At 74.1% G+C, this 53,034-nt stretch carries 62 protein-coding genes and 1 riboswitch (1 of these 63 cut by a window edge); of the genes, 28 read left to right on the forward strand and 34 right to left on the reverse strand.

The features are described 5' to 3' along the window. The 6 genes from MWU57_RS06750 to MWU57_RS06775 form a co-directional block, all read right to left on the reverse strand. Positions 1-590: the 5' portion of a TatD family hydrolase gene (locus MWU57_RS06750; RefSeq protein ID WP_246908216.1), read on the reverse strand. The gene continues 301 nt to the left of window position 1, outside the view; only the first 590 of its 891 coding nucleotides appear in the window; its start codon is at positions 588-590; its stop codon lies off the left edge, out of view. A 56-nt stretch (positions 591-646) separates the two neighbouring features. Further along, positions 647-1,222 carry an EboA domain-containing protein gene (locus tag MWU57_RS06755; RefSeq protein ID WP_246908218.1) on the reverse strand — a complete coding sequence of 192 codons (576 nt, stop codon included), beginning with the start codon at positions 1,220-1,222 and terminating at the stop codon, positions 647-649. Further along, complete coding sequence (locus MWU57_RS06760) at positions 1,219-2,106, reverse strand: sugar phosphate isomerase/epimerase (protein WP_246908220.1); 888 nt, start codon at positions 2,104-2,106, stop codon at positions 1,219-1,221. Before MWU57_RS06760 ends, MWU57_RS06755 begins: the two co-directional genes overlap by 4 nt. Further along, the gene (locus MWU57_RS06765) at positions 2,103-2,978 is read right to left on the reverse strand and encodes an SCO3242 family prenyltransferase (protein ID WP_246908222.1); all 876 of its coding nucleotides are present in this window, start codon (positions 2,976-2,978) and stop codon (positions 2,103-2,105) included. Before MWU57_RS06765 ends, MWU57_RS06760 begins: the two co-directional genes overlap by 4 nt. Beyond that, a complete protein-coding gene (locus MWU57_RS06770; protein ID WP_246908224.1) occupies positions 2,975-4,192 on the reverse strand; it encodes an inositol-3-phosphate synthase in 1,218 nt (405 codons plus the stop codon). Before MWU57_RS06770 ends, MWU57_RS06765 begins: the two co-directional genes overlap by 4 nt. Before the next feature lie 92 nt (positions 4,193-4,284). Next, entirely contained in the window at positions 4,285-4,869 is a 585-nt protein-coding gene (locus MWU57_RS06775; RefSeq protein ID WP_246908226.1) for a TetR/AcrR family transcriptional regulator, read from the reverse strand. A 73-nt stretch (positions 4,870-4,942) separates the two neighbouring features. Between MWU57_RS06775 and MWU57_RS06780 the strand changes: the two genes are divergently transcribed. Beyond that, a complete protein-coding gene (locus MWU57_RS06780) occupies positions 4,943-5,347 on the forward strand; it encodes a VOC family protein (protein WP_246908228.1) in 405 nt (134 codons plus the stop codon). A gap of 4 nt (positions 5,348-5,351) precedes the next feature. On the opposite strand, the gene MWU57_RS06785 is transcribed toward MWU57_RS06780, so the two are convergent. Both MWU57_RS06785 and MWU57_RS06790 read right to left on the reverse strand, forming a co-directional pair. Beyond that, a complete protein-coding gene (locus tag MWU57_RS06785; RefSeq protein ID WP_246908230.1) occupies positions 5,352-6,608 on the reverse strand; it encodes an arginine deiminase in 1,257 nt (418 codons plus the stop codon). A 13-nt stretch (positions 6,609-6,621) separates the two neighbouring features. Next, entirely contained in the window at positions 6,622-8,067 is a 1,446-nt protein-coding gene (locus tag MWU57_RS06790; protein WP_246908232.1) for a basic amino acid/polyamine antiporter, read from the reverse strand. 210 nt (positions 8,068-8,277) lie between these two features. Next, positions 8,278-8,429: riboswitch (cyclic di-AMP (ydaO/yuaA leader) on the forward strand. 88 nt (positions 8,430-8,517) lie between these two features. Here MWU57_RS06790 and MWU57_RS06795 point away from each other — a divergent pair. Further along, positions 8,518-9,414, forward strand: coding sequence for a M15 family metallopeptidase (locus MWU57_RS06795; protein WP_246908234.1), 897 nt, complete (start codon positions 8,518-8,520; stop codon positions 9,412-9,414). Positions 9,415-9,423: 9 nt separating this feature from the next. Here MWU57_RS06795 and glmS read toward each other — a convergent pair whose 3' ends face one another. The 4 genes from glmS to MWU57_RS06815 form a co-directional block, all read right to left on the reverse strand. Continuing rightward, a complete protein-coding gene (glmS, locus tag MWU57_RS06800) occupies positions 9,424-11,262 on the reverse strand; it encodes a glutamine--fructose-6-phosphate transaminase (isomerizing) (RefSeq protein WP_246908235.1) in 1,839 nt (612 codons plus the stop codon). A gap of 53 nt (positions 11,263-11,315) precedes the next feature. After that, positions 11,316-11,576, reverse strand: a complete 261-nt coding sequence (locus tag MWU57_RS06805) for a hypothetical protein (RefSeq protein ID WP_106264184.1) — start codon at positions 11,574-11,576, stop codon at positions 11,316-11,318. A 78-nt stretch (positions 11,577-11,654) separates the two neighbouring features. Next, positions 11,655-12,275 carry a response regulator transcription factor gene (locus tag MWU57_RS06810; RefSeq protein WP_246908237.1) on the reverse strand — a complete coding sequence of 207 codons (621 nt, stop codon included), beginning with the start codon at positions 12,273-12,275 and terminating at the stop codon, positions 11,655-11,657. Next, positions 12,272-13,534, reverse strand: a complete 1,263-nt coding sequence (locus MWU57_RS06815) for a sensor histidine kinase (RefSeq protein ID WP_246908239.1) — start codon at positions 13,532-13,534, stop codon at positions 12,272-12,274. Before MWU57_RS06815 ends, MWU57_RS06810 begins: the two co-directional genes overlap by 4 nt. Before the next feature lie 159 nt (positions 13,535-13,693). Here MWU57_RS06815 and MWU57_RS06820 point away from each other — a divergent pair, with 159 nt between their 5' ends. Beyond that, positions 13,694-14,818 (forward strand): ABC transporter permease, encoded by a 1,125-nt coding sequence (locus tag MWU57_RS06820; protein WP_246908241.1) that lies wholly within the window; start codon positions 13,694-13,696, stop codon positions 14,816-14,818. A gap of 53 nt (positions 14,819-14,871) precedes the next feature. Continuing rightward, a complete protein-coding gene (locus tag MWU57_RS06825; RefSeq protein WP_246908242.1) occupies positions 14,872-15,576 on the forward strand; it encodes an ABC transporter ATP-binding protein in 705 nt (234 codons plus the stop codon). 16 nt (positions 15,577-15,592) lie between these two features. On the opposite strand, the gene MWU57_RS06830 is transcribed toward MWU57_RS06825, so the two are convergent. Beyond that, a complete protein-coding gene (locus MWU57_RS06830) occupies positions 15,593-16,171 on the reverse strand; it encodes a TetR/AcrR family transcriptional regulator (protein ID WP_246908244.1) in 579 nt (192 codons plus the stop codon). A gap of 86 nt (positions 16,172-16,257) precedes the next feature. Here MWU57_RS06830 and MWU57_RS06835 point away from each other — a divergent pair, with 86 nt between their 5' ends. From MWU57_RS06835 to MWU57_RS06855, 5 genes are all read left to right on the forward strand, one after another. Continuing rightward, positions 16,258-16,656, forward strand: a complete 399-nt coding sequence (locus MWU57_RS06835; RefSeq protein ID WP_246908247.1) for a DUF1304 domain-containing protein — start codon at positions 16,258-16,260, stop codon at positions 16,654-16,656. Between the two features lie 62 nt (positions 16,657-16,718). Continuing rightward, complete coding sequence (locus MWU57_RS06840; RefSeq protein ID WP_246908248.1) at positions 16,719-17,735, forward strand: NADP-dependent oxidoreductase; 1,017 nt, start codon at positions 16,719-16,721, stop codon at positions 17,733-17,735. A 45-nt stretch (positions 17,736-17,780) separates the two neighbouring features. After that, on the forward strand, positions 17,781-19,472 hold the full coding sequence (locus MWU57_RS06845; RefSeq protein WP_106264171.1) for an FAD-dependent oxidoreductase: 1,692 nt from the start codon (positions 17,781-17,783) through the stop codon (positions 19,470-19,472). A 19-nt stretch (positions 19,473-19,491) separates the two neighbouring features. Beyond that, entirely contained in the window at positions 19,492-19,764 is a 273-nt protein-coding gene (locus MWU57_RS06850) for a metal-sensitive transcriptional regulator (RefSeq protein WP_246908250.1), read from the forward strand. A 15-nt stretch (positions 19,765-19,779) separates the two neighbouring features. Further along, positions 19,780-19,944, forward strand: coding sequence for a hypothetical protein (locus MWU57_RS06855; protein WP_165800062.1), 165 nt, complete (start codon positions 19,780-19,782; stop codon positions 19,942-19,944). 33 nt (positions 19,945-19,977) lie between these two features. Here MWU57_RS06855 and MWU57_RS06860 read toward each other — a convergent pair whose 3' ends face one another. The 7 genes from MWU57_RS06860 to uxuA all read right to left on the reverse strand — a co-directional run bounded on the left by MWU57_RS06860 (position 19,978) and on the right by uxuA (position 26,014). Next, positions 19,978-20,919 (reverse strand): glycosyltransferase family 2 protein, encoded by a 942-nt coding sequence (locus MWU57_RS06860; protein WP_246908252.1) that lies wholly within the window; start codon positions 20,917-20,919, stop codon positions 19,978-19,980. A 2-nt stretch (positions 20,920-20,921) separates the two neighbouring features. Then, a complete protein-coding gene (locus tag MWU57_RS06865; RefSeq protein ID WP_246908254.1) occupies positions 20,922-21,839 on the reverse strand; it encodes a glycosyltransferase family 2 protein in 918 nt (305 codons plus the stop codon). 66 nt (positions 21,840-21,905) lie between these two features. Continuing rightward, the gene (locus MWU57_RS06870) at positions 21,906-22,892 is read right to left on the reverse strand and encodes an adenosine deaminase (protein ID WP_246908256.1); all 987 of its coding nucleotides are present in this window, start codon (positions 22,890-22,892) and stop codon (positions 21,906-21,908) included. Then, on the reverse strand, positions 22,889-24,133 hold the full coding sequence (locus tag MWU57_RS06875; RefSeq protein WP_106265100.1) for an MFS transporter: 1,245 nt from the start codon (positions 24,131-24,133) through the stop codon (positions 22,889-22,891). Before MWU57_RS06875 ends, MWU57_RS06870 begins: the two co-directional genes overlap by 4 nt. Before the next feature lie 34 nt (positions 24,134-24,167). Then, positions 24,168-24,539 carry a type II toxin-antitoxin system PemK/MazF family toxin gene (locus MWU57_RS06880; protein ID WP_106264153.1) on the reverse strand — a complete coding sequence of 124 codons (372 nt, stop codon included), beginning with the start codon at positions 24,537-24,539 and terminating at the stop codon, positions 24,168-24,170. Next, positions 24,536-24,781 carry an antitoxin gene (locus tag MWU57_RS06885; RefSeq protein WP_243401147.1) on the reverse strand — a complete coding sequence of 82 codons (246 nt, stop codon included), beginning with the start codon at positions 24,779-24,781 and terminating at the stop codon, positions 24,536-24,538. Before MWU57_RS06885 ends, MWU57_RS06880 begins: the two co-directional genes overlap by 4 nt. A 42-nt stretch (positions 24,782-24,823) precedes the next feature. Then, positions 24,824-26,014, reverse strand: coding sequence for a mannonate dehydratase (gene uxuA / locus MWU57_RS06890; protein WP_246908258.1), 1,191 nt, complete (start codon positions 26,012-26,014; stop codon positions 24,824-24,826). 129 nt (positions 26,015-26,143) lie between these two features. Here uxuA and MWU57_RS06895 point away from each other — a divergent pair, with 129 nt between their 5' ends. Both MWU57_RS06895 and MWU57_RS06900 read left to right on the forward strand, forming a co-directional pair. Next, positions 26,144-29,857, forward strand: a complete 3,714-nt coding sequence (locus MWU57_RS06895; RefSeq protein WP_246908260.1) for a glycosyl hydrolase 115 family protein — start codon at positions 26,144-26,146, stop codon at positions 29,855-29,857. Next, positions 29,809-30,885 (forward strand): LacI family DNA-binding transcriptional regulator, encoded by a 1,077-nt coding sequence (locus tag MWU57_RS06900; RefSeq protein WP_246908263.1) that lies wholly within the window; start codon positions 29,809-29,811, stop codon positions 30,883-30,885. The genes MWU57_RS06895 and MWU57_RS06900 overlap by 49 nt, the downstream gene beginning before the upstream one ends. A 249-nt stretch (positions 30,886-31,134) precedes the next feature. On the opposite strand, the gene MWU57_RS06905 is transcribed toward MWU57_RS06900, so the two are convergent. After that, positions 31,135-31,440, reverse strand: a complete 306-nt coding sequence (locus MWU57_RS06905) for a DUF5808 domain-containing protein (protein WP_246908264.1) — start codon at positions 31,438-31,440, stop codon at positions 31,135-31,137. A 149-nt stretch (positions 31,441-31,589) separates the two neighbouring features. On the opposite strand from MWU57_RS06905, the gene MWU57_RS06910 reads away from it, so the two are divergent. The 3 genes from MWU57_RS06910 to MWU57_RS06920 all read left to right on the forward strand — a co-directional run bounded on the left by MWU57_RS06910 (position 31,590) and on the right by MWU57_RS06920 (position 34,163). Continuing rightward, positions 31,590-32,156 (forward strand): type 1 glutamine amidotransferase domain-containing protein, encoded by a 567-nt coding sequence (locus tag MWU57_RS06910; protein WP_246908266.1) that lies wholly within the window; start codon positions 31,590-31,592, stop codon positions 32,154-32,156. 136 nt (positions 32,157-32,292) lie between these two features. Then, positions 32,293-32,523: a tautomerase family protein gene (locus tag MWU57_RS06915; RefSeq protein WP_246908268.1), complete on the forward strand. Its 231-nt coding sequence runs from the start codon at positions 32,293-32,295 to the stop codon at positions 32,521-32,523. Between the two features lie 38 nt (positions 32,524-32,561). Continuing rightward, positions 32,562-34,163, forward strand: coding sequence for a LuxR family transcriptional regulator (locus tag MWU57_RS06920; RefSeq protein WP_246908270.1), 1,602 nt, complete (start codon positions 32,562-32,564; stop codon positions 34,161-34,163). A 10-nt stretch (positions 34,164-34,173) separates the two neighbouring features. Here MWU57_RS06920 and MWU57_RS06925 read toward each other — a convergent pair whose 3' ends face one another. Continuing rightward, entirely contained in the window at positions 34,174-34,656 is a 483-nt protein-coding gene (locus tag MWU57_RS06925; RefSeq protein WP_246908272.1) for a nitroreductase family deazaflavin-dependent oxidoreductase, read from the reverse strand. Positions 34,657-34,674: 18 nt separating this feature from the next. Next, positions 34,675-35,760 (reverse strand): sorbosone dehydrogenase family protein, encoded by a 1,086-nt coding sequence (locus tag MWU57_RS06930; RefSeq protein ID WP_246908275.1) that lies wholly within the window; start codon positions 35,758-35,760, stop codon positions 34,675-34,677. A 220-nt stretch (positions 35,761-35,980) separates the two neighbouring features. Between MWU57_RS06930 and MWU57_RS06935 the strand changes: the two genes are divergently transcribed. Then, positions 35,981-36,763, forward strand: a complete 783-nt coding sequence (locus tag MWU57_RS06935; RefSeq protein WP_246908277.1) for an SDR family NAD(P)-dependent oxidoreductase — start codon at positions 35,981-35,983, stop codon at positions 36,761-36,763. A 23-nt stretch (positions 36,764-36,786) separates the two neighbouring features. Here the strand turns inward: MWU57_RS06935 and MWU57_RS06940 are convergent, their stop codons facing one another. Then, positions 36,787-37,665 carry a helix-turn-helix transcriptional regulator gene (locus tag MWU57_RS06940; protein WP_246908279.1) on the reverse strand — a complete coding sequence of 293 codons (879 nt, stop codon included), beginning with the start codon at positions 37,663-37,665 and terminating at the stop codon, positions 36,787-36,789. Positions 37,666-37,782: 117 nt separating this feature from the next. Between MWU57_RS06940 and MWU57_RS06945 the strand changes: the two genes are divergently transcribed. The 7 genes from MWU57_RS06945 to MWU57_RS18045 all read left to right on the forward strand — a co-directional run bounded on the left by MWU57_RS06945 (position 37,783) and on the right by MWU57_RS18045 (position 44,212). Beyond that, positions 37,783-39,234, forward strand: a complete 1,452-nt coding sequence (locus tag MWU57_RS06945) for an MFS transporter (RefSeq protein WP_246908281.1) — start codon at positions 37,783-37,785, stop codon at positions 39,232-39,234. Between the two features lie 89 nt (positions 39,235-39,323). After that, positions 39,324-40,097 carry a thioesterase family protein gene (locus MWU57_RS06950; RefSeq protein WP_246908283.1) on the forward strand — a complete coding sequence of 258 codons (774 nt, stop codon included), beginning with the start codon at positions 39,324-39,326 and terminating at the stop codon, positions 40,095-40,097. A gap of 76 nt (positions 40,098-40,173) precedes the next feature. Next, positions 40,174-41,004, forward strand: a complete 831-nt coding sequence (locus tag MWU57_RS06955; protein ID WP_246908285.1) for an aldo/keto reductase — start codon at positions 40,174-40,176, stop codon at positions 41,002-41,004. 45 nt (positions 41,005-41,049) lie between these two features. Next, complete coding sequence (locus MWU57_RS06960; protein WP_246908287.1) at positions 41,050-42,009, forward strand: LLM class flavin-dependent oxidoreductase; 960 nt, start codon at positions 41,050-41,052, stop codon at positions 42,007-42,009. Positions 42,010-42,293: 284 nt separating this feature from the next. Then, the gene (locus tag MWU57_RS06965) at positions 42,294-42,773 is read left to right on the forward strand and encodes a DUF2975 domain-containing protein (RefSeq protein ID WP_246908289.1); all 480 of its coding nucleotides are present in this window, start codon (positions 42,294-42,296) and stop codon (positions 42,771-42,773) included. Next, positions 42,773-43,027, forward strand: coding sequence for a helix-turn-helix transcriptional regulator (locus MWU57_RS06970; RefSeq protein WP_246908291.1), 255 nt, complete (start codon positions 42,773-42,775; stop codon positions 43,025-43,027). The genes MWU57_RS06965 and MWU57_RS06970 overlap by 1 nt, the downstream gene beginning before the upstream one ends. A gap of 3 nt (positions 43,028-43,030) precedes the next feature. Next, positions 43,031-44,212 carry an NAD(P)/FAD-dependent oxidoreductase gene (locus MWU57_RS18045; RefSeq protein ID WP_308221150.1) on the forward strand — a complete coding sequence of 394 codons (1,182 nt, stop codon included), beginning with the start codon at positions 43,031-43,033 and terminating at the stop codon, positions 44,210-44,212. 72 nt (positions 44,213-44,284) lie between these two features. Here MWU57_RS18045 and MWU57_RS06980 read toward each other — a convergent pair whose 3' ends face one another. Both MWU57_RS06980 and MWU57_RS06985 read right to left on the reverse strand, forming a co-directional pair. Continuing rightward, positions 44,285-44,578 (reverse strand): DUF4287 domain-containing protein, encoded by a 294-nt coding sequence (locus MWU57_RS06980; protein WP_246908293.1) that lies wholly within the window; start codon positions 44,576-44,578, stop codon positions 44,285-44,287. Beyond that, complete coding sequence (locus MWU57_RS06985; protein WP_246908296.1) at positions 44,578-44,913, reverse strand: cupin domain-containing protein; 336 nt, start codon at positions 44,911-44,913, stop codon at positions 44,578-44,580. Before MWU57_RS06985 ends, MWU57_RS06980 begins: the two co-directional genes overlap by 1 nt. Positions 44,914-44,998: 85 nt before the next feature. On the opposite strand from MWU57_RS06985, the gene MWU57_RS06990 reads away from it, so the two are divergent. The 5 genes from MWU57_RS06990 (at position 44,999) to MWU57_RS07010 (ending at position 49,749) form a co-directional block, all read left to right on the forward strand. Beyond that, positions 44,999-45,979 carry a helix-turn-helix transcriptional regulator gene (locus MWU57_RS06990; RefSeq protein ID WP_246908299.1) on the forward strand — a complete coding sequence of 327 codons (981 nt, stop codon included), beginning with the start codon at positions 44,999-45,001 and terminating at the stop codon, positions 45,977-45,979. A gap of 94 nt (positions 45,980-46,073) precedes the next feature. Then, positions 46,074-46,526, forward strand: coding sequence for a nitroreductase/quinone reductase family protein (locus tag MWU57_RS06995; RefSeq protein ID WP_246908302.1), 453 nt, complete (start codon positions 46,074-46,076; stop codon positions 46,524-46,526). 281 nt (positions 46,527-46,807) lie between these two features. Beyond that, positions 46,808-48,448 carry an HNH endonuclease signature motif containing protein gene (locus MWU57_RS07000; protein ID WP_246908305.1) on the forward strand — a complete coding sequence of 547 codons (1,641 nt, stop codon included), beginning with the start codon at positions 46,808-46,810 and terminating at the stop codon, positions 48,446-48,448. Between the two features lie 28 nt (positions 48,449-48,476). Further along, positions 48,477-48,965 (forward strand): ATP-binding protein, encoded by a 489-nt coding sequence (locus tag MWU57_RS07005; protein ID WP_246908307.1) that lies wholly within the window; start codon positions 48,477-48,479, stop codon positions 48,963-48,965. Positions 48,966-49,053: 88 nt separating this feature from the next. Next, positions 49,054-49,749 carry an HAD family hydrolase gene (locus MWU57_RS07010; protein ID WP_246908309.1) on the forward strand — a complete coding sequence of 232 codons (696 nt, stop codon included), beginning with the start codon at positions 49,054-49,056 and terminating at the stop codon, positions 49,747-49,749. Here MWU57_RS07010 and MWU57_RS07015 read toward each other — a convergent pair. From MWU57_RS07015 to rpmB, 8 genes are all read right to left on the reverse strand, one after another. Further along, positions 49,739-50,005 carry a hypothetical protein gene (locus MWU57_RS07015; protein ID WP_246908311.1) on the reverse strand — a complete coding sequence of 89 codons (267 nt, stop codon included), beginning with the start codon at positions 50,003-50,005 and terminating at the stop codon, positions 49,739-49,741. The two genes, MWU57_RS07010 and MWU57_RS07015, sit on opposite strands and share 11 nt — an antisense overlap. A 4-nt stretch (positions 50,006-50,009) precedes the next feature. Further along, positions 50,010-50,276, reverse strand: coding sequence for a GlsB/YeaQ/YmgE family stress response membrane protein (locus tag MWU57_RS07020; protein ID WP_106264104.1), 267 nt, complete (start codon positions 50,274-50,276; stop codon positions 50,010-50,012). Positions 50,277-50,410: 134 nt separating this feature from the next. Continuing rightward, positions 50,411-50,581, reverse strand: a complete 171-nt coding sequence (rpmF, locus tag MWU57_RS07025; protein WP_246908313.1) for a 50S ribosomal protein L32 — start codon at positions 50,579-50,581, stop codon at positions 50,411-50,413. A 9-nt stretch (positions 50,582-50,590) separates the two neighbouring features. After that, on the reverse strand, positions 50,591-50,713 hold the full coding sequence (gene ykgO, locus MWU57_RS07030) for a type B 50S ribosomal protein L36 (protein WP_171781804.1): 123 nt from the start codon (positions 50,711-50,713) through the stop codon (positions 50,591-50,593). After that, entirely contained in the window at positions 50,710-51,033 is a 324-nt protein-coding gene (locus MWU57_RS07035) for a type B 50S ribosomal protein L31 (protein ID WP_246908314.1), read from the reverse strand. The genes ykgO and MWU57_RS07035 overlap by 4 nt, the downstream gene beginning before the upstream one ends. Positions 51,034-51,043: 10 nt before the next feature. Continuing rightward, positions 51,044-51,349 carry a 30S ribosomal protein S14 gene (gene rpsN / locus MWU57_RS07040; RefSeq protein ID WP_106264096.1) on the reverse strand — a complete coding sequence of 102 codons (306 nt, stop codon included), beginning with the start codon at positions 51,347-51,349 and terminating at the stop codon, positions 51,044-51,046. After that, positions 51,349-51,516: a 50S ribosomal protein L33 gene (gene rpmG, locus MWU57_RS07045; RefSeq protein WP_106264094.1), complete on the reverse strand. Its 168-nt coding sequence runs from the start codon at positions 51,514-51,516 to the stop codon at positions 51,349-51,351. The genes rpsN and rpmG overlap by 1 nt, the downstream gene beginning before the upstream one ends. Then, on the reverse strand, positions 51,516-51,752 hold the full coding sequence (gene rpmB / locus MWU57_RS07050) for a 50S ribosomal protein L28 (protein ID WP_106264092.1): 237 nt from the start codon (positions 51,750-51,752) through the stop codon (positions 51,516-51,518). The genes rpmG and rpmB overlap by 1 nt, the downstream gene beginning before the upstream one ends. A gap of 83 nt (positions 51,753-51,835) precedes the next feature. Between rpmB and MWU57_RS07055 the strand changes: the two genes are divergently transcribed. Continuing rightward, positions 51,836-52,981 (forward strand): GTP-binding protein, encoded by a 1,146-nt coding sequence (locus MWU57_RS07055; protein ID WP_246908316.1) that lies wholly within the window; start codon positions 51,836-51,838, stop codon positions 52,979-52,981. Positions 52,982-53,034: the final 53 nt, after the last annotated feature.

A 53,034-nucleotide genomic window follows, 5' to 3' on the forward strand; every position in this document is an offset into this window, starting at 1 on the left:
CGGTCCTCGTCCATCTTGGTGTCCGGGTAGACCGAGAAGCCCGCCCAGCACCCGGCGTCGTCGACCAGGTCGACGGTCTTCTCGTTGAGGTGGTCCACGAGCACCCGTTCCGGCGGCAGGCCGACCTGGCCGACGATCTCCAGCGTGCGCCGCGTGCCGGCCACCTTGTCGCGGTGCGGGGTGTGCACCATGACCGGCAGGTCGTGCTCCCCGGCCAGCTCGAGCTGGCGCACCATCACCTTCTCCTCGGCGTCGGTCATCGAGTCGAAGCCGACCTCGCCGACGGCGACCACGCCGTCCTTCTCCAGGTAGCGCGGGAGCAGGTCGAGGACCTCCAGCAGCCGCGGGTCGTTCGCCTCCTTCGGGTTCAGCGCGATGGTGGCGTGGTGGGCGATGCCGAACTGCGCGGCCCGGAACCTCTCCCACCCCAGCAGACCGTCGAAGTAGTCGACGAACGAGCCGACCGACGTGCGCGGCTGGCCCAGCCAGAACGCGGGCTCGACGACGGCGCGCACCCCGGCGGCGTGCATCGCCTCGTAGTCGTCGGTCGTCCGGGAGGTCATGTGGATGTGCGGGTCGAAGATGCGCACGGCACTCTCCTCGGGTCGGTCCGCGGCGTCGCGGAGGGATCGGTCGGTCAGCTCGGTCAGCGGTCGGCGGCGGCCAGCAGCCGGTGCGCGTCCGCGGGGACGTCGCGGCCGGCGGCCTCGCGCTCCTCGGCGAACGCGCGGACCATGCGGTCCAGCTCGGCGTCCCGGCGGACGTCCAGGTCCGCGACCGCGGCGAGCGGCACGCCGGTGAAGAGGCACTTCAGGACGCCGTGGCGCCAGGCGTCCGCCGGCAGGTGCGCGGCGGCGTACGGCCCCATGGCGGCGGCCACGAGCCGGGTGTCGTTGGTGCGCAGCGCGTCGAGGACGACGGGCACCGCGCCGTCGCCGATCCCTCGGTCGGCGAGCTCGGGCAGCGCCATCAGCACGGCCCGGCGCTCGTCGGCGTCACCCACGGCGTACTGCGCGGCGACGACGTCGGCCGCCCCGTCCGGCCCCACCGCCTCGCAGGCGGTCACCAGCAGCCGGGACCGGGCGACGTCCTCGATTCGGCGGCCGTCCAGGCCGGGGCCACGCCCGACGACCCGGGCGGCCCGGGCGGACGCCAGCGGCAGCGCCGCGGGGTCGTGCCGGACCTCCTCGACGAGTGCGGCGAGGCGTTCCTCGGCGGTCATCTGGTCACCTCCTGGGTCTGGAGCGGGGCCCGCTCCCGGAGCGGGACGTCCGCCGCGTGCGCCGCGGCGCGGATCGCCTCGGCGCTCGATGCGACGAGCCGTGCGGCGGCGTGCGAGTGGCGGGGCAGCTCGACGGCGGCCAGGCCGCCGAACCCGGACTCGTGCAGCGCAGCCAGGACTCCGGGCAGGTCGACCGCCCCCGTGCCGAGCTCGAGGTGCTCGTGCACGCCACGCACCATGTCGTCCACCTGCACGTGGGCGATCAGGTCCGCCACCCGCCGCACCACGTCGGGGCCGGGGGCGTCCTCCACGCAGGTCAGGTGACCGACGTCCACGGTGAGCCGCAGGGCGTCCGGGTCGCCGAGCGCGCGGCGCAGGTCGAGCACGTCGTCGACCCGTTCGACGAGCATCCCCGGCTCGGGTTCGAACGCGAGGACGACCCCCGCGGCCTCCGCGACGGGGAGCAGCTCCTCGAGGCCGGCCCGCAGGCGCGCCCGCCCCGTCGCCGGCGCGGTGCCCGCCGGCAGGATCCCGGACCACAGGTGGACGACCCGCGACCCGAGGTCCGCGGCGACGTCGACGGCGGTGCGCAGCAGGTCGAGCCGACGCTCGGCGCCGTCGTCGGACAGCAGGGTCGGCTCGTGCTTGCGGCGCGGGTCGAGCACGTAGCGAGCGCCGGTCTCGACGACCACCTGCAGTCCGTGGCGCTCGAGCATCCCCCGCACCAGCGCCGTCCGGGCCACGAGACCGGGCGCCAGGGGGTCCAGGTGCATGTGGTCGAGGGTGAGGGCCACGCCGCCGTACCCGTGCTCGGCGAGCAGGCCGAGCGCGTCGTCGAGGCGGTGGTCGGTCAGCCCGTTGGTCCCGTACGCGAGGGTGATCACGTGGGGCTCACCACCCGGGCGCCGGCCCGCGCCAGCGGGACCACGGCCAGGAGGGCGAGCGCGGCGCCGACGGCGCCCTGCCCGGCGAGCAGCGCCGCCTGGAGGGGGACCATCCCGCGGATGCCGACGCCGGTCGCGCGCCGGGCGTTCCCGGCGTCGGGCGCCCGGACGACGTCGGCCTGGGCCGGGAGGACGGCGGCCACGTACGTGGCGGCGAGCGCAGGTCCGGCGACCGACGTCACCACGCCGCGGCCGGTGTCGCGGCGCGCACCCACCAGCGCGCCGAGGGCTGCCGCGGTGCCCGTGCCCACGGTGGCGGCCACGGCCGCGCGGGCCGTGCCGACGGTCGTGCCGTGCACCTCGCCCCGCGAGACCGCGGTGACGGCGAGCGTGTGCACGCCCAGCGCCGCCGCCGGGGCGAGGGCGGCGCGTCGGCCGCCGGCGCCCATCAGCACGTCCAGGAACCGGGTCGACGCCATGACCACGGGACCGGCCGCCGTCGGCTTGGCGACGAGGTCGTACGTCCACACCGCGGCTGCCAGCGCCGTCCCCACGGCGAGCGGCCGGCGCCCGGCCACCGCGGCGAACGCGAGCCCGACGCCGGTGAGCGCGGCGGCGGTACCCAGCGCCTCGTTCGGCGCAACGCGGCCCGACGGGACGGGGCGCTCCGGGCGCTCGACGGCGTCGAGCTCCCGGTCCGACCAGTCGTTGAGGGCCATACCCGCCCAGTAGAGCGCCGCCGAGGCGACGGGCAGCGCCGCCGTGCGCCGCCCGCTCGGCCAGCCTGCGGCCGCGGCGCCGACCAGCGTGTCACCGGGGACGGTGAGCGCCGCGGGGAGCCGGACGAGCTCGGCGAGGTCGCGCCACCTCATGCGACGCCGTCGGACGGCGCGACCGCCGCGTCGGCGTCGGCGGCCGGGTCGGCGTCGGCGGCCAGCTCGGCGCACCAGCGGGTGAGCGCTTGCCACTGGTCGGTGAGCGCGTGCGAGGTGCCGCCCAGCGGCTCCTTGAAGAAGAACCCGAGCGCGGCGACGGGGCCGCACTGGCCGGCCTGCTGCGCCCGGGCCAGGAGGCGGGCGAGGTCGAGGACCAGCGGCGCGGCGAGCGCGGAGTCGCAGCCCTCCCAGGTGACCTGCATGCGCATGCGGGTGCCGAGGAAGCCCTCGAACGAGACGTGGTCCCAGGCGGTCTTCCAGTCACCCATGTCGGCGACGTGGTCGATCCGGACCGGCCCGTCGACGGGGTAGCCGAGGATCGCCTCGAGCGCCATGGCCTTCGTGGCGGTCTTGCTGGCCGCGGCGGCGGGGTCCGCGAGCGTCCGGCCGTCCCCGCCCCCGAGGATGTTGAACGCCGCCCACGAGCGGACCTCGAGGGAGCGCATCGCGAACATGGGCGCCAGCGCCGACTTGAGCAGGGTCTCGCCGGTCTTGCCGTCCCGCCCCGCCCACGGCAGGTGGCGGGCCTTGGCGAGCTCTTCGAGCGCGGGCACGTGCGGGCCGGTGGACGGCGTGAACTCCACGAACGGGCAGTCGGCCCGGAACGCGGCGTAGGCGTAGAGGGACGACGGCGGCAGGGCCGCGGTCCCGGCGTCGAGGGCGCGGTCGAGCTCGTCGAGGCTGCCTATGCGGGCCGCCTCGGGCGAGGGCGGCTCCGTGCTGGAGACGTCGACGACGACGAGGTGGTCGAGGTCGTGCTCGGCCCGGAAGGACCGCAGGTCCTGCTCGAGCCGGTCGGTGGTGGCCCGGTCCGCGGCGCCGGTGGCGCCCGGGCGGACCCGGGCGTCGATCTCGGCGAGCTCGTCGAGCACCTCCGCGACCGTGCCGGGCGGCACCACGCCCGAGCGCGCGAGCTCGTGGGCCCGTTCGACCATGCTGCCGGCGAGGTCGTGCCCGCCGAACACCAGGCCGTCGAGGGCCGGCAGCCCTGCTCGGGACACTTCCTCGAGCTCCGTGACCAGACCGGTCGGCGCGGTGCCGCCCCGCGCGAGGGCGAGCGCGCCCACGGTGGCGGTCGTCGCGACCGAGCCGCGAGCGCCGATGAACCAGACACCGGTACGGGTTCCACGGACGTCGTCATCATTGACCATGTCGCGCACACTACGCGACTTCTGTTTGCTGTCAAGCAAATGTCGGGCCACTTCTGCACCCGCAGATCGTGACGCTGCGCGCCCCCCGCGCGTCAGGGCGGCGGCGCCACCGCGTCGAGCAGGACGTCGAGCGCCCGGTGCGCGGCGTCGCGCGCTCCCGCGTCGCCGTCGCGCTCCGCGAGCCACAGCGCAGCCTCGTTCATCGCGCCGGAGAGCTGAGCGGTCAGCGCGTCGAGCAGGGCCGCGGGCACCCCCGCCTCGGCGAGGGCTTCCCGCAGGTGGACGGCCGACGACTCGGCGTCCCGGGCCCGCCACTCCTGCCACCCGACGACGGCGGGCGCCTCGACGAGCAGGATGCGCACCATCCGCGGCGCGGTGATCGCGTCGAGGAACGCGTGGCTCCCGGCCCGCAGCCGGTCCGCGGGTCCGCCGTCGGCGGCCTCTGCGGCTTCGACGAGAGCCGCCGCGACCTCTCGCTGCAGGTGCGCGGTCACCGCCCGGAACAGGCCGGCCTTGCTCCCGTAGTGGTGATAGACGGCCCCCCGCGTCACCCCGCCCGCGGCGGCGACGTCGTCGAGCGCGACGGCGGCGTAGCCCCGCTCGGCGAACAGGTCGGCGGCGATCTCGACGAGACGCCGGGCCGTCTCGGCGGCGGCCGCGGCGGTGGCGCGTGGCATGGGTCCTCCTGGCATACACAGCGTATGTATAGTGGTTGACATACGCAGTGTACGTATCGAGCCGAGGAGCGCCATGACCGCCACCAGCTTCTACCCCGTCCTCATGTCCGCGGACGTGAGCGCCGCCGCCGACTTCTACCGCCGCGTCCTCGGCTTCGAGACCACGTTCGAGGCCGACTGGTACGTGAGCCTGCGTCGCGGCGCGTTCGAGCTGGCCCTGCTCGACGCCGCGCACCCCACCGTGCCCGCCGGGTTCGGCCGCCCCGTCCAGGGACTGCTGCTCAACCTCGAGGTGACCGACGTCGACGCGGAGCACCGCCGTCTGGTCGCGGAGCACGGCCTCGAGCCCGTGCTGGCGCTGCGCGACGAGGACTTCGGGCAGCGGCACTTCATCGTCGAGGCGCCCGACGGCGTCCTCGTCGACGTCATCCAGCCGATCGAGCCGTCGCCCGCGTTCGCCGCGGCCTACCGGGAGTGAGCGCTCAGTCCAGCGGGTCCCGCACGATCGGGCACGTCATGCAGTGCCCGCCACCGCGCCCGCGACCGAGCTCGGCGCCGACGATCGTGATGACCTCGACGCCCGCGCGCCGCAGCGCCGCGTTGGTGAGCGTGTTGCGGTCGTAGGTGAAGACCACCCCGGGCTCGAGCGCCACCGCGTTGTTGCCCGAGTCCCACTGCTGGCGTTCCGAGGCGTACACGTCCCCCGCCGTCTCGACCACGCGCAGCCGGTCCAGCCCCATGGCGTGGGCGACCACGTCGACGAACGGGGTGCCCCCGCGGTCCGTGACCTCCACGCCGGGCGAGCGGTCGGTCGGGCGCAGGACGTACGGGTGGATGCTGTCGACGATGGTCGGGTGCACCGTGACCAGGTCCCGGTCGGCGAACGTGAACACGGTGTCCAGGTGCATCGCCGCCCGCAGCCGCGGCATGCCGGCCACGACCACCTGCTGCGCCGCTCCGGCGTCGAACAACGCCTTGGCGAACTGGCTGATGGCCTGGCGCGACGTCCGTTCGCTCATGCCGACCAGGACGACGCCGGCACCCACCGGCATGACGTCGCCGCCCTCGAGCGTGGCCTGACCCCAGTCCTGCTCCGGGTCCCCCCACCACACCGTGGCGTCCCGGTACTCCGGGTGGAACGAGTAGATCGCCTTCATCAGCAGCGTCTCGTCCTTGCGTGCCCGCCAGTACAGCGGGTTGAGCGTGAGGCCGCCGTAGATCCAGCACGTCGTGTCCCGGGTGTACAGGGTGTTCGGCAGCGGCGGCAGCAGGTACTCCCGGGCGTCCGGCGCTTCCTGGGCGAGCGACACGTAGCCCGTGCGGTAGTCCCCCGGCAGGTCGGCCGTGGACAGCCCACCCACCAGGAACCGGGACAGCTCCTGCGGCGACAGCGAGTCGAGATAGGCGCGGGTGCCCTCCACGAGCCCGAGCCCGACCCGGTTCGGCACCACCTTGCGGTCCAGCAGCCACGACCGCGCCGCGGGCAGCGCCATCGTCTCCGCGAGCAGGTCGTGCAGCTCCACCACCTCGACGCCCCGGTTCGTCAGCTTGTTGACGAAGTCCAGGTGGTCGCGCTGGGCCGCCTCGACCCACATGACGTCGTCGAACAGCAGCTCGTCGGAGGTGGTCGGGGTCAGGCGCTCGTGCGCCAGGCCCGGCGCGCACACCAGGACCTTGCGCAGCCGGCCCACCTCGGAGTGGACGCCGTGCGTCACGGCGCCGCCCACGTGTGCAGTCATGCTTCTCCTTCGCTCACAGGGATATCCAGCCCGACACGAGCCCGACGACGCCGGCCACCGCCCCGGCCGTGACGGCCAGGAAGACGACCAGCTCGGCCGGCGCGAACACCCGCCGACCCTGCTCACGGCGCGTCATCGCGAACAGCAGCGTCGCCGGGGCGTAGAAGATGAGGGAGATCAGCAGGAACGACAGCCCCGCCGCGAAGACCAGGAACGTGGTGTAGACCGTCGCCAGCACCGCCACCACCAGGTCGGCGCGCAGCGTCGCCCGCGGGGCGCCGTCGTACGTCTCGCGCGTCGCGCGGAGCTTGAGCGCGTAGGCCGCGGCGAACAGGAACGGGATCACCGACATCGCGGCGGTGAGGTCGAGCGCGAAGTCGAACGCGTCGGCGGAGAACAGGGTGACCACCAGCACGACCTGCGACAGCAGGGTGCTGAGGAACAGGGCGTTCACCGGCACGTCCCGGTCGGTGGCGCGCGCGAGGAAGCGCGGCATGTCGCGGTCCTTGGCCGCCACGTAGAGCACCTCGGCGGCCATCAGCGTCCAGGCGAGGTAGGCACCCAGCACCGAGATGATCAGGCCGACGCTGACGAAGGCGGTCCCCCCGTCACCGACGGCGGCCTCCAGCACCCCGGCCATCGACGGCTGCCGGAGCTCGGCGATCTCCTCCACCGGCATGATCCCGTAGGACACCATCGTCACCGACGCGAACACCGCGAGCACGCTGCCGAACCCGAGCAGGGTCGCCCGACCGACGTCCTCCCGGCGGCGCGCGTGCCGCGAGTAGACGCTGGCCCCCTCCACGCCGAGGAACACGAAGACCGTCACGAGCATGGTGTCGCGCACCTGGTCGAAGAGGGACCCGTAGGACTCCCCCGCCCAGTTCCCGGCGAAGACGGCCGGGTCGAAGACGAAGACGGCGATCAGCACGAAGACGACGATCGGCACCAGCTTGGCCACGGTGACGACCCTGTTGATCGCCGTGGCCTCCTGGATCCCCCGCCGCACGAGCAGGAAGAACAGCCACAGCCCGGCGGACGACAGCGCGACCGCGAGCAGCGTGTCGCCGGCACCGAGCTGCGGGAACCACGCGCCCAGCGTGGACATGATGAGGACCCAGTAGGTCACGTTGCCGACGCAGGCGCTCGCCCAGTAGCCCGCCGCCGAGAAGAACCCCGTGTAGTCGCCGAACCCGGCCTTGGCGTAGGCGTAGACCCCGGCGTCGAGCTCCGGCTTGCGGACCGCGAGCCGCTGGAAGACCAGCGCCAGGGTGAGCATGCCCGCCCCGGCGACCGCCCAGGCGACGATCGCCCCGGCGACACCGGTCTCCTGGGCGAAGCGGCGCGGCAACGAGAACACGCCGGCACCGACCATCGACCCGACCACCATCGCGGTGAGGGTGAGCACGCCCACGCGGGTGCCCGTCGAGGGGCCAGCCCCGTCAGTCCGCTCCGCCATGTCGCCGCCCCACCCGCGCCGTCGGTCGCCGTCCTCGCGATCCTGGCAGGCGCCGAGGAGCAGCGCACCCGGAGGCGCACCGCAGGCGCACCCCGAGACACCATCCGGCATGCCGTTATCCGTTCGTGACAAACCCGGTCCCGGCGGGGTAGGTTCTGCCTACCTCGCCAGGTCGCGGGGTACGTCGCGCGGGCGCCGAGCCCTGTCACCGTGCGTCGTCGACCGAAGCAGACACGGGGCGGGGGAACCAACGACGGGCGCCACGGCGCCCTTGGGGTGAAGCCGACGCGCAGTGCGCGTCGGCCGGGTCAGTCTCCGACCCGAATCCGACAGCTAACCCCGAAGGCGACAGGAGATGACGATGACCAGGCACACCCGCGCGCCCGGCCGCACCGGCGGGGCGACCACGTCCAGCACCACCCCGACCCCGCGCCGCCGCGAGGGGGCCCGATGAGCCGGGCGCGCCGCGGCCGGCACTTCGCCGAGCCGCCCGCCCGCGCTCCCCGCGCGACCCGCTCAGCCGGTGCGACCCGCTCAGCCGGTCCGACCCGCTCGACCGGTGCCGCGCGCGCCGCCCGTCCGCCCCGCGCTGGCCGGGTCGGCGCCGGATTCGCCCTCGCGCTGGCCACCGCGTCCGCCGTCGTCGCCCCCGCCGTCCTGCCGGAGGAGGCCAACGCCGAGGGCAGCGCCACCACGACCATCGACCCGGCGACCCTGGCCGCGGCCGAGCGGGCCGTCGCCGAGCGGTCCGACGGTGCGGCCGCCTCGCGTTCCGGCACGGCCCGCGCACCACGCTCCGTGGAGGCCGTCGTCGTCGACCAGGGGGCCAAGGTGTCCCGGGACGGCGACCGCATCGACCGGGACGCGATCAAGATCGTGCCGGCCGAGCCGGCACCGGCCGCGCCGGACGAGCGCGTGCCGCCACCGGGCTGCGACCCGAGCATCGACCCTCAGGGCAGCAACGGCCGCCTCTCGACGGCCGACCTCTGCGCGCCGTGGGACGGCGCGGTGCTCCTGCGCGCCGACGCCGCGACCGCCCTCGCCGCGCTGAACGACGCGTACGTCGAGCAGTTCGGCGAGCGGATGTGCATCACGGACGGCTACCGCAGCTACGACCAGCAGGTCGTGCTCAAGGGCCTGAAGCCGGGCCTGGCGGCCACCCCGGGCACGTCGAACCACGGCTGGGGCCTGGCGATCGACATCTGCCCGGAGTCGTACTCCGGCGACCGCTGGGCCTGGCTGGCCGAGCACGGCCCCGCGGCGGGGTGGACCAACCCGGCCTGGGCCCGCCAGGGCGGTGCGGGACCCTACGAGCCGTGGCACTGGGAGTTCTCCCCCGCCGCGTAGCGGGGCGCGTCACTCCACGGTGACGGACTTCGCCAGGTTGCGCGGCCGGTCGACGTCCTCGCCGAGCGCCACGGCGGCGTGGTAGCCGAGGAGCTGGGTGGGGATCGTCAGGAGGATCGGGTCGAGCTCGACCTCGTTGCGCGGCACCTCGATCCGGGAGGTCGCCGCGTCGCCGAGCTCGACGCCCGGGTGCGTGATCGCGACGACGGCGCCACCGCGGGCCCGGATCTCCTGGGCGGCCGTGATGTTGCGCTCCACGAGGTCGTCGTCCGGGATGATCGCGACCGACGGCAGCTCGGGGCTGATGAGGGCGAGCGGGCCGTGCTTGAGCTCGCTCGTCGGGTACGCCTCGGCGTGCCGGTAGGTGATCTCCTTGAACTTCTGCGCACCCTCGCGCGCGACGGGGTAGCCCCGCACGCGGCCGACGAAGAACAGGCTCGGAGCCGTCGAGAGCTCCTTCGCGGCGGCGGCGAGCGCCTCCTCGCCGGCCAGGATCTCGGCGATCTGGCCGGGGATCGCCCGCAGCCCGGCGATGATGCGCCGGCCGTCGGCGAACGACAGGTCGTGCACCCGGCCGAGCGTGAGCGCCAGCAGCGCGAAGCCGATCGACATGTGCGTCAGCGCCTTGGTGGAGGCCACCGCGACCTCGGGGCCCGCGTGCAGGTAGACCCCGCCGTCGACCTCCCGGGCGATGGACGAGCCCACGGCGTTGACGAGGCCGACGACGGTGCCGCCCTTGCGCTGCACCTCGCGCACCGCGAAGAGCGTGTCGGCGGTCTCGCCGGACTGGCTGACGACCACGTAGAGCGTGCTCGGCTCGATGATCGGGTTGCGGTAGCGGAACTCGCTCGCGGGCTCGGCGTCGGCGGGGATGCGCGCCAGGTCCTCGATCATCGAGGCCCCGAGCTGGCCGACGTAGTAGGCGGACCCGCAGCCGAGCACCTTGACGCGCTCGAAGCGGCGCAGGTCCCGCGGTTCGAGGTTGAGGCCGGCGAGCTTGGCGGTGCCGAAGCGGTCGTCGAGGCGCCCGGTGAGCATCCGCTCCACGGACTCCGGCTGCTCGTGGATCTCCTTGTGCATGAAGTGCTCGTGGCCGTCGAGCTCCAGCTCCTCGACGGTGAGGTCGATCGTGACGGCGGCCCGCGCCGTGCGCTCCTCGCCGTCGGTGAAGCTGTGGAAGCCGTCGGCGGTGACGGTGGCGAAGTCGCCGTCGTCGAGCAGCACGACCTGGCTGGTGTGCCGCACGATCGCGGCGGGGTCCGAGGCGACGAACATCTCGCCGTCGCCCACGCCGAGCAGCAGCGGGGAGCCGTTGCGCGCCACGACGATCCGCTCGGGGGTCTGGGTGTCGAGCACGGCGAGGGCGTACGTCCCCACGATCTGCCCGACGGCGGTACGCACCGCGTCCTCGAGGCTCAGCCCGGTCGCGAGCTCGCGCGCCACGAGGTGGGCGACCACCTCGGTGTCCGTGTCGGAGGTGAGCTCGACGCCGTCGTCGGCCAGCCGGCTGCGCAGCGTCGCGAAGTTGTCGATGATCCCGTTGTGGACCACGTGGACCCGGCCGTCGGCCGAGGTGTGCGGGTGGGCGTTGCGCTCGCTGGGCTCGCCATGGGTCGCCCAGCGCGTGTGGCCGATGCCGGTGGTGCCGGCGAGCCGCGCGGGCAGGGCGGCCTCGAGGTCACGGACGCGACCCTGGGCGCGGACCACCCGCGACGGGTTGGCGCTCGAGCGCGGGTTGAGCACGGCGACGCCGGCCGAGTCGTAGCCGCGGTACTCCAGGCGTGTCAGGCCCTCGACGAGGACGGGCGCTGCCTGCTGGGGGCCGACGTAGCCGACGATTCCGCACATGGGTGCTGCTCCAGGGTGGTGACGGGCGTGAGGGGTGGATGCCTGCCGGCGACCTAGCCGTAGACGATCCGGCGGACCTGGCGCTCGGTGAGCTCCGGCGCGGCCACGACGCGGTCCTGCAGCTCCGTGGTGATGCGCGCGTAGATCTCGGCGTTGCGGTGCCCCGAGGTCTGCAGGGCCGCGTGGCGGCGCCGGACGTAGTCCTCGACCGGTTCGGAGTACCAGGCGAGGACGTCCTCGACCACGCGCGCCGCCTCCGACGGGTTCAGACCCGTCGTGAGCGCCACGCGGGAGACGAGCTCGGCGTCGGTCACCGGTTCATCATGCGCTCATCGCGCACGAGTGTCCAGAATCTGCCCGACTTCGGGCAGGTTCGGGATTTTGATTCGGGCTCAGAGCATGCCGCGGTCGCGTGCGGTCGCGGCGGCAGCGGTACGTGACCGGGTGCCGAGCTTGGTGTTGATGTGGGCCAGGTGCGACTTGATGGTGGCGACGGAGACGAAGAGCTCGCGTGCGATGGCGTCGTTGGAGCGTCCTGCTGCGACCAGGCGCAGGACTTCGAGCTCGCGTGTGCTGAGGTTCTCGCTCGGGCGGCGCATCCGGCCGAGGAGTCGGCGCTGTACGTCCGGTCCGAGGGCGACCTCTCCTGCGGCGGCCGACCGGATGGCGCGGGCGAGCTCGTCGGTGGGTGCGTCCTTGAGGAGGTAGCCGGTGGCGCCGGCCTCGATGGCGGCGAGGATGTCGGCGTCGGTCCCGTAGGTGGTGACGACGAGCACCGGCGTGCGGTGCCGGCGCACGATGGTCCCGGTGGCCGTGGCCCCGCCCATCCGGGCGTCGCCGAAGCGCAGGTCGAGGAGGAGGACGTCGGCCTGGCCGCCGTCGTCGAGCCAGGCGAGCAGGTCTTCGGCGGTCGAGGTCTCGTGGACGACCTGCATGTCCGGCTGGCTGTCGACGACGGCGCGCAGCCCGGCGCGGACCACCGGGTGGTCGTCGGCGAGGACGACGTCGATCATGGGGCGTCCTCCGGTCCTCGGGTGGGCAGGGTGACGGCGACGGCGGTCCCGCTGCCGGGGCTGGTCTCCAGCGCGAGGGTGCCACCGAGCTCGTGGACGCGCGAGCGGATGGCGGGGATGCCGAAGCCTCGTCCGCGGGCTCGGTCGTCGCCCAGGCGTGCGGCGTCGAACCCCGTGCCGTCATCGACGACGTCGAGGGTGACGGTGTCGTCGTCATAGGTCACCGTCATCCGGGCATGGGCGGCGCCCGCGTGCTCGGTGACGTTGGCGAGTGCGGACTGGGCGATGCGCAGCAGCGCGGTCTCCAGCGGAACCGGCAGGGGGCGGGGCGTGCCGCTGGTGCGGACCGAGACCGCCAACGGCCTCCGCCGTCCGTCGTCGGTGTCGTCGTCGGTGTCGTCGTCGGTGGTCGCGGCGCGCTCGGCGACCCGGCGCAGCGCCGCGACGAGGGTGGTGCGTTCGAGGTCACCGGGAGTGAGGTCCTCGACGACGCGCCGCGCCTCGGCGAGGCTGTCGCGCGCCGCGGCGCGCGCCTGTTCGATCAGCGCCCGCGCCTTGTCGTCGTCGGTGCCGACGGCGTCGTCCGCCGCGCGGAGCAGCAGCTCGATCGCGGACAGGGACTGCGCCAGGGTGTCGTGGATGTCCCGGGCGAGGCGGGCCCGTTCGTCGGTGACGGCCCGCTCCCGCTCGGCCTGGGCGAGGTGCTGGCGCACCTGGGTCAGCTCGTCGACGGTGCGCTGGCGCGTCTGGGACTCGCGGACGAACGCCTCGATACCGCTGACCACGCCCACGGCGACAGCCGCTCCGAGCACCGGGCCGAGCACGAACCCGGTCCAGGGCTCGCCGACGTCGGCCTGCACCAGCAGGCCGTCGGCGACGGCGAGCACCGCGGTGAGGACGACCGCGACGACGCCGCGGTGGGGACCGAGAGCGTGCATCTGCAGCAGCATGAGCGGGAACGCGAGCCAGAGCGCCGCCGGGGACAGCCACAGCAGCGCGGCCCAGGCGACCAGGAGTGCGGCGATCCACGCGACGTCCGGCCACCAGCGTCCCCTGGGGGTGTCCACGGACCGTTCGTGCACCCGCACGACCAGACGACCCCAGACGTAGAGCGCGCCGAACGCTCCCGCGACGAGCAGCACAGGCCAGCCGACGCCCGAGGGCGCCTGCACCACGGCGACCACGACGAGGGCCGCGATCAGGACGTCCAGTCCCTGGATGACGCCGCGGGTCGCCGACGGCAGGGGGTGGCGGATCACCTGTCCACGGTAGCCAGGCCCGGCGGCGGCGCATCGTCCGAAAGGTTGATCGGCGGACCACACCTTCGGCTCCGCAGGATCACCCCGGATCGCGATGACCGCACGCCTGCCCACACCGAGGCTGGAGGCAGTCCCAGCCAACGTGTGTGGAGGTTCCCCGTGTTCGTCGCCCTGCGCGATCTGCAGCATGCCCGAGGCCGCTTCGTCCTGATGTCCGTGGTGATCGTGCTCATCACCTTCCTCGTCACGTTCCTCGCCTCCCTCACCGCAGGCCTCGCTCGGGAGTCGACGTCCGCCGTCACCGACCTGCCCGCAGACCACATCGCGTTCTCCATGCCCGCGGAGGACGACGCCCCCGAGTTCACCGCCTCGCGCGTCGAGGCCGACCAGTGGGATGCCTGGGCCGACGTCGAGGGCGTCGAGTCCGCCGACCCGCTGGGCGTGGCGACGACCCGCGCCGAGACGGACGGCACCACGGCGTCGGTGACCGCGCTCGGCGTCGACGAGGGCACGAACCTGGTGCCCGGTTCTGACGGCGAGGGTGACGACGGCGAGGCCGGGGACGTCGAGCCGGGCACCGTCGTGCTCACCCCCGGGGCCGCGGACGCCCTCGATGCGCAGACCGGCGACATCGTGACGCTCGGCGGGACCGCCCTCACCGTCGCCGCGACCGTGGACGCCGACCAGTCGTTCTCCCACACCCCCGTCGTGTGGACCTCGCTCGACGACTGGCAGGACATCGGCGCCCGCGGCTCCGCGACCGCCGGCGACGGTGCCGACCCTGTGGCGACCGTCGTCGCCCTCACCACGACCGACGACGCCGACCTCGCCGCGGCGGACGACACGCTCGGCACCGCGACCGTCACCACCTCGGACGCCCGCTCGGCCGTGTCGTCCTTCGCCGGCGAGAACACGTCGCTGACCACGATGCAGGCGTTCCTGCTGGTCATCTCCGCCCTCGTGGTGGGCGCGTTCTTCACCGTCTGGACCATCAGCCGCTCCGGCGACATCGCCGTGCTGAAGGCCCTCGGTGGCTCCACCGGCTACCTGCTGCGCGACGCCCTCGGACAGGCCGCGGTGCTGCTGGTCGGTGGCGTCGCGGTCGGCACCGGGCTGTCTGTGGCCGCCGCGACCCTGCTGCCGGACGCCGTCCCCGTCGTCGTCACCACCGCTACGACCCTCGTGCCCGCCGCGGGCCTGATCCTCCTCGGCCTCGTCGGCGCCGGCGTCTCGGTGGCTCGCATCACCCGCATCGACCCGCACGCGGCCCTCGCCGCCCGCTGACCACCAGACTGCCCGACCTCCCCGACAACCTGATCGCCCGCGAAGGAGACACCGTGGACCTGCACCTGGAGCACATCACCCTCGTCTACCCCGACGGGGACAGCACCCTCACCGCCGTCGAGGACGTCGACCTCACCGTCCCTGCCGGCACGACCACCGCCCTGCTGGGCCCGTCCGGGGCCGGCAAGTCCAGCCTCCTGGCCGTCGCGGCCGGACTGACCCGGCCCAGCCGCGGCACGGTCACCATCGGTGCTGACGTCGTGTTCACGCCCGACACCTCGGTGGCCGACTCGACGCGCATACGGCTCGAGCGCATCGGCATGGTGTTCCAGTCGCCGCAGCTGCTCGGGTCGTTGACGGCGCTGGAGCAGCTCGAGCTGCACGCCCACCTGCGCGGGAAGCGCCCGGCCAGCGTGCGCGAGCGCGGCATGGAGCTGCTCGACACCGTCGGCGTGGCCGACCACGCGCACAAGCGGCCCGCGCAGCTGTCCGGCGGGCAGCGTCAGCGGGTCGCGATCGCCCGCGCCCTCGTCGGGCGGCCCGAGGTGCTGCTCGTCGACGAGCCGACCTCCGCGCTCGACCACGAGCGCGGCACGCAGGTGGTCGAGCTGGTCACGGGACTGGCCCGCGAGATGGCGGCGGCGACGCTGCTGGTGTCGCACGACGCCTCGACGCTCGCGACCGTCGACGCCACCGTGCGCATGCTCGACGCGCGCCTGGAGGAGTCCGCGCCGCTCGCCGCGGTCCGACCCGCCTGACCGATTGGCACCGCGCTCAGGCCTCGAGCAGCACGAGGGCGCTGTCCAGCGAGCCCACGGCGCTGTCCGGGTCGACGCGGACGAGCGCGAAGGCGCTGACCACCAGCGAGGTGCACAGCTCGGCGAGCCGGTCTCGCTCGGCGTGGTCGCGTGCCGGGAACCGGGCGTCGACGCCGCGGCCCAGCGCGGCCCGGAGCTCGGCACGGTAGTCCGCCACCGTGCGGCGGACCGCCTCGTCGCGGGCGATCGGCGCGCCGGAGGTGTTGACGAGCAGGCAGCCGCTGTCCGCCTGGATCTCGCCGGTGCGCGCGAGCGCGTCACGCAGCCCCGTGAAGTAGTCCACGACGGCGTCCGGGGCGACCGGGTCGGCGAGCAGCGGGCGCAGGCGCGGCCGGACGACGTCGTCGAGGTAGGTCTGCACGGCCGCGTCGAAGAGCCCGCGCTTGGACCCGAAGGCGTGGTAGATGCTCGACCGGTTCAGCCCGGTCGCCTCCTCGAGCGCCGGGACCGACGCCGCCTCGTAGCCGGAGCGCCAGAACACGCCGAGCGCCGCCCGCACGACGCGGTCGGTGTCGAAGGCCTGCGCCCTGCCCATCACTGCCCTCCGGTTGTTGGAACGATCGTTCCAGTATAGATTGTGGACCGATCGTTTCAGAACCGCAGCGCGAGCAGGGAGCACCCGTGACCGTCGTCGGACTCGTCCTGGCCGGCCTCGCCGCCGCCCTCCACGTCTACATCTTCTGGCTGGAGTCGGTGGTCTGGACCACGCGCGCCCGCGCGGTGTTCGGCACCAGCGAGCAGGAGGCGGCCGCCACCCGGGAGATGGCGTTCAACCAGGGCTTCTACAACCTGTTCCTCGCGGTCGTCACGGCCGTCGGCATCGTGCTGGCTGCGGCCGGCGCCGAGGGCTCGGGGCTCGACGCCGCCGGGTCGGCCCTCGTGCTCGCCGGCACCGGGTCGATGGCCGCGGCCGCCCTGGTGCTGTTCGCCTCCTCGCCCGGCAAGCGCGGGGCGGCGCTGAAGCAGGGCGTCCTGCCGCTGCTCGCCGTCGTCGCGCTCGTCGTCGGCCTCGCCCTCTGAACCGCTCGCCCCAGCCCCGCACCCTGACCGGAAACCGCACCCGAACCAAGGCAGGTCCCCTCATGTCCGACGTCACGTCCACCCAGGTCCAGCTCGCCGCCCGCCCCACCGGCTGGCCCACCGAGGACACCTTCCGCACCGTCCAGGTCACCTACGGCGACCTCGAGCCTGGCCAGGTGCGCGTCGTCAACGAGTTCGTCTCCGTCGACCCGTACATGCGCGGCCGCATGAACGACGCCAAGAGCTACGTCCCGCCCTTCGCGCTCGGCGAGACCATGACGGGCGGCGCCGTCGGCCGCGTCGTCGAGTCCGCGTCCGACGACGTCCCGGTCGGCGCGGTGGTCCAGCACCAGTACGGCTGGCGTGACGTCGTCCAGGAGGACGCCCGTGGCTTCCAGGTGGTGCCGGAGATCCCCGGGGCGCCGCTGTCCCTCTACCTCGGCATCTTCGGCCTGACCGGGCTCACCGCCTACGTCGGCCTCACCGCCGTCGCCGGCCTGCGCGAGGGCGACGCCGTGTTCGTCTCCGGCGCGGCCGGGGCCGTGGGCACCGCCGTCGGACAGATCGCCCGCCTGCTCGGCGCCTCGCAGGTGATCGGCTCGGCGGGATCGGCAGAGAAGGTCGAGCTGCTGACCGGCAAGTACGGGTACGACGCGGCGTTCAACTACAAGGACGCGCCCGTGCGGCGCCAGCTGCGCGAGGTCACGCCTGACGGCGTCGACGTGTTCTTCGACAACGTCGGCGGCGACCACCTGGAAGCGGCGCTGGACCGCATGAACACCGGTGGGCGCGTCGCCCTGTGCGGCGCCATCTCGCAGTACAACGACACCGAGCGCACGCCCGGGCCGGACAACCTGGCCAACATCGTCACGCGGAGCCTGACGCTCCAGGGCTTCACGCTGCCGAGCTACATGGACCACGCCCCCCGGTTCCAGGAGCTCATGTCGGGCTGGTTCGCCGACGGCAGGATCGCCTACGACGAGACCGTCGTCGACGGCATCGAGAACGCACCGCAGGCGTTCCTGGACATGATGCGCGGCGGCAACGTCGGCAAGATGGTGGTGCGCACGAACCTCTGAGCAGGCGGTTCGACAAATACCCCCGGGGGTATTAGCGTCGACCGCATGAGAATCGTCATCGTGGGTGGAGTCGGCGGCGGCATGAGCGCCGCCGCCCGGGCGCGGCGTCTCGACGAGAGCGCCGAGATCATCGTCCTCGACCGGGGCGAGCACGTCTCGTTCGCCGGGTGCGGGCTGCCGTACCACGTCGGCGGCGAGATCCCCGCCGCCGACTCCCTCCTCGTCCAGACCCCCGAGTCCCTGCGGGCCGCGCTGAACCTCGACGTGCGCACGCGGCACGACATCGTCGGGCTCGATGCCGCGTCCCGCACCCTCACCGTCCGGACCGCGGCCGGCACCGAGACGCTCCGCTACGACGCGCTCATCCTCTCGCCCGGCGCCCAGGCCGTCCGGCCGCCGGTGCCCGGCCTCGACTCGCCGCGCGTGCGCACCCTGCGCACCGTCGCCGACGCCACCGCCCTGCGGGAGCGGATCACCGCGGGCGCCCGCCGCGCCGTCGTGCTCGGTGCCGGGTTCATCGGGCTGGAGGCCGCCGAGGCCCTCGCCCAGCAAGGCCTGGACGTGACCGTGGTCGAGCTCGCCGACCACGTGCTCCCACCGCTGGAGCCGGAGCTCGCGTCGCTCGTGACCGACGAGCTCCGGCGGCTCGGCGTGGCCGTCCGCTCCGGCGTCGCCGCCACCGAGGTCCTGCCCGGGGCCGCGCACGACGTCGTCGTCCTCGCCGACGGCACGCGCGCCGACGCCGACCTCGTCGTCCTCTCCGTGGGTGTCCGGCCCGACACCGAGGTGTTCGCGCGGGCCGGTGTCGAGACCGAGCGCGGCGCGATCGTCGTCGACGAGCACGGCCGCACCAACCTCCCCGACGTGTGGGCGGTCGGCGACGCGACCGTCAGCACCGACGCCGTCACCGGCGTCCGGCGACCGGTCGCGCTGGCTGGACCGGCGAACCGTGCCGGACGCCTCGTCGCGGACCACGTCCTGCGCCCGGCGTCCGCGCGGCCGATCCCCGCCGCCGTCGGGACCGCCGTCGTCCGCGTCGGCGAGCTCACCGCGGCGACCACCGGGGCCAACCGCGCCGCGCTCGCCGCGGCGGGCACCGCCTTCCACACCCTGCACCTGCACCCCAGCCACCACGTCGGCTGGTTCCCCGGCAGCGAGCAGATCCACCTCGTCGTGCACTTCGGCGCCGACGACGGCCGCCTCCTCGGCGCGCAGGCCGTCGGCCGTGCCGGGGTCGACAAGCGCATCGACGTGCTCGCGACCGCGCTCCGCGCCGGCCTGCACGTCGAGGACCTCATCGACCTGGACCTCGCCTACGCCCCACCGTACGGCGCCGCCAAGGACCCGGTGAACCTCGCCGGGATGGCCGCGAGCAACGTGCTGGACGGCACGCTGCGGACCTGGCACGTCGCTGAGCTCGACGCGGTGACGGCCGAGGCGCTCGTCCTGGACGTCCGCAGCCGCGCCGAGTTCGCGACCGGTCACCTCCCCGGATCGCTCAACGTGCCGCACACCGAGCTGCGCGAACGCCTCGACGAGGTCCGGGAGGCCGCCGCCGGCCGGCCCGTCCGGGCGCTGTGCGGCTCCGGCGTGCGGTCGCACATCGCCCACCGCGTCCTGGTGCAGGCCGGTCTCGACTCCGCGTCGCTGTCCGGCGGGATGCTCACGCTGCGCGCCGCCCTCGGCCCCGCCGCCGACGAGCTGCTCACCACCCACGAACCGGCGTTCGCCGGCTGACACGTCAGGAGACACCCTCATGGCCATCCCGGACCCCGCGGCCCAGCGCAAGATCGCCAACCGGCTCAAGCGCGCCCGCGGCCAGCTCGACGCCCTCATCACCGCCGTCGAGACCGGCAAGCCCTGCCGCGACGTCGTCACCCAGCTCTCCGCCGTCTCCAGCGCCCTCGACAAGGCGGGCTACGCCGTCATCTCCACCGCCATGCAGGACTGCCTGACCGACCCCGACCACACCACCGAGGACGGCCTGACGGCCGCCGAGCTCGAGAAGCTCTTCCTCACCCTCGCCTGACGAAGGAGCACCACCATGTGTCGACCCGTCACCTGCCGCACCTGCGGCAAGACCACCTGGAGCGGCTGCGGCCAGCACGTCGACGACGTGCGCCGCAGCGTCCCCGCCGCGCAGTGGTGCGGCGGGCACGACGACGAGGCCCCGACCGGAGGTTTCCTCGCCCGGCTGTTCGGGCGCTGAGGCCCCCGCCTCCGTCCCGGCGCCGGGACGCGGTCAGCTCACGTACCGGCGGCTGGCCGAGGTCCGTTGCGACTCCTCCAGCGCGAGGAACCGCTGCTCGGCATGGGTCGGCAGGGCCCGCCGCTCCCGCAGCACCCAGGGCAGCCCGCGCAGCGCCTGCAGGACGCCGGCCGCCGAGACCCGGTCCCGCGGCAGCGACCGCACCAGGTCGCGGGTGCGGCGCAGCGCCGCGGGCAGCGGACGCCGGAGCCAGGTGAACCACAGGGTGTTCCGGATCCCGTCGCGTCGCCGGGCGTGCGGGTCCCGCGCCGACGACGGCCGGTGGTGGAGCGTCATCGCCTCGAGATAGCACAGCTCCCACCCGGCAGCGGCGAGGTCGGCGGCCAGCAGCTCCTCCTCGCCGCCGAGCCACAGCCGGTGGTGGAAACCCCCGGCGGCGCGGAAGGCGTCGGCGCGCAGGACGGACGCACCGGCGAGGAAGCTCCCCAGCGCGGGGCCGGGCAGGCCGGCGGCGGTCGGCACCGGGGAGTGGCGCAGCTCGGCCACGACCGGGTCCTCCCGTCCGCCGGGCTCCACCAGGATCCGCGCCGTGACGACGGCGACGCCGGGGTGCGCGTCGAGCGCGTCGGCAGCCCGCCGGAGCGACCCGGGCTCCCACCAGGTGTCGTCGTCGCAGAACGCGACGTACGGGGTGTCGAGCCGGTCGACGCCGACGTTCCGGCCGACGGCCCCGAGGTTCTCCGTGCTCGCCACGAGGTCCACCCAGGGGTGCTGCGCACGGATCGCCTCGGCGGTGCCGTCGGTGGACCCGTTGTCGACCACGACGACGCGGGGCTGCTCGGGCAGCCGGCGGAGCGTCTCGAGCGTGCGCAGCACCTCCGCGCGTCGCTGGTGGGTGATGACGACCACGCCCACCCGGGGGTCGGGCGCGTCCGCGTCGCTGCGGTCGGTCGTCCTGGTGGCGGTCTGGGACATGGTCACCTCCCCCCGGCGCCGGCGCCCTGCGGTGCGGGTACCGCGGCGAGCGTGTCGAGGTCGGCGAGCACGTGGCGCGGCAGGACCTCCCGTCGGGGCAGCGCGGCGCGCAGGTCCTGCGCCGCGTCGAGCACGCCTCGCCGCGGGCCCGGCCCGGCCCGCAGCTCCGCCGCGACGCGGGCGGCGACCCGCCGCCAGGGCAGGCGCATGGTCGCGGTCAGCACGCGGGCACGGGCGATCCCCCGGCGCCGGTCGTCCGCGCCGTCACGACGCGGCGAGGGGAAGTGGCGCACCACCGGCCCGTCCAGGTAGACGAGGTCCCATCCCGCCGCGCTGAGGTCCCACGCCAGGCGCTCCTCCTCCCCGGGGAAGCGGACGACGTCGTCGAACCCGCCTGCCGCGAGGAACGCGCTGCGACGGACCATCGCCGCACACCCCATGAAGCCCAGCACCCGCAGGCCGGGCAGCGAGCGTCCCGGGGCCCGCAGCGGCGAGGCGGCCAGATCCCGCGTGAACGGGTCCACCTCCTGCGACTCCCCCACCCGGACCTCGACCGTCACCAGCCCGACGCGCGGGGCGCCGGCCAGCGCGTCGGCCGCGGCGCGGAGCGACCCCGGCGTCCACCACGAGTCGTCGTCGGCGAACGCGACCATCGGCGTCCGCGCCCGTCCGACGCCGACCGTCCGGGCCGCGGCACCGAGGTTGCGACCCAGCTCCACGACCTCCACGTCCGGGTACGCCCGGCGCACCGCCTCGGCGCTGCCGTCCGTCGACCCGTTGTCCACGAGGACGACGGGCGCCCGGTGGTGCCCGAGGCTGCGGAGCAGCTCGTCGCGACGGTTGCGGCTGACGACGACGACCGTCACCCGCGGGTCCTCGACCTGCGGGCGCGACGGTCGCACCGATCCGTTCGACTCCATGACTTCGTCCTACCGCAAGGCCGCTCTGCAGGCAGTGCGAGACGGACCGAGCGGGCGGCCGGTCCTTCAGTCCGACGCCGCGGCGACCTCGGCGAGCAGCGCGTCGCGGCGCCCGGCGGGGAGGAACGACGCCCGGAGCGAGTTCTCGGCGAGCCGCACGCGGTGCGCCCGGGTCAGGCCCACCGCCGTCGTGAGGGCGTCGAGGTTGTCGTCGAGGTAGCCGCCGAAGTAGGCGGGGTCGTCGGAGTGCACCGAGACGTTCAGCCCGCGCTCCAGCATCGTCACGACCGGGTGCTCGGCCAGCGTGCCGACCGCCCGCAGCGCGACGTTCGACAGCGGGCAGACCGTCAGCGGCACCTGCTCGGCGACCAGCCGGGACACCAGGGCGTCGTCGTCCAGCGCGCGGATGCCGTGGTCGATCCGCTCCACACCCAGCACGTCGAGCGCCTCGGCGACGTACGCGGCCGGGCCCTCCTCCCCCGCGTGGGCGACGAGGTGCAGACCGGCGTCCCGGGCCCGGGCGAAGAGCCTCGCGAATTTCGCCGGCGGGTGGCCGATCTCGGCGGAGTCGAGCCCGACGCCGGCGATCGGGGCGCCCATGCCGAGCAGCCCGTCGAGGACGTCCAGGGCCTCCGCCTCCGGACGGTCCCGCAGGAACGCCGCGATGAGCAGCGTCGAGACGCCGTGGTCGTCCTCGCTGGTGGCGAGCACGGAGGCGATCCCCTCGACCGCCACCTCCAGCGGGACGCCGCGGGCCAGGTGCGCCTGCGGGTCGAACATGATCTCGGCGTGCCGCACCCCCGCCGTCGCGGCCCGCGCGAGGTACGCCGCCGTCATGTCCGCGAAGTCCTGACGGGTGCGCAGCACCGCCATGTTCGCGTAGTACAGGTCGAGGAACGACTGCAGGTCGGTGAAGTCGTAGGCGGCACGCAGCTCGCCGACGTCGTCGTACGGCAGGGCGACGCCATTGCGCCGGGCGAGCTCCAGGACGAGCTCGGGTTCCAGCGTCCCTTCGATGTGCAGGTGCAGCTCGGCGAACGGCAGGTGGGTCATAGGTCGATCCTGGGGGTCGTCCGGCGTCCCTGCAGCAGCGAACCGGCCAGCACAATGGCGATCCCGGCCGCCGGCACCACGAGGAGCCCGACCTGCAAAGTGGTCGCGTCCGAGACGAGCCCCACGAACGGCGGCGTCAGGAGGAAGCCGAGGCGCATCAGCCAGGTGACGACCATCAGCCCGGTGCCGGCGCGCAGGCCCGGCAGCTCGTCGGCCGCGTGCATCGCCGCGGGGATCACCGTGGCCACGCCGAAGCCGGCGACCGCGAACCCGACGACGGTGCCCGGCACCGAGGGGAAGGCGAGCGCCAGACCCATCGCGACCGCCACGAGGAGACCGCCGGCCCGGGCGACGGCACGCTGGCCGAACCGGTCCACGAACCGGTCCCCCGTCGCCCGTCCCACGAACTCGGCCGCCATGAACGCGATGAAGGCGGTGGCCGCGACCGCTCCGGTGGTGTCGAGCGACCCGGACAGGTAGACGGCCGCCCAGGAGTTCGTCGCCTCCTCCACCACGGTGCCGGAGATCGCGACGACGACGAACGCGACCAGGAGGAAGATCGTGCGGCCGCGCGGTCCGGCGGCCGGGGCGCCGCCGTCGGCCGGCCGGTCCCCGGTGCGCCCACCGGCCGCGCGCTCCTGCTCGTCGAGGCCGGGCAGGCAGTACCGCAGCGCGACGAGGGCCACGGCGGAGAAGATCGCCCCGGAGACGGCGAGGTGGATCCCGAGCGGGACGTCGAGCGCGATCGCGACGGCGGACATCGCCCCGCCGACGACGCTCCCGACGGACCACAGGGCATGGAAGGAGTTGAAGATCGACCGCCCGTACCGGCGCTGGACGCGCAGGCCGTGCGCGTTCTGGCCGACGTCCGTGAACGCGTCGGACGCCCCGGCGGCGAACAGCGCGGCGACGAACAGCCCGAGCGCCGGAGCCAACCCGGCGCACAGCACGCCGACGGCGGTCAGCACGGTGCCGACGGCGGCGATCCGGGCGGAGCCGAACCGGCGGACGGCAGCGGCGGTCGCGAACCCCGAGACGATCGCGCCGGCGGGGAAGGCGATGACGGCGAGGCCGTAGACGGTGTTGCTGAGGTCCAGGGCCGCCTTGATCTCGGGGTAACGGGGCAGCAGGTTGGCGAACAGCGCACCGTTCGTCAGGAAGAGCGCGGCGACGGCGGCGCGCGCCCGGCGTGCCACCAGGTCCGGGCGGCCCGGGCGACCCGGTGTCGTGTCGGTGCTCATCGCGGCCATCATCCCCCGGCCACGACGGGCGCCGTCAGAGACCGAGGTGGTCCATCAGCACCGTGTCGAGCGCTGCCTGTTGCTCGGCCGACAACGAGCCGCGCCGTCCGACGAAACGCCGGACGTGCACAGCGCGGAGCTGCTCGGGCTGGGTCTTCGAGTCGGCAGCCAGCCCGGTGTGCTCGTCCGCCGGGAGGGCCGTCTGGAACGGCAGCACTCGACGCACGTTCGACGTGATCGGCACGACGACCAGCACACCGCCCTCTCGGGCTCGTCCCGCGGCGCGGTTCGCCCCGTCGTTGGAGACGATCACGGCGGGACGGGTTGTGGCGACCTCGCCATCCTGCGCCGGATCGAACTCGACGTCCCAGATCTCGCTCCGCCGCTTGGCCGGTGCCAGGCTCATGGACCCGGAGTCTCCAGACCGTCGGTAGCGGTCCCCTCCCACAGCGCCGAGTCGTCGGACTCGTTCCACTCCTCGAAGGCAGCCACGTAGTGGTCCTCGGCTTCGGCCTCGCGCAAGGCTCGCACGGCAGCACGGAGGGCCGACGCTCGCGAGGACAGCTGGTGGCGGCGACCGTAGTCCTCCAGGAACTCCAGGTCCGGCACCGGAAGACTGCTGCTGAATGCCTTCGTAGGAGCGCTCATACTCCCCATCATACTTGGCGTCGCGAAACCGGGCGGGAGAGCTCAGCCGGACGTGGAGAGCTGCCGCACCGCCAGCTCCACGCCGCGCAGCTCGGCCAGCCCCTTGAGCCGCCCGACCAGGGAGTAGCCGGGCACGGCGGACGCGCGCTCGGAGGCCTGCTCGGCCAGCAGCAGGTGCCCGTGGTCGGGGCGCATCGGGATCCGGGCGCCGCCGTGCTCCTCGCGGCGCCGCTCCTCGCGCACGAGCGCCTCGATCACGCCGACCATGTCGACGTCACCGCCCAGATGGTGCGCCTCGTGGAAGGTACGCGGGTCGGCCTCGCGGCGGGTGGAGCGCAGGTGCGCGAAGTGGATGCGCGGCGCGAGCTCGTCCACCATCGCCACGAGGTCGTTCTCGGGCAGCACGCCGAAGGATCCGGTGCAGAACGTGAGCCCGCTCGCGGGGTGCGGGACGGCGTCGAGGAGCCAGCGCGCGTCGGCGGCGGTGGACATGATGCGCGGCAGCCCGAGCACGGGGCGCGGCGGGTCGTCCGGGTGGATGCCGAGGCGCACCCCGCACTCCTCGGCCACCGGCACGATCGCCTCGAGGAACTCGACGAGCGCCGCGCGCAGGGACGCCTCGTCCACCTCGGCGTAGGCGGCGAGCTCGGCGCGCAGGCCGTCGAGCGTCCACGTCTCCTCCGAGCCCGGGAGCCCGGCGGAGACGGTCGCGACGAGCCGGTCGACCTCCGGCGGCGTCATCGCGTCGAGATGCCGGCGCGCGCGCTCGACCTCGACGTCGGTGTAGTCATCCTCGGCGCCCGGTCGCTGCAGGAGGAACAGGTCGAACGCCGCGAAGGCGTCCTGGTCGAACCGTAGCGCCAGCGCGCCGTCGGGCAGCGGATAGGCCAGGTCGGTGCGGACCCAGTCCAGGACCGGCATGAAGTTGTAGCAGACGACGTCGATGCCGCAGGCCGCCACGTTGCGCACGCTCTGGGCGTACGTCTCGAGCCACCGCTCGTAGCCGGGTGCGCGCCGCTTGACGTCGTCGTGCACGGGGATGCTCTCCACCACCGACCAGCGCAGACCGGCGGCCTCGATCAGCTCGCGGCGCTCGGTGATCGCCTCGACGGTCCACACCTCGCCGTTGGGGATGTCGTGCAGGGCGGTGACGACGCCGGTCGCCCCGGTCTGGCGGACGTCCGCCAGCGTGATGGGGTCGCGCGGTCCGAACCAGCGCCAGGTGTGCTCCATCGTCGTCCTCTCGTCGCTCCGTCGCGATGTCGCTTCGCCGCGATGGCAAACGTTGTCACAAGCCTCTCGACCGGTCAAGCAAATCCCAGGCCGGTAGACCGACAAACGTTTGCAGCCTAGGGTCGCCGCATGAGCTACGTCCTCGACGACCGCGACGGCACCACGCTGGCCGCACCCGGCGCCACGACGACGGTCGCCGTCGACCCGGCCGAGACCGCCGCCGTGCTCCGCGCCGTCGGCCACCTCGTCGGCGACCTCGCCCGCGTCTGCCCCGGGGCCACGGTGGACCGGACGGCGCGCGCGGACCGCGCCACCGTCGTCGTCGGCACGCTCGGCACGAGCCGGTGGGTGGACGACGCCGTCGCCGACGGACGCCTCGACGTCACCGCCCTGCTCGACGACGACGGCCGCCCCGCCTGGGAGGCGTTCCTCGTCCGGACGCTCGGCGACCAGCTCTGGATCGTGGGCGCCGACCGGCGCGGCACCGTCTTCGGGATCTACGACCTGTGCGAGCGCGCCGGCGTCTCGCCGTGGCACTGGTTCGCCGACGTGCCCGTCCGCACCCGCGAGCACCTGACCGTGGCGCGCGAGACCGACCACGCCGACCGGCCGTCGGTGCGCTACCGCGGCATCTTCCTCAACGACGAGGAGGAGCTCGACGCCTGGGCGCGCCGGCACACCCCCGACGGAACCATCGGACCCACCCTCTACGCGCACGTCTTCGAGCTGGTGCTGCGCCTCAAGGGCAACTACCTGTGGCCCGCCATGCACGTGAACGCCTTCAACGCCGACCCGGAGAACGGCCGGCTCGCGCACGAGGCAGGGATCGTCATCGGCACCAGCCACTGCGACATGCTGCTGCGCTCGAACGAGCACGAGTGGGCGCCGTGGGCCGCCGAGCAGGCGCGGGCCGGCCACCACGTCGAGTACGACTACTCGATCGAGGGCGCCAACCGCGACCTGCTGCACCGGTACTGGCGGGAGAGCATCCAGCAGAACGCCGACTACGAGGTCGGCTGGACCGTCGGCATGCGGGGCATCCACGACTCGGGTTTCGTCACGTCGAGGATCGACGACGACCCGCACCTGTCCGCGGAGCAGAAGCACCGCGCGCGCGTCGCGCTCCTCAACCAGCTGATCGACGACCAGCGAGCACTGCTCGCCGACGAGCTCGGCGCCGAGCGGGCCGCCGGCGAGCTGCAGTGCTTCGTCCCGTACAAGGAGGTGCTCCCCCTCTACGACGACGGGGTCGAGATCCCCGAGGACGTCACCCTCATCTGGTCGGACGACAGCTTCGGGCACGTGCGCCGCTTCCCGGACGACGCCGAGCGCGGCCGCCGCGGCGGTCACGGGCTGTACTACCACTCGTCGTACTGGTCCCCGCCGCCGCGCAGCTACCTGTTCATCTCGTCCATGCCGCTGACCCTCATGAAGAACGAGCTGGGCAAGGCCTGGGACCGCGGCATCCGCACCCTGTGGGTGAACAACGTCGGCGCGCTCAAGCCGCTCGAGCAGGACACCGAGTTCTTCCTGCAGTACGCGTGGGAGGTCGGCCAGGAGAAGGGCCCCGTGGAAGGCCCCGTGGAGGGCGAGGACGGCACGCACCGCGCCCCGACGAGCACGTCCGACGTCTCGGCCTGGACCCGCGACTGGGTCGACCGGTCGTTCTCCGGCGGCATCGGCGCACAGGTCGGACCGCTCCTCGAGGAGTTCGCGCAGGTCACCGACGTGCGCAAGATCGAGCACCTGTCCGCCCGGGCGTTCTCGCAGACGGCGTACGGCGACGAGGCGGCCCGGCGCCTGGACCGTCTGCGCGAGCTCGCCGAGGAGGTCTCCGCCGTCTGGGCGCAGCTCCCGGACCGCGAGCGCGACGCGTTCTTCCAGCTCGTCGCGCTGAAGGTGCACGCCTCGTACCTGACCAACGCCCAGTTCGTGCACGCCGACCGCTCGGCGCTCGCGTACGCCCAGGGCAAGATGGCGGCCGCGGACCACCACCTGGCGCTGTCGCGGACGTTCGACGGGCACAAGCGCGCGATGATCCGCGCGTACAACACTGTCATGTCCGGCGGGAAGTGGGACGGGATCATGACGCCGGAGGACTTCCCGCCCCCGGCCACCGCGCTGTTCCCGGCCGGGCGGCCCGCCCTGCAGATCGGCGCGGCCGGTCTCGGCGTCGTCGTGTGGGGCGAGGAACGCCCCGGCGACGCGCCCGCCCTGGAGTTCGCGGCGCACGGCACGCGGTCGAAGTGGATCGAGGTGTTCACCACCGGTGCGGGCGAGATCGAGGTCACCCTCGAGGCCGACCCGTGGATCGAGCTCGGCGCCCCCGGGTCCGGTGCCGAGCGTCTCACCGTCGCCACCGAGCGTCGGATCGCGGTCCGCGTCCCGCAGGACGCCGCCGACCGGGCGGGCCAGGTCGTGGTGCGCTGCGAGACCGACGGGACCACCGTCGTCGTCCCCCTGCGGACCAGCGCTCCCGCCTCGACGCCCGAGGACGGGTGCGCGCTGGAGGCCGACGGGTACGTGTCCCTCCCCGCCGACGCGCCCGACGAGCGGCACGACACCGAGCAGAGCTCCTGGACCGTGGTGCCTGGCCTCGGCCGCGGCGGCGGCGGACTGCTCGAGGCGCACGGTCGGGCCGCGAGCGCCGACCCCGCCACGGTGCACGACGCCGGGACGGTGGGGTTCCGCGTCCACCTCGAGACCCCGGGTGCGCACCTGCTCGAGCTGTTCCGGTTCCCCGGCCTGGACTCGACGGGCCGGCTGCGCGTCGGGGTCTCGGTGGACGACCTGCCGCCCGTGCTGGTCGAGTCCCCCACCACCGACGAGCACCGCGGGGTGTGGGCGCAGGCCGTGGTGGAGAACGTCGAGCGGCTCACGCTGCGCCTGCCGTTCCTGGGCGCCGGGACGCACACGGTCCGCCTCCACGTGGTCGACGACGGGTTCGCGCTGTCCGCGCTGGTGCTGTGGACGGGCGAGCGGCGCGCCACGACGCTGGCGCCGCCGTCGAGCACCCGTGCCGGGCAGCCGCTGCCGGTGCGCGACGACCCGGACCCGGTGTCGGTGGACCTCGCCGCGCTGGACCACGTCGCGCGGACCCTCTACGGCGTGCTGCCGGCCGAGGTGCCGCCGCACCAGGCGGTGTTCGTGCCGCGCGAGTACTGGGCGAGGCCCACCACGTTCACGCGCAACGAGGTGGTGGCGCAGCCGACGCTGGGCGCCCCCCGGTACGCGGCGAGCCCGGACGGCACCCAGGACGTGCTTGCCCGGCTCGCGAGCGGCGTCGCGGTGGCCGACGACGGCGTGCTCGCCCTGGAGGTGGAGCGCACGCTGCGCGAGGAGCCCGGCGCGTGGACCACGCCGAGCACCGACGAGCCGGTGGTGGGCTGGACCCACACCCAGGCGGAGACGGACGGACGGACGGGCCTGGCGATGCACGTCGACGCCCCCGGCCGCCGCTGGGACGACGCCCTCCAGGCGCCCGGACTGCACCTGCGCGTCGAGGCCCCCCGGCCCGGCACGTACGCCGTGTGGGTGCTGGTGAAGTTCGACGCCGACACCGACGACGCGTTGACCCTCGCGGTGGACGGCACGCCGCTGCCGCCCGAGGACCAGTTCTGCGGCGGGGACATGTTCAGCTTCGGCACGGCGCAGGCGTGGGTGTGGCACGAGCTCATGGACGTCGAGCTCACGGCCGGCCGGCACACGCTCTCCGTGCTGGCGCGCAAGGCCGCGCTGCGCGTCGACCGGCTGTACCTGACCCTCGGTGACGAGCGGCCGCCCGTCGACGCCGCGTGGGTCGAGTCGCCGTGCACGGCCGGGCCGACGGCGGCCGGCGCATGACCCGGCGGGCCACCCTCGCCGACGTCGCCGAGCGGGCCGGGGTCTCGGTCTCCACGGCCTCGCGGGCGCTGCACCGTCCCGGCCGGGTCTCCGCCGGGACGACGACGCGCGTCCAGCAGGCCGCCGACGACCTCGGGTACGTGCCCAGCGCCGCCGCCCGCCAGGTCCGCTCCGGGCAGCCCGGCACCGTCGCGCTCGTGGTCCCCGACCTGACCAACCCGTTCTTCATGGCCCTGGTCCGGGGATCCACGCGGCACCTGCGCGAGCACGACATGGTGCAGGTGGTCGCGGACGTCGAGGAGGAGCCCCGGTCCGAGGAGCAGGTGCTGGGGGCCTTGGCGGGCCGGGTGGACTGCATCGTGCTCGCGGCGTCACGCCTCGACCGCGCCACCCTGGCGGCCTGGACCCGACGCGTCCCGCTGGTCGCGATCAACCGCGACGTGGCAGACGTCCCCACCGTCCGGACCGGGACGCAGGGCGTCGTGGCCGCGGTGGAGCACCTGCACGAGCTGGGCCACCGGCACGTGGCCTACGCCCGCGGGCCGGCGACCTCCTGGTCCGAGGAGCGGCGGCGTCGCGCGGTCGTCGAGACGTGCGCCCGGCTCGGGACCCGGTTCAGCGACCTGGGTCACCACGCCCCCCGGCGCGACGCCGGGCCCGCCGCGGCGGACGCCGCCCGGCGGTCCGGGGCCTCGGCGCTCCTGGCGTACAACGACCTGATCGCGTTCGGCGCGCTCGACCGGCTGGCCGAGAGCGGGGTGCCGGTCCCGGGCGAGCTGAGCGTGGTCGGTCACGACGACGTCTTCGGCGCGGACCTCACCACGCCGGCACTGACCACCGTCGCGGTCCCCGCCGAGGAGCTCGGCGCCCGGGCGGCCGCCCGGCTGCTGGCGGTCCTGGACGGCGTCGTCGGAGCGGCGGGGGCGGACGCGACGCCGTCGGACCCGGGGGCCGAGCTCCCGACCCGACTGGTGGTGCGGGACTCGTCGGGAGCCCCGCCCGAGGTAGTAGCTCGCGTCGCGAGGTAGCAGGCCGCCCGCTGAGGTAGTACCTGTTCGGGCGAGGTAGTGCCCGACGGCGTGAGGTAGCGCCGGGCGGGAACGTCGAAGCCGGGTGCCGGGTCCCGGCGGAACCCCCACCGCGCCGCTACCTCGACACGCGAGGTACTACCTCGGCGCAAACGCCTCTACCTCGGCGCGAGTCGTACTACCTCGCGCAACTCGGCACTACCTCGCCACCCGACCCACTACCTCGGCGGGTGGGGCACTACCTCGGCGTCAGTCCGCCAGCTTCTCCCGCACGACGGCGACGACGCGGCCCACGTTGACGGTCCAGCCGACGCCCCAGACGTGCGGGCTCAGGATGTGCGCGCCGTCGGGGTCCCACACGCGTTCCTTGACGCGCTCGAGCGTGGGGATGCGGAACTCGTAGGGCACGAACCCGGCGACGGTGCCGTGCCACTCCCGCTCCTCCGGGTCCTTCTGCAGCTCCTTGGTGACGGCGGCGACGAACAGGGCGAACATCACCAGCTTGAACAGGCTCGGCGGGCCGCCGCGCTTCTTGCTGGTCTTGGGCGATTCCATCGTGACCTCCGTACATCGGGTGCTCCCCATCCTGCCGTGCCCGGGTGGCGGGGGCCACAGGGCGCCCGGCCACCGCCCGGGTGCGTCCATCCGGACGCCGTGCCTACCGTGGCCGCTCGGACGCAGACCCCTCAGGGAAGGAGACCGACATGGCAGACACCGACCTGACCGGACGCACCGTGCTGGCCATCGTGACCAACTACGGCGTCGAGCAGGACGAGCTGGTGGTCCCGCTCGAGCACCTGCGCGAGCGGGGAGCGGTCGTGACCGTCGCCGCCCAGACCACCGACGACGTCGCCACCCTGGTCGGCGACAAGGATCCCGGCCGCACCGTCCCCGTCGACGTCACCCTCGACGACGTCGACCCGGCCGGCTTCGACCTGCTGCTCGTGCCCGGCGGCACCCTCAACGCCGACTCGCTGCGCCTGGAGGATGCGGCGTCGCGCATCGTGCGGTCGTTCACCGAGTCGCAGCGCCCGATCGCCGCGATCTGCCACGGCCCCTGGGCGCTCGTGGAGGCCGGCGTCGTCGAGGGCAAGACGCTCACGTCCTACCCGTCCCTGCAGACCGACATCCGCAACGCGGGGGCCGAGGAGTGGCGCGACGAGTCCGTCGTCGTGTGCACCGCGCAGGACCGCACGCTCATCACGTCGAGGACGCCGAAGGATCTCGACGACTTCCTCGATGCCGTCGACGAGGCGCTCGCCGTGCACTGACACCCGGTGACCCGATCGGGCCAGTCCACGCACCGCGGAAGTTGGCCCGCACGGTCGAAGCGGGGCGGGCCCCGCACGACGGACGCTGGTCCCAGCCCGCCCCGCTCCGGGGCGGCCCACCGAAGGGACCGGAACCATGCCGCTCGTCCAGGTCAACGTCATCAAGGACGTCTTCACACCCGAGCAGAAGGCGCAGATCATCACGCGCGTCACCGACGCGATGGTCAGCGTCGAGGGCGAGGCGATGCGCCCCGTCACGTGGTGCGTCATCCACGAGGTGGCCAGCGGCGACTGGGGGATCGCCGGCAACACGCTCACCACCGCCGACGTGCACGCCCTCGCGGCCGGTGCCGGGGTCAGCGCCTGAGGGTTGCCACCTCCGCCGCCGGGGCGCAGTCTGACGAGATGGACGCCGTCGGCGCACGGACCGCGTTGAGGGCCGGCCGCTGGCACGAGGCGGCGGCCGCCCTCTCCGCGCTGGCGGCGGAGAGCGACGAACCCGGCCACCACGAGGACCTCGCGCAGGCCGCCTGGTGGCTGGACGACGCCGAGCAGGCCCTCGGGGCCCGCGAGGCCGCCTACCGCGGCTACCGTGCGCGCGCCGACCTCCGGGGTGCGGTCCGCACGGCCGCGGCCCTGGGGTACGACTCCGTCCTCTTCGGGGCGGGCGTCGCCGTCGGACGCGGCTGGCTGGAACGCGCCGCCGACCTGCTCGACGGCCGCACCGACGTCCCCGAGGCGGGGTGGCTGGCGGTCCGCCGCGCCGAGCTGGCGCTCGCCGTCGACCACGACGCGGCCGCGGCTCTCGACGCCGCGACGGCGGCGCAGCGGGTCGCGCACGACACCGCGGACGGCGACCTGGCGATCGTCGCCCACGCCCTGGCCGGGCTCGCACGGGTCCGGCTCGGCGAGGTGACGGAAGGGATGGCGCTGCTCGACGCGGCCTCCGCGGCGGCGACCGCGGGCGACGTCGAGGACCTGATGTGGATGGGCAAGATCTGCTGCTGGCTGATCGTCGCCTGCCAGGAGGCGCACGACCTGGACCGCGCCCGCGAGTGGTGCGTCCGGGTCGAGGAGATGTGCGCCCGGCGCGACCTCGCGCCGCTGTTCCTCGTCTGCCGCACCCAGTACGCCGCCGTGCTCCTCGCACAGGGCGAGGTCACCGAGGCCGAGTCGAGCCTGACCGACGTGCTGCAGCGGTCCGAGCACTCCCGGCGTGGGAGCCGCCTGGAGGCGGTGGTGCAGCTCGGCGAGCTGCGCCGTCGGCAGGGACGGCTCGCCGACGCCGGCGCCCTGCTGCGACAGGGGCGCCTCCATCCGGGGGCGCTGACCGGTCTCGCGCAGGTCAGGCTCGCCGAGGGCGACGCGAGCGGCGCCTGGTCGATCGTCAGCGAGCTGCTGGACTGGCTCCCGGACCACCAGCTCGAGCAGGTCGACGCGCTGGCGGTGGCGGTCGCGGCGGGTCTCGCCGCGGGTCACGTGGACGAGGCGCGCCAGGCCGCCGCGCGGCTCGGCGCGCTGGCCGAGAGGGTCGGCACCGACTTCCTCCGGGGTTCCGCGGCGGCCGCCGAGGCGCGGCTCCTCGGCCCGCAGGAGGCGGTGAGCCGCTGGCGGGCGGCCGTGCGGCACCTGCACGACGCACGGCTGCCGTTCGACGAGGCCGAGTGCCGCCTCGAGCTCGCCGAGACGCTGCTCGCGCTCGGGGACGGCTCCGGCGCCCGGGAGCACGCCGCCGCGGCGCTGGAGACGCTCGTGCCGCTGGGGGCCGGCCGGGACGTCGAGCGGGCCCGGGCGATCCTCGCGCGCGGGGCCACCGGTCCCCTCACCGCCCGGCAGGCCGAGGTGCTGCGCCTCCTCGCGCGCGGGCTCACGAACGCAGAGATCGGCGTGGCGCTGCAACTCAGCGCACACACGGTCCACCGGCACGTCGCGAACATCTACGGTGTGCTCGGCCTGAGCTCGCGGGCGGCCGCGGCGACGTACGCGGCAGGGCGGGGCCTGACCTGACGCGGTCTGCTCAGCCGCCGCGGTGCGGGCCGGCGGGGACGAGCGCGAAGACGGGGTGACGGTCCGCCTCTGCGGCGAACTCCTCCACCGGGGCGTCGACGGCGGCCGCGAAGTACGGCCGCGTCGCCGGAGCGATCCGCACGTACTCCCGCAGGATCGGCGCGGCGTCCTGCGCGGGAAGCTCCTGCGCCAGGTACGTCTGCCGCTCGAGGAGCCGGTGGAGCACCACCCGGCCGTCGGCCCGGACGTTGTGCACCCAGGACACGACACCGTAGGGCGACACCAGCCAGCGGGACCGGCCCTGGGCGACGACGGTCGCCGGGTTGGTCCGAGGGCGGCCGCTCTTGCGGCCGCGCGTGGTCAGCAGAGACGTCCGCGGAACGACGTGGAGGCGGACGAGGACGCGCATCACCGCGTCCTCGGCACGGCTGAGGCGGCTCGAGCGGAACTGCTTCGGCGCCGGCGGGCGGTCGGGCGTGGACGACTCGGGCATATCTCGACCGTAGACGCCTCAGGGCCCGACGTCGACGGCGAGGATCCGGTCGTCGTCGGGCCCGGGGTCGCCGCGGCCGTCCGTGTTGTTGGTGACGATCCACAGAGCCCCGTCCGGTGCGGCGACCGCGTCCCGCAGCCGTCCGTACTCACCCGCGAGGTGCTCGCTCGACGTGGTCGGGTCGCTCACCGGGACGGCACGCAGCACCTGGCCACGCAGGTTGGCGACGAACAGCGTGCCGTCCACGTGCGCCATCCCGCTCGGGCTCGCGTCGGCCGGGGACCACTGCTGCACGGGATCGACGAACTCGTCCCGCTCCGCGATCCCCTCCACCTCGGGCCAGCCGTAGTTGGCCCCGGCGGTGATGACGTTGAGCTCGTCCCAGGTGTCCTGGCCGAACTCGGTGGCGAACAGCGTGCCGTCGTCGGCCCAGGCCAGGCCCTGGACGTTGCGGTGCCCGTAGCTGTACACGAGCGACCCGGCGAAGGGGTTGTCGGCCGGGACATCGCCGTCGGGCGTCATCCGCAGGATCTTGCCGCCGAGCGAGCCCAGGTCCTGGGCGCTGTCCCGGTCCCCCGCGTCCCCCACGGTGGCGTACAGCATCCCGTCCGGCCCGAACGCGAGACGCCCGCCGTCGTGGACGCTCGCCGACGGCAGGCCGTCCAGGATCGTCGTCGGCTCCCCCAGGGTCAGCGCTCCGGGCCCGCCCGCCAGGTCGTAGCGCTGGACCCGGTTGCCGTCCGCCCCGGTCGAGTAGGCGTACAGCCGGTCCTCGGCGTCCAGGGCGAGCCCGAGGAGCCCGCCCTCGCCGGCCGCGTCCACGCCCGCCACCACCCCGACCTCGCGCGTGGTGCCGTCGTCGGCGACCTCGAGGATCCGGGCGCTGTCCCGCTCGCTCACCAGCGGCGTCCCGTCGAGGAACGCGACCGACCACGGCGCCTCCAGGCCCGCGGCGACAGGCTCCGCCGGCACGGAGGCTGCGCTCGTGCCCTGCGGCGCCGCCGGGTCGGGCGGGTCCGTGGCGCACGCCGTCAGCAGGACGGCGAGCACCGGCCCCAGGGCCGCGGCCATCAGGATGCCGCGCACCCCGTCGTGGGAGTCCATCCCGTCTCCCCTCGTGGGTCGGAGTTTCTGACTCCCGAGAACCATCCCCCGACGGAGGGCCTCCCGTCGAGGGCAGGCTCTCTGCCCGACGGTCGGTCGCCGACGGAGCAGGGTCACCCTGCGGGTGCTGGTCAAGGCAGGGTGCTGGCTGGCGTCGTCTCGATCACCGACCGTGGACGGACGGCCGATCCGCCCGGGTCCGGCCGGGAGGAGAGCTGACATGGACCTGGACCTGCAGGGCGCCGTCGTCGTCGTCACCGGCGGCACCCGCGGCATCGGTCTGGCGACCGTTCGCGAGCTGGCCGCGGAGGGGACGCGTCCGATCGCGGTCGCACGTCGTGCCCCGCGGCTCGGACTGCTCCCGGAAGCGGCAGACTTCATCGCCGCGGACCTGTCGGACGCCTCGACGCCGGAGCGGGTCGTCGCCGAGGTGCTGGCACGGCACGGGCGTGTGGACGGGCTGGTGAACAACGCGGCCCTGTTCGATACCCGCGACTCGTTCGAAGCGGTCGAGGACGACCTGTGGCGGACGACGTTCGAGGTGAATCTGTTCGCCCCGGCACGCCTGGTCCGCGCGGCTCTGCCGGCGCTCCGCGCATCGGGCGGCAGCATGGTGCACCTGGGCAGCGAGGCGGCCAGGATGCCCGACGCGACGATGGCCGCCTATGCGGCGTCGAAGGCTGCGATCCTGTCGCTGTCGAAGGCCCTGGCGATCGAGCTCGGTCCCGTCGGGATCCGCTCCAACGTGGTCTCGCCGGGCCCGACCCGCACCGCCCTGTTCGATGCTCCCGGCGGGTTCGCCGACCAGCTCGCAGACCGGTACTGCACAGACCCCGAGACCGCTGTGGGCCGGTTCGTCCGTGAGGAGCGGCGCCTACCCACCGGCCGGATCGGGACCCCGGAGGATGTCGCCGGCATCATCGCCTACCTGCTCTCTCCCCGGTCCCGTCAGGTCACGGGCTCCGAGTGGGCCGTCGACGGCGGCGCCCTCCGACAGCTCTGAGCCCACGCCGGCGAATCCCGTCGTCAGGACGTGGTGGTGAGCAGACGGAGGGCCGCGGAGGACGTGCTGCCGGGCTCGGCGGTGTGGGTGAGGAGGCGTTGCCCGTTCCCCTCCGGCAGGTGCAGCACCTCGTAGTCGAGCTCGAGATCACCGACCTCGGGGTGGCGGAACCGCTTGGAACCGCTCGTGCAGAGCCTGACATCGTGCCCGGCCCAGAGGTGCGCGAACTCGGGGCTGTTCACGCTGAGGTCCCCGACGAGCTCCGCCAGTCGCCTGTCGTCGGCGAACTGCGCCGCCACGTAGCGCAGCGAGGCGACCGCCAGGGCGGCCTCGTCGTCCCAGTCGACGTAGAGGTCGCGCGTGTGCGGGTCGAGGAAGAGAAGTCTCAGCTGGTTCGGGCGGTCCTCGGGCGGGACGGGCGCCTCGGCGTCGAGGTGGCCTGCCAGCAGCAGGTGCCCCGCACGGTTCCACGCGAGGATGTCGCTGAACCGGCCCAGCAGCACCGCGGGCACCTCACCCATCGCGTGGAGGAGCTGTTCCGCGCCCGGAGTGGCCCTCTCGGGCGCGACGGGGCGACGCCTCGGCGTGACCGGACGCGCCAGCGCGAACAGGTGGGCCCGCTCGTCGGCCTCCAGCCGCAGGGCACGCGCGAGCGCGTCGATCACGGCGTCGGAAGCGTTCTGCGACTGCCCCTGCTCCAGCCTGGTCAGGTAGGTCATGGACACCCCGGCGAGCTGCGCCAGCTCCTCCCGGCGGAGCCCCGGCACCCGCCGGCGGCCGTAGCTGTTGACACCGGCCGCGTCGGGACTGAGCCGATCACGTCGCGAGCGCAGGAACGCGCCGAGCTCGGTCACGGGCCGGTCCGTGTCCGCGGGCCGCACATCGGTGCCGTGAGGTTCCATGCGCTCCATTGTCTTCCTCCTGCCTCGGCCGAGCCTGGCCCTGTCGGTGCTAGGCAGCGCACGGGTCGGCGGACCAGGGCCCTGGCTGCCCTCGCCGGCGCGCACGAGCGTGAACCCATGAGCACCATCGAACCCTCGGCCACCACCCGCACGCACGTCCCTCCTCGACCGGCCGGGCCCGGGAGCCCTTTCGACCGGACGCAGAAGACCGCGACGGCCGTCCTGCTCACGGCGAACTTCACTCTCGCCGTGGACTTCTCGATCCTGAACGTCGCACTGCCCCACATCGGTGCCGACCTCGGGTTCCCGACCTCAGCCCTGCAGTGGATCGTCACCGCGTTCGCCCTCTGCGCCGCCGGCTTCACGCTGTTCTTCGGTCGGCTCGCCGACCTGTTCGGCCGCAAGCGGCTCTTCCTGGTCGGGACCGTGCTGCTCGGTGTCTCCTCACTGGCCGGCGGCCTCGCCCAGGGGCCCGGGTTGCTCATCGCCGCGCGCGTGGGACAGGGCATCGCCACCGCCACGATCACCCCGGCGGCGCTGTCGCTCATGACGACGATGTTCCCCGAGGGCCCCGCCCGCTCCCGGGCGCTGGGGCTCAACGGTGCGCTCATGGCTGCCGGATTCACCGCCGGCGCGGTGCTCGGCGGTGTCCTGACCGGTGCCGCCTCGTGGCGCTGGGCGTTCTTCCTCAACGTCGTGGTGGCCCTCGCCGTGATCCTCACGGCGCCGTTCGTCCTCCGCGAGCCGACCCGCGGCCCGCGGCCACGGCTCGACGTGCCCGGTGCGGTCCTCATCACCCTCGCCCTGGTCGCCCTCGTGCTCGGGATCGACACGGCAGGCCACGCCGGCTGGAGCCACCCCGGATCATGGGGGTCGATCGTCGCCGCGCTCGTCCTGTTCGCGGCCTTCCTCACCGTGGAGTCCCGGCTGCGGGAACCCCTCGTCGCTCCCGCGCTGCTCAGGCGCGGGAACGTCGCCTGGGGCAACGTGGCCGGACTGCTGGCGTTCGCCACGGAGACATCGCTGGTGTTCTTGCTGACCCTGTACCTGCAGGACGTCCTCGGCTACAGCGCCGTCACCGCCGGGCTCGTCCTCGGCGTCCTCGGCATCGGCACCGTCGTGGGCGGACTGATCGCCCCTCGCATCATCGGCAGGACGAGCTCGAAGACTGCCGTCGTCCTCGGGTTCGTCGTGCAGGGCGCCGCCACGATCCCGCTCGCCTTCGTCTCCGACAGTCGTGCCTGGATCGTCCCGCTGATCATGGTCACCTTCGTGGGCGGCGTCGCCAACCTCGTCGCGATCGTCGGGTTCACGGTCACGTCGACCGCCGGGGTGCCGGCCGACCAGCAAGGGCTGGCGACCGGGCTGGTCACCATGAGCCAGCAGGTCGGCATCGCCCTGGGGACGCCCCTCATGTCCGCCGTCGCCACCGCGTTCGCCGCCGCGACGCTGTTGCCCGGGCTCCAGGTCGCGATCGGCGTCAACGGTCTCCTTGCGCTGGCCGCCGCCGCCCTCGTCGCCGTCTTCCTCCGGCTGCCGCGCCACGACGCGGTCGCGGGCGCCCGATGACGTCTTCATAGCCGGGACCGCCCAGCGGGGACCGCGCCCGTCCACCGGCGCGGCGCGGTCCACCTGGTCAGTCCTGCCAGGATGTCGCCATGGCCTACTTCCGTCGCACCGGCGCCTCCACGTTCGACCCGACCTCCGCCGTCGGCGGCGCCTGGAACACCGCTGAGCAGCACGTCGCCCCGACGTTCGGCCTGCTCACCCACCTCGTCGAGACGGACCGGGTCGCGCGAGGACGCGACGACCTCGCCGTGACGCGCCTGTCGTTCGACGTCTGGGGCCCCTACCCGCTGGCCCCGATGGAGGCCGCCCTGCAGGTGCTGCGGCCCGGGCGCGGGGTCGAGCTGGTCGAGGCCGAGGTCTCGTGCGGCGGCCGCCGGGTGGCCACGCTGCGGGCGTGGCTCGGGGGCGTCGGCGACACGGGGGCGCTGGCGGCCGGCGTCCCGGCCGCGATGCCGGGGCCGGACGAGACGCCGGCCTGGGACCCGACGACGGACTGGCCCGGCGGGTTCGTCGCCTCCCTCGAGGTGCGGCGGGCCCTGGAGGAGCCCGGCCGTGGCCGGGTGTGGGCGCGCACGGACGTCCCGCTGCTCGACGGCGAGGAGGTCGGCACGCTCGCGCGCACGGCCGGGCTCCTCGACGTCGCCAACGGGATGACGGTCCGGAGCGACCCGCGCCGGGTGGCGTTCCCCAACCTCGACCTCGCCGCCCACCTGTTCCGGGCGCCGCGCGGCGACTGGCTGGGCCTGGACACGACCGTCACGTTCGGGCCGACCGGGGCCGGGCTGACCTCCGCCGTCCTGCACGACGCCGAGGGGGCGTTCGGCCGGCTGGCGCAGTCCCTGGTGGTGCGGGACCTCTCCTGAGGCTCCTGGGCGACGGGACCGGTCCGCGCGTACGGTCGCACCGAGGAAAGCACCGCACGCTCACGAGGAGGACCCCATGCCCGCACCGACGACCACCGGCGGCCTGACGCTCCCCCGGATCGGGTTCGGCACCGCCGCCCTCAAGGGGCAGCACGGCGCCCGGACGATCGCTGAGGCCTTGCGGGCGGGCTACCGGCTGATCGACTCCGCGTTCAACTACGAGAACGAGGGCGCCGTGGGTGCCGGGGTGCGCTCGAGCGGCGTGCCCCGCGACGAGGTGATCGTCACCTCCAAGCTGCCCGGCCGGCACCATGCGCACGACGCGGCGATCGCGGCGATCGAGGAGAGCGTCTACCGCACGGGGCTCGACCACCTCGACCTGTACCTGATCCACTGGCCGAACCCCTCGCAGGGCCGCTACGTCGAGGCCTGGGAGGCGTTGATCGAGGCGCGCGAGCGCGGGCTGGTCCGCGCCATCGGCGTGTCGAACTTCCTGCCCGAGCACGTGGACCGGCTGGTGGAGGCCACCGGCGTGGTCCCCGCGGTGAACCAGGTCGAGCTGCACCCGTACTTCCCGCAGGCGGACCAGCGCGCGGACGACGCGTCGCGCGGCATCGTCACCGAGGCGTGGAGCCCCCTCGGCCGGGCGAGCGAGGTGCTGCAGGACCCGGTGCTGGTGCGGATCGCCGAGGGCCACGGTGCGAGCGTGCCCGAGGTGATCCTGGCCTGGCACGCGCGGCTCGGCGTCGTGCCGCTGCCCAAGGCGACGGCGCCGGAGCGGCAGCAGCAGAACCTCGCCGCGATCGACCTGGAGCTGACGGACGCCGACGTCGAGGCCATCGCCTCGCTCGCCCGTCCCGACGGGCGGAACAACGACCAGGACCCGGCGGTCTACGAGGAGTTCTGACGTGTCGATCGCGCTCGTCGACGAGCGCTCTGGTAGACATGCTCGATGAATTCGCAGTCGAGCATCGGCGTGATCCTCCCGCGTGACCTTCCCGCGCACCAGGTGCTGGGCTATGCCCGGAAGGCCGAGCGCCTCGGGTTCGACGAGCTGTGGGTCGTCGAGGACCTCGGTTTCCGCGGCGGCTTCTCACAGGCCGGGGCCGTCCTGGCCGGTACCGAGAACATCGGTGTCGGGATCGGGATCCTGCCTGCGGCGTCCCGCAACGTTGCCTTCGCAGCGATGGAGATCGCGACGCTCGGCCAGCTCTTCCCCGGGAGGGTCGCCGTCGGAATCGGGCACGGCATGCCGGGCTGGATGCGGCAGGCCGGTTGCTGGCCGGACCGACCGCTGACGTTCCTGAGCGAGTACACGCAAGGGGTGCGTGCACTCCTGGGCGGCGACACCCTGAACGGCACGGTCGCGGGTGCTCGCCTCGAGGACGTGCGGCTGGAACCGTCGTCGCTGCCCGAGACCTCGCCGCCGATCCTGCTCGGTGTCCGTGGGCCGCGGTCCCTCGCGGCGTCGGGGCAGGTGGCGGACGGAACCGTGCTGGCCGAGCCGGTCACGCCCGAGTACGTGGTCGCGGCGCGCGAGCAGATCGCGGCCCAGGACGCGCACCGAGTCGTCGCCTACAACCTCGCTGCTGTCGACCCGGACCCGGACGTCGCCATCGCCACGGCGCGGCCAGGCCTCGAGTGGATCGGGGAGCCGGACTGGGCGCCGCACCTCCGTCCGCTGCCGTTCGCGGCGGAGTTTGCGGCGTTGCGTGCCGGCTGCGCCACTCGACAAGAGTTCGCCGAGCGACTGCCCGCACCATGGGTACAGCAGCTCGCGCTCGCCGGAACGCCCGCCCAGGTCCGCACACGGATCGACGACCTGACGGCGGCGGGGGTCACGTCCAACGTGCTCATGCCCGCCGGTCCTGACCCGCTCGCCGCGCTGGAACAGCTCGCGACGGTGCTGTGAACCGGGCGCGGCTGCCCACCGCCCGGACCGTCGAGCAGCAGGCCCACCCAGCCAGGCCCGTTGTCGAGCCCCTCGACGTCGAGCACCACCGCCACGGGGTTGCCCGTGCACGGATCCTGGCCGAAGACGTCCACCTGCCGGAATCTGCGCTCCATCCGGGAAAACTAGCCGCTGGGCACCGCTCCCCCGCGCCCGGCGCACAGGTCCGGTGTCGCCCTCGTGGAGACATCGAAAAACGGTCTCTTCCTATTGACTTTCGATAGATGTCGCGCGAGCCTCGCTTCATGTCCCGGACATCTCGCCTCGTCGTCCCCCTGCGCGTCCTGCTCGCCGCCGTCTTCCTCACGCTGGTCGGCGCGCAGGTCGCCGTGCTCCCCGCCGTCTTCCGCCGCATGGCTGAGCAGAGCCCGGACCTCGAACCGCTCCGCTGGCCCCTGCTCGCCCTCGCCGTCGTCGTCCTGGCCTGCGTCGAGGTGGTGCTCGTGTGCGCCTGGAAGCTGCTCGCGATGGTCCGCGACGACCAGATCTTCTCCGCGCGCTCGTTCGTCTGGGTGAACACGATCCTCGCCGCGGTCGCCGTCGCCTGGGTGCTCGTGCTCGTCGCCTGCGTGCTGGTCGCCGCCGCCGAGGGCCTCTCGGGGATCGCCGCGCTGCTGCTCGTGGTGCTCCTGGTGGGTGCCGCCGTCGGCCTCCTCATGGTGGTGCTGCGTGCCCTGCTGGTGCAGGCGACCGCCCTGCGCACCGACCTGGACGCGGTGATCTGATGCCGATCGTCGTCCGCCTCGACGTCGAGCTCGCCCGCCGCAAGATGAGTGTCGGCGAGTTCGCCGAGCGCGTCGGGCTCACGCCCGCCAACGTGGCCGTGCTGAAGAACGGTCGCGCCAAGGCCGTGCGCTTCTCGACGCTCGAGGCCATGTGCCGCGTGCTCGGGTGCCAGCCCGGCGACCTCCTCGAGTGGGTCGACGACGATGCCCCGTCCGACGGCGACGCTCCGTCCGACCACGACCCGGCGGCCTGAGCCGTGCTCACCGGACGCCTGCCCACCACGGACGTGCTCGTCGTCGGCGCCGGGCTCGCCGGCCTGCACACCGCCACCGAGCTCGCGCGGCGCGGTCACGACGTCGTGCTCGCCGAACGCCGCCACCACCTCGACGGGACCGTGCGCACCACCGGCATCTTCGTACGCCGCACGCTGGAGGACTTCGACCTGCCGCCCGAGCACCTCGGCCCGCCGATCCGCCGCATGGTGCTCTACCCGCCGTCGCACCGCCGTCCCGTGGTGCTCGACAGCGCCCACGACGAGTACCGCGTGGGCGACATGGCGCCGCTGTACGTGACGCAGGCGCGCGCCGCGGCCGCCGCCGGCGTGCGCATCCTGCTCGGTACCCGGTACGCCGGGCGGGACGGCGCGGAGCACGTGCTGCACGGCCCGGACGGCCCGGCACGGCTCCGAGCCCGGTTCGTCGTGGGGGCCGACGGCGCCCGGTCGGCCGTGGCGCGCGAGCTCGGCCTCGACCGGAACACCGAGCTGCTCATCGGCGCGGAAGAGGTCTACCCCGTGCCACGCCGCGCCGTCGTGCCCGCGTTCCACTGCGTCGTCGACCCCCGCCTCGCGCCCGGGTACCTCGCCTGGGTGCTCGACGACGGCGAGCACGTCCACGTGGGCGTCGCCGGCTACGCCGACCGGTTCCCCCGCGGGATGCGCCAGGCGTTGCGCGAGTTCTCGGCGTCGGCCCCCGGGCTCGCGGGCGTCCCGGGCCTCCCGGGCGGCACGGGGCCCGAAGGCGGAGCGCGGCCGGGCTCCGCCGCCTCGCCCGGGCAGGTCGAACGGCGCGGCGGGCCGATCCCGGTCGGCGGGCTGCTGCGCCGGATCGCCAGCCCGCACGGCCTCCTCGTCGGCGACGCCGCCGGAGCCGTCTCCCCCTTGACCGCCGGCGGGCTGGACCCGTGCCTGCGGCTGTCCGAGCACGCCGTCGACGTGCTCGACGAGGCCCTGTTGACCGGTCGGCGGGACGCGCTACGACGCTACGACGGCGCCGCGCTGCGGGCCCGGTTCCGCGGCCGGCTCACCCTGCGTCGAGGACTGTCGATGGTGCGCACACCCGCCGCCGCGGCCGCCGGGGTGGCTTTGCTGCGCACGCCGCCCGGGCGGGCCGCGGCGCGCCGGATCCTGTTCGGGAGCGGGTCGTTCCCCGACCCGTAAGCCCGGCCGCCCGGCGGCCCGGCGGCCCGGCGGCGCCGTGGTGCCGTGGCCCGTCGGCAAGGCGGCGCCGTGTCACCAGTCGTCGGGCCGGGAATCCTTCCCCTCGAGCCACAGCCGGTCGCCCGAGTCCCGGTGCGCGCCGTCGGTGCCCACGTGCTTGCTGCTGATCCGGTCACCCTTCGTGATGACGTGGACCATGGCCATCGCGTGCCCGTGGCCGAGGCCGTAGGTCTCCTTGAGCCACGTCGCGACAGGGGTCGCCTTGCTGCCGTGACCGAACCCCTGCTCGGCGGCGGCGTCGACGAGCTGGCGCGGGGTCAGCCCGGTCTTGGTCTCGACGGCGTCGAGGTAGGCCTGGAAGGACATCAGCGGAACTCCTGGATCATCGTGGCGGACGCGTGGAGGCAGATCATGCGCAGGGTGCCGGCGCCGGTGCTGGTGAACCCGTGCCAGACGCCAGGCTGCACCACGGCGGTGTCCCCCGCGCGAGCGACGACCGTCTGGTCGCCGATGGTGATCGTGGCCTCGCCCTCCAGGACGGACCACGTCTCGGTGTACGGGTGGCGGTGCAGGCCGGGCCCCTGACCCGGCTCGCTCGTCACGAGGAAGAACGAGACCCCCGACCCGTGGTCACGCCCCTCGAAGCGCAGCGTCCTCGAGCCCGGGATGCGGATGGCCTCCGCGCTGACGACCGTGGCCATGAGTCCTCCGTTCGGTGCGCTCGACCCAAGCGGTCGAGGTGGACCCAGCCTCGTGCGCGCGCCGGCCGCCGCCTAGAGTTTCGACGTGCATCGAAACGTGGTGGAGTTCCGCCTGACGCCCGACGACCTCTCCGCGATCCGGTTCGGCGTCTCCCCGGGCCACGAGCTCGCGCACGCCGTGCGGGTGCTGGGCCGGCCGCAGTACCACCCGCTGCAGTGGGGCTGGTTGCGCCAGGCGCGTCACCACGTCCCGGCACGCGCCTTCGATCTGCTCCGGCTCCTCGTCGGACCGGACGGCTACCTGCCGGACTTCCTCACGTCCACACCCGCCTGGGACCTCGGTCCTGCCGAGGAGGTCGAGCGGTTGCGCGAGACCGCCCTCGAGCCGATGCGGGTGGACCTGCACAAGCGCGTCGCCCGCACCAGCGGCACCGAGCAGCGGCTGCTGCGCGCGCTGGCCGACGACCTCCCGCGCACCCGGTCCGCCGTCGCCGACGCCTGGCAGCAGGTCTGGGACGCCGTCCTGGCGCCGTACTGGCCGCAGCTCGAGCGGCTGCTGCGGGCCGACATCGGCGTGCGCTCCCGCCGGACGACGACGCACGGCCTCGCGGCGATGGTCGACACCCTGAACGACGCGGTGACCTGGGGCTCGCACGCCGTGCACGTCCGGCTCCGCCTGCACCACGAGGTGCTCGACTGCGCGGGCAGCGGACTCGTGCTGACGCCGTCCGTCATGGCGCCGCGCTGCGCCGTCGTGACGGAGCCGCCGGCCCAGCCGACCCTGTTCTACCCGGCGCTGGGGGTGTCGGAGCGTTGGGCCGACACCGCGGCCGACCCGACGCAGGCGCTCGCCGGCCTGCTCGGTGCCGGCAGGGCCGGTGTGCTCCTCGCCCTGCGCGCGCCGCTGTCGACCAGCGAGGTCGCCGTCGCCCAGGGGCTCGCCGTCTCGACCGCGTCGCACCACCTGTCACGACTGGCGGCGGCGCGGCTCGTCGACTCGCGGCGCGAGGGCACCCGCGTCGTGCACGTGCGCACGCCGCTGGGCGAGGCGCTCGTCGGCGGGTGAGCGACGGGGCTCCACGCCGGCGGCCGGGGCTCCGGTCCACGGCTCGTCCCGCGTAGCCTCGTCGGTGCGACGTCACCGACGACCGGGAGAGCCGATGTCCTTCACCCACCCGCAGGGAACGTACGGCGCACGGATGCCCAGCGGCCCCCTCATGAAGCTGGCGAACAAGCTCGCCGCCTGGCGCGCCCGTCGCACGTCCGGGAGCACGCTGGGCATGAGGCTGCTGGTGCTGACCGCCGTCGGACGCACGAGCGGCCAGCCGCGCTCCACCCCGCTGGCCTGGTTCCCCGACGGCGACGGCTGGCTGGTGGTCGCGTCCGCGGGCGGGGACGCGTCAAATCCCGGCTGGTACCGCAACGTCGCCGCCCACCCCGAGGAGGTCACCATCGAGCTCGGCGGCGAGAAGATCCCCGTCACGGCCACCGAGCTCCAGGGCGAGGACCGCGCCGTCGCGTGGGAGCGCATCACGGCGTCCGCGAAGCAGTTCGCCGGTTACGAGAGCAAGACGGACCGGCAGATCCCTGTGGTCCGGCTGACGCGGCGCTGATCCTGGGGTCTGGGTCGCCGCTCCTGGGCGAGCAGGGGGTTGCGGGGCGGCGAGCCTCGACGGTCACCGCTGGGTTGCTCGCCGTCGTGCCGACGGCACCGGGTCGGTCGCCGTGGCTCGCCTGCGGGCACCGAGGCTACGGCGGACCTGTGGACACTCGGGGCTGTCCACAGAATGCGCAGAAATGCCCGTTGACCTGGTAAGACGAACATATGTTCGATAGCATCGGAGGTGCCCACAGGGGGAACAGGAACCCACCGAGACGGCCACGGGGAGGGACGATGACGACTCGACGCGACACGCTCGGCCTGCTCGCCGAGATCGAGTCCGCCGTCGACTCCCTCGCGGCCCATGGCCTCTCGGCCGGAGAGGACGCCGGCACCCTGACGGAGCTGACCGCAAGGCTCCGGACGATCGAGGAACGCCTCGGCGCGGTGCGCCTCCGACTGCTCACGGAGCTCGACGACGCCGGGACGTGGGCGATCGACGGGTCCCGGTCGTTCGCCCACTGGTTGTCCCGGACGCAGGACGTCACGCTCGCCACCGCGCGCCGCGAGGTGCGCACGGCAAAGACCCTCCGCGACGCCCTGCCGGCCACCGCCCTCGCGGCCGTGGAGGGAGCGGTCGGGGCGGACCACGTGCGAGCGATGGTGGACATCGCCCCGACCTCGCAGGCCCGCCGTGATGCCCTGGCGGCCCCGGTGGCGACCGATGGCGCGGAGGAGGCCGACGCATCGGGTACGCCTGCGGACACCTCAGCGCCACCCACCGGCGAGGAGTTCCTGCTCGCGCTCGCCGGCCGGTACCCGGTCGGACCCTTCCGCCGCATGGTGCGCCGGTTCGCGCACGTCGCCGACCCGGAGTCCGACGAGCGCGGCTATGCCCGCGCCCGCGAGAAGGAGTTCTTCGAGGTCTCGCCCACCTGGGACGGCTACCACGTGGCCGGGTTTCTCACCGAGGAGCACGGCCAGGTGTTGCGGACGGCGCTCGACAGCGTCGTCGGGGCGCCCGCTGCCGCAGAGACCCGGACCTCTACCCAACGGCGGGCCCAGGGCATCGCCGACCTCGCCAGGATCGCTCTGGACAACGCGGCCGTGGGTACCGGAGCCTCAGTACGTCCCCACCTGAACGTCACCGTCGGCCTCACGGAGCTGCGCGCGGCGCTCGCCGCGTCGGACGGCGCTCCACCCGGCGCCACCGGCAACGGCTCCCAGGGCGCCCTGGTGCTGGGCAACGCCGCCGGCATCGACCCGCGCCGGATCGTCGGCGCTGACAGCATCAGCGAAGACGGCACGGCGGACGTCGCCACGGACAGCGCGCGCCGCGGATACGACCTTCCCGGAGGCGGCTGCCACGGAAGCGACGGCCCGGGAGGCGACGGTCCGGGAGGCGGCGGCCACAACGGCGGCGACGGCCTGCCGACGTTCGCGGACGGGCGCGGCCCGCTGCCGTCGTCGCTCCTGCGCCGGCTCGCGTGCGACAGCGAGCTGTCCCGGATCGTGTTCGGACCGGACAGCCAGGTCCTGGACGTCGGACGAAGTCGCCGGACCGTCACCGGGCAGCTGCGCCGGGCGGTGATCACCCGGGACCGGCACTGCACCTGGCCGGGGTGCGAGGAACCACCGAGTCGTTGCGAGGTCCACCACGCCGTCACCCACTGGGCGGACGGCGGAGGCACCAGCGTCGACAACGGGGCGCTGCTGTGCTGGCACCATCACGACCGGGTCGACGGTCAGGGCGTCACGATGCGTTGGCACCGTGGCCGCTGGGAGTTCCACGACAGGTTCGGCAACCCGATCGGCACCGGCCGCGAGCCCCACAGCGACGGGCTCGATGGTGCGCGGGAACGGACCCACCCCGCCTTCCGGGAGCAGGAGACCCGGGAGCACCGGGAGCATCAAGACCAGCGCGAGGCGGCATGACCGACAGGCAGGGCGCTAGTCTCGGCCGATGAGCCGGGTGTTCCTGATGTGCGGCCCTGCGGGGTCCGGGAAGTCGACGCGCGCCCGAGTGCTGGAGGCTCAGGGATGGGCACGCCTCTCCGTCGACGTCGCCGCGTGGCGGGAGGGCCGCCGGGACCACCCGCTGCCCGACGACGTCACCACCCGTCTGCAGGCCGAGCTGCGGCAGGAGTGCCTCGACCTGGTCCGCGCCGGTCGCGACGTCGTCGTCGACCTGTCGTTCTGGTCCCGCGCCATGCGTGACGAGTACCGCGACCTGCTGCGGCCGCTGGGAGTGGTCCCCGTGACGGTGTACCTGCCCACGCCGCGCGAGGTCGTCCTCGAACGACTCGCGCACCGCACAGGCACCGGGCCCGACGACGTGGTGGTCTCCCGGGAGACGGCACTGCGCTACCTCGACGCCTTCGAGGTGCCGACGCCGGACGAGGGCCCCCTCGAGGTGCTCGAGCACCACGTGGGGACGGCCTCCTCCGGCTGACGCCCGGGGTGGCGGGATCGCAGGACGGACCACAGGATCGACAGATGACCTCAGACCACCACCCTTTGCCCCGCACCCTCGGTGCCTCATGACCGGCGCGGTGCTGCTGGACGTCGATGGGACGCTCGTCGACTCCAACTACCTGCAGGTCGACGCCTGGCTCCGCTCGTTCCGCGACGTCGGGATCGACGTCGACGCCTGGCGCATCCACCGCGCGCTCGGGATGGCCGGGTCGCAGCTGATCCCCCGCGTCGCCACGCTGAGCGGCGTGGAACTGCGCCCCGGCGCCGCCGACGAGGTCGACGAGGCACACTCTCGGCACGAGGCCGCGTCGGCTCACCGCATGCGGGTGTTCGACGGCGCGCGCAAGCTGGTGCACGAGATCTCGGCCCGCGGTGCCCGACCGGTCCTCGCGACGTCGGCGTCGCCCGACCAGCTCGAGCGGCTGCGGGACCTGCTCGACGTGGAGGACGCGCTCTACGCGGTGACGTCGTCGCAGGACGTCGAGGCCTCCAAGCCGGAGCCCGAGCTCGTGCAGGTGGCGCTCCGGGCAGCGGGCGTCGCACCCACGGAGGCCGTGTTCCTGGGCGACTCCGTGTGGGACGTCATGGCTGCGCAGCGCGCCGGCGTGCCGTGCCTGGGTGTCCTGAGCGGCGGTGTCAGCGCGCAGGAACTGACCGACGCCGGCGCCGTCGAGGTCCGCACCGATGTCGCGGAGCTCCTCGCCGACCTGGACGGCAGCGCACTGGCGCCGGTCCTGGGATCTCGGGGACCTAGGGGTTGAGCAGCTCGTAGACCGGCGGCGAGTCCTGCGGCCCACCGGCCGCGTGGCGGAACGCGAGACCCGAGGCGTCGAACACCTCGAACCACTCGTCCCAGCCGACCTCACGGGCCTCCGGCATGCTGTCGTCCTGCGGGAACACGACGGCGGGAACGGGGCGGCCGCCGCTGAGCCCTGCCGCTTCGACGAGCATCGGCACGCCGGAACGCCCCTCGACCCACGAACGGATCTCCCGGTGGTCGGTGGTCGTGACCGTCACCGGCTCACGCCTTCCGTCCGGACGCACCGGCCACGATGGAGACGCCGATCGCGGCCAGGCCGATCTGGAAGGCCAGCTCGATCCAGTCGATCCCGCCGGTGTCCTGGACACCGATGAGGCTGGCGAGCCACGTACCGAGCAGCGCGGCGACGATGCCGACGAGGATCGTCACGATGATCGAGATGTTCTGACGCCCGCGGACCACCAGCCGTCCGAGCGCGCCGATGATGGCGCCGATGATGATGGCCGTGATGATGCCGCCTGCAGTCATGACTGAACCTCCTGGTCGTCGGGTCGCGCCCCCCCGGCCAAGATATGGCTGGTCCGGCCTCGCTGCACGACGGCCTCGCTGCACGACGGCCGTCCCGGCCCCGCACGACGGCGGGGCCGGGCGTCGCGTCGTCGTCAGCGGGGGACGAGCACTCGCCCCTCCCGGACCGCGCGGGCGAGCCGCGGCGGGACCTGGACGCTCTCACCGCCGACCACGACCGGCACCAGGGCCGGCTCGACGGCCTTCCACTGCGCCCGCCGGCTGCGGGTGCGCGAGCGGGACATCTTGCGCTTGGGGACTGCCATGGGTGCTCCTCAGCCTTGGCGCGCCTTCCAGCGCGGGTTCTGCTTGTTGATGACGTAGGTCTTGCCGCGGCGCCGCACGACCTTCGCGCCGGGCTTGTCCTTGAGGGACCGCAGCGAGGCGCGGACCTTCATCGCGCACCCCCGTCCGGGACGGCGGCGGCCGCCGCAGCACCGGCCGCAGAGCCGGCACCGTACCGGCGACGGAACTTCTCGACGCGGCCCGCGGTATCGACGACGCGCGCGGCGCCGGTCCAGAACGGGTGGCTGGCGCTGGAGATGTCGACGTCGACCACGGGGTAGGTGTTGCCGTCCTCCCACTCGATGGTCCGTGCGGGGCGGCCGGGGCCGGACGGCGTCTCGCCGGCCAGCGTGGATCGCGTCAGGAACGCGAAACCGGCGCTGGTGTCGCGGAACACGACGGGGCCGTAGGTCGGGTGGATGGTCTTCTTCATGGTGTTCTCCTCACCAGCTCGACTTGGTCACGCCGGGCAGCTCGCCCCGGTGCGCCATCTGGCGCATCCGGATCCGCGAGAGCCCGAACTTGCCGACGTAGCCGCGCGGGCGGCCGTCGGCGGCGTCGCGGTTGCGCAGCCGGGTGGCGCTGGCGTCACGCGGCTGGCGCTGCAGCTCCATGACGGCGGCGGCCCGCTCCTCGGCGGTGGACGACGGCGCGGCGACGACCCGCTTGAGCTCGGCGCGGCGCTCGGCGTACCGCTCGACGACCTGCTGCCGGCGCAGGTTCGCGGCGATCTTCGACTTCTTGGCCATCAGCGGGTCTCCTTGAACTCGACGTGCCGGCGCACGACGGGGTCGTACTTGCGCAGCACCACGCGATCCGGGCTGTTGCGGCGGTTCTTGCGCGTCACGTAGGTGAAGCCGGTGCCCGCGGTGGAGCGCAGCTTGATGACGGGGCGCAGGTCGGTCTTGGAGGCCATCAGATCTTCTCTCCTCGGGCCCGGATGCGGGCGACGACGGCATCGATCCCGTCGCGGTCGATCGTCTTGATCCCCTTGGCGCTCACGCGCAGGGTGACGGTGCGGCCGAGCGAGGGGACCCAGTAGTGCTTCTTCTGGATGTTGGGGTCGAACCGCCGCTTGGTCCGCACGTGCGAGTGCGAGATCGAGTGGCCGAACCCCGGGACGGTGCCGAGCACCTGGCAGCGGGCGGACATGACTTCCTTCCGTGTGAGAACAGTTCTCATCTGGCGCTAGAGTGTGGCAGAAGCGATAATCATTCTCAACCACAGGAGGCGCTGTGCATTCCCGCCCGGACCACCCCGCCAGCCACCACCCCGCGCTGAGCGTGCTCGTCAGCACCGACCCCGTGCTCCGCGACACCACCGCCGCGAGCCTCGCGCTCACGTCACCGGGCGCCGTCGTCGTCCGCCACGACCTGCTGCCCGACGACGGAGCGCTCCGCCGCGTCGTCGTCGACGCGACCGGCGTGATCGAGGACGTCACGGTCGAGCTGGAGCACGCGTGCGTGTCCTGCAGCGTGCGCGAGGACGCCGTGCCCACGCTGGCCCGGCTGGCCGGGACCGGACGCTGGACCGACCTGGTCCTCGCGCTGCCCGTCACCGCGGAGCCGCTGCCGGTCGGGCGGGCGCTGGCCGCGCACACCGACGCCGGAGAGGTGCTCGAGGACCTCCGGTTCACCGCCACCGTGGCGGTCGTGGACCTGGACCGGGTCGAGGCGGACCTGCTCGGCGACGACCTCGTCGACGAGCGCGACCTGGCCCTCACCCCCGACGACGAACGACCGCTCGGCGAGGCGCTCGCCGCCCAGCTCGAGCAGGTCGACGTCGTGGTGACCACGGGCGACGACCCGACCGGCGCCGGCCTGGTCGACCGGCTGCGCGCCCGCGACAGCCGCCGGATCGACGGGCTGCACGAGCTCGACGTCACCGAGCTCGCCGCCTGCCGGCACGACAGCGTCGCCGCGGAGGGCAGGGCCCACCCCCTCGGCGCGCGCAACCCGCACCGGTCGAGCAGCGACCCGGCCGACCGGAGCTGGAGCCTGCTGTTGAAGTCACGCCGCCCCTTCCACCCGGAACGGCTGCTCGAGCAGATCGAGCACCTCGGCACGGGCCCCGTCCGCAGCCGCGGCGTCTTCCACGTGCCGGACCGGCCCGACTCCGTCTGCCTCTGGGACGGCGCCGGCGGAGCGCTGTGCGTCGCCGACCTCGGCACCTGGCAGGAGGTCGCCGGGAACCGGCCACCCGTCACCCGCATCCTCGTCGTGGGCGCCGGGGAGCCCGACGAGGCGCGCAGCACGCGGGACCGCATCCTCGACGCGTTCGGCGAGGCGCTCGCCACGGGCGCGGAGGTCGACGACGGCGGGCTGCGCTGGCTGGGCCGCAAGGACGTCCTCGAGCCGTGGCTCGGCGCCCGGGTGCCGTGACCGCACGGACGCGACGACGACGGTCGTCTTGGGCCCGTCGTCCCGGGCCCGTC

The organism is Isoptericola sp. S6320L (assembly GCF_023015685.1).
In the GTDB taxonomy this organism is placed as follows: Bacteria; Actinomycetota; Actinomycetes; order Actinomycetales; family Cellulomonadaceae; genus Isoptericola; species Isoptericola halotolerans_A.

What these genes read in the sequence shown, in the direction of transcription:
- MWU57_RS06910 (WP_246908266.1), top strand. Translation starts at nt 31,590, where the DNA reads ATGGCAGACACCGACCTGACCGGACGCACCGTGCTGGCCATCGTGACC.
- MWU57_RS06970 (WP_246908291.1), top strand. Translation starts at nt 42,773, where the DNA reads ATGCCGATCGTCGTCCGCCTCGACGTCGAGCTCGCCCGCCGCAAGATG.
- MWU57_RS06775 (WP_246908226.1), bottom strand. Translation starts at nt 4,869, where the DNA reads ATGCCACGCGCCACCGCCGCGGCCGCCGCCGAGACGGCCCGGCGTCTC.
- uxuA (WP_246908258.1), bottom strand. Translation starts at nt 26,014, where the DNA reads ATGGAGCACACCTGGCGCTGGTTCGGACCGCGCGACCCCATCACGCTG.
- MWU57_RS06850 (WP_246908250.1), top strand. Translation starts at nt 19,492, where the DNA reads ATGGCCATCCCGGACCCCGCGGCCCAGCGCAAGATCGCCAACCGGCTC.
- rpmG (WP_106264094.1), bottom strand. Translation starts at nt 51,516, where the DNA reads ATGGCCTCCAAGACCGACCTGCGCCCCGTCATCAAGCTGCGCTCCACC.
- MWU57_RS07035 (WP_246908314.1), bottom strand. Translation starts at nt 51,033, where the DNA reads ATGAAGAAGACCATCCACCCGACCTACGGCCCCGTCGTGTTCCGCGAC.
- MWU57_RS06790 (WP_246908232.1), bottom strand. Translation starts at nt 8,067, where the DNA reads ATGGCGGAGCGGACTGACGGGGCTGGCCCCTCGACGGGCACCCGCGTG.
- MWU57_RS06780 (WP_246908228.1), top strand. Translation starts at nt 4,943, where the DNA reads ATGACCGCCACCAGCTTCTACCCCGTCCTCATGTCCGCGGACGTGAGC.
- glmS (WP_246908235.1), bottom strand. Translation starts at nt 11,262, where the DNA reads ATGTGCGGAATCGTCGGCTACGTCGGCCCCCAGCAGGCAGCGCCCGTC.
- MWU57_RS06945 (WP_246908281.1), top strand. Translation starts at nt 37,783, where the DNA reads ATGAGCACCATCGAACCCTCGGCCACCACCCGCACGCACGTCCCTCCT.
- MWU57_RS06755 (WP_246908218.1), bottom strand. Translation starts at nt 1,222, where the DNA reads ATGACCGCCGAGGAACGCCTCGCCGCACTCGTCGAGGAGGTCCGGCAC.
- MWU57_RS07010 (WP_246908309.1), top strand. Translation starts at nt 49,054, where the DNA reads ATGACCGGCGCGGTGCTGCTGGACGTCGATGGGACGCTCGTCGACTCC.
- MWU57_RS06770 (WP_246908224.1), bottom strand. Translation starts at nt 4,192, where the DNA reads ATGGTCAATGATGACGACGTCCGTGGAACCCGTACCGGTGTCTGGTTC.
- MWU57_RS06860 (WP_246908252.1), bottom strand. Translation starts at nt 20,919, where the DNA reads ATGTCCCAGACCGCCACCAGGACGACCGACCGCAGCGACGCGGACGCG.
- MWU57_RS06905 (WP_246908264.1), bottom strand. Translation starts at nt 31,440, where the DNA reads ATGGAATCGCCCAAGACCAGCAAGAAGCGCGGCGGCCCGCCGAGCCTG.
- MWU57_RS06935 (WP_246908277.1), top strand. Translation starts at nt 35,981, where the DNA reads ATGGACCTGGACCTGCAGGGCGCCGTCGTCGTCGTCACCGGCGGCACC.
- rpmF (WP_246908313.1), bottom strand. Translation starts at nt 50,581, where the DNA reads ATGGCAGTCCCCAAGCGCAAGATGTCCCGCTCGCGCACCCGCAGCCGG.
- rpmB (WP_106264092.1), bottom strand. Translation starts at nt 51,752, where the DNA reads ATGTCCGCCCGCTGCCAGGTGCTCGGCACCGTCCCGGGGTTCGGCCAC.
- MWU57_RS06950 (WP_246908283.1), top strand. Translation starts at nt 39,324, where the DNA reads ATGGCCTACTTCCGTCGCACCGGCGCCTCCACGTTCGACCCGACCTCC.
- MWU57_RS06795 (WP_246908234.1), top strand. Translation starts at nt 8,518, where the DNA reads ATGAGCCGGGCGCGCCGCGGCCGGCACTTCGCCGAGCCGCCCGCCCGC.
- MWU57_RS06830 (WP_246908244.1), bottom strand. Translation starts at nt 16,171, where the DNA reads ATGGGCAGGGCGCAGGCCTTCGACACCGACCGCGTCGTGCGGGCGGCG.
- MWU57_RS06995 (WP_246908302.1), top strand. Translation starts at nt 46,074, where the DNA reads ATGTCCTTCACCCACCCGCAGGGAACGTACGGCGCACGGATGCCCAGC.
- MWU57_RS06955 (WP_246908285.1), top strand. Translation starts at nt 40,174, where the DNA reads ATGCCCGCACCGACGACCACCGGCGGCCTGACGCTCCCCCGGATCGGG.
- MWU57_RS07000 (WP_246908305.1), top strand. Translation starts at nt 46,808, where the DNA reads ATGACGACTCGACGCGACACGCTCGGCCTGCTCGCCGAGATCGAGTCC.
- MWU57_RS06895 (WP_246908260.1), top strand. Translation starts at nt 26,144, where the DNA reads ATGAGCTACGTCCTCGACGACCGCGACGGCACCACGCTGGCCGCACCC.
- MWU57_RS06845 (WP_106264171.1), top strand. Translation starts at nt 17,781, where the DNA reads ATGAGAATCGTCATCGTGGGTGGAGTCGGCGGCGGCATGAGCGCCGCC.
- MWU57_RS07020 (WP_106264104.1), bottom strand. Translation starts at nt 50,276, where the DNA reads ATGACTGCAGGCGGCATCATCACGGCCATCATCATCGGCGCCATCATC.
- MWU57_RS06925 (WP_246908272.1), bottom strand. Translation starts at nt 34,656, where the DNA reads ATGCCCGAGTCGTCCACGCCCGACCGCCCGCCGGCGCCGAAGCAGTTC.
- MWU57_RS06930 (WP_246908275.1), bottom strand. Translation starts at nt 35,760, where the DNA reads ATGGACTCCCACGACGGGGTGCGCGGCATCCTGATGGCCGCGGCCCTG.
- ykgO (WP_171781804.1), bottom strand. Translation starts at nt 50,713, where the DNA reads ATGAAGGTCCGCGCCTCGCTGCGGTCCCTCAAGGACAAGCCCGGCGCG.
- MWU57_RS06965 (WP_246908289.1), top strand. Translation starts at nt 42,294, where the DNA reads ATGTCCCGGACATCTCGCCTCGTCGTCCCCCTGCGCGTCCTGCTCGCC.
- MWU57_RS06865 (WP_246908254.1), bottom strand. Translation starts at nt 21,839, where the DNA reads ATGGAGTCGAACGGATCGGTGCGACCGTCGCGCCCGCAGGTCGAGGAC.
- MWU57_RS06880 (WP_106264153.1), bottom strand. Translation starts at nt 24,539, where the DNA reads ATGAGCCTGGCACCGGCCAAGCGGCGGAGCGAGATCTGGGACGTCGAG.
- MWU57_RS06875 (WP_106265100.1), bottom strand. Translation starts at nt 24,133, where the DNA reads ATGAGCACCGACACGACACCGGGTCGCCCGGGCCGCCCGGACCTGGTG.
- MWU57_RS06765 (WP_246908222.1), bottom strand. Translation starts at nt 2,978, where the DNA reads ATGAGGTGGCGCGACCTCGCCGAGCTCGTCCGGCTCCCCGCGGCGCTC.
- MWU57_RS06840 (WP_246908248.1), top strand. Translation starts at nt 16,719, where the DNA reads ATGTCCGACGTCACGTCCACCCAGGTCCAGCTCGCCGCCCGCCCCACC.
- MWU57_RS06960 (WP_246908287.1), top strand. Translation starts at nt 41,050, where the DNA reads ATGAATTCGCAGTCGAGCATCGGCGTGATCCTCCCGCGTGACCTTCCC.
- MWU57_RS06785 (WP_246908230.1), bottom strand. Translation starts at nt 6,608, where the DNA reads ATGACTGCACACGTGGGCGGCGCCGTGACGCACGGCGTCCACTCCGAG.
- MWU57_RS06985 (WP_246908296.1), bottom strand. Translation starts at nt 44,913, where the DNA reads ATGGCCACGGTCGTCAGCGCGGAGGCCATCCGCATCCCGGGCTCGAGG.
- rpsN (WP_106264096.1), bottom strand. Translation starts at nt 51,349, where the DNA reads ATGGCCAAGAAGTCGAAGATCGCCGCGAACCTGCGCCGGCAGCAGGTC.
- MWU57_RS06870 (WP_246908256.1), bottom strand. Translation starts at nt 22,892, where the DNA reads ATGACCCACCTGCCGTTCGCCGAGCTGCACCTGCACATCGAAGGGACG.
- MWU57_RS07005 (WP_246908307.1), top strand. Translation starts at nt 48,477, where the DNA reads ATGAGCCGGGTGTTCCTGATGTGCGGCCCTGCGGGGTCCGGGAAGTCG.
- MWU57_RS06980 (WP_246908293.1), bottom strand. Translation starts at nt 44,578, where the DNA reads ATGTCCTTCCAGGCCTACCTCGACGCCGTCGAGACCAAGACCGGGCTG.
- MWU57_RS06940 (WP_246908279.1), bottom strand. Translation starts at nt 37,665, where the DNA reads ATGGAACCTCACGGCACCGATGTGCGGCCCGCGGACACGGACCGGCCC.
- MWU57_RS06855 (WP_165800062.1), top strand. Translation starts at nt 19,780, where the DNA reads ATGTGTCGACCCGTCACCTGCCGCACCTGCGGCAAGACCACCTGGAGC.
- MWU57_RS06920 (WP_246908270.1), top strand. Translation starts at nt 32,562, where the DNA reads ATGGACGCCGTCGGCGCACGGACCGCGTTGAGGGCCGGCCGCTGGCAC.
- MWU57_RS06885 (WP_243401147.1), bottom strand. Translation starts at nt 24,781, where the DNA reads ATGAGCGCTCCTACGAAGGCATTCAGCAGCAGTCTTCCGGTGCCGGAC.
- MWU57_RS06810 (WP_246908237.1), bottom strand. Translation starts at nt 12,275, where the DNA reads ATGATCGACGTCGTCCTCGCCGACGACCACCCGGTGGTCCGCGCCGGG.
- MWU57_RS06915 (WP_246908268.1), top strand. Translation starts at nt 32,293, where the DNA reads ATGCCGCTCGTCCAGGTCAACGTCATCAAGGACGTCTTCACACCCGAG.